The sequence below is a fragment of the Kribbella sp. NPDC004138 genome (assembly GCF_053603655.1).
Genome location: NZ_JBSGFZ010000011.1, coordinates 171,454 through 228,697, shown reverse-complemented (window position 1 = coordinate 228,697; position 57,244 = coordinate 171,454). Strand labels below are relative to the sequence as shown.

Below are 57,244 nucleotides of genomic sequence, written 5' to 3'. Positions count from 1 at the left end.
CCCCCGCCAACGGAAGCCCCACCACCCCGCCCCCTCCCTCACCCGCCGCTGCTCAATCGTTTGCGCAACTCTAAACCACCCCCACCCCCACAGCAACCGACCCGCTTCAACGCCACTTCGGACTGGAGGAAAAGCTAGCCACGGGGTGGGGCGACGGGCGTAGTGTCTGCACAGAGCGCATCGTGCGAGGGGGGCCAGACCGTGAGCGAACCAGCGACCCGTTCCGAGTATCCCGACAACATCGACGCCGCGGTCCTGAAGGTGGCCGGCGTGGTCGTGCTCGGCGCGATCATGTCGATCCTCGACATCACCGTGGTCAACGTCGCGCTGCCGACGTTCCAGGACGAGTTCGGCACACCCGAGAGTCCGGTCGCCTACTCGACGGTCGCCTGGACCGTCACGGCGTACACGCTCGCGCTGGCGACGGTGATCCCGTTGACCGGCTGGGCCGCCGACCGGTTCGGCACCAAGCGGCTGTACATGATGGCGATCCTCCTGTTCACCCTCGGTTCCGCGCTGTGCGCCACCGCGACCAGCATCAACATGCTGATCGGCTTCCGGGTGCTGCAGGGTCTCGGCGGCGGCATGCTGATGCCGCTCGGCATGACGATCATGACGCGGGCCGCCGGACCGCACCGGATGGGCCGGCTGATGGCCATCCTCGGCGTTCCGATGCTGCTCGGCCCGATCCTCGGCCCGATCCTGGGCGGCTGGCTGATCCAGGTGGCGAGCTGGCACTGGATCTTCCTCATCAACGTCCCGCTCGGCGTGATCGCGATCGTCTACGCCTGGTTCGCGCTGCAGCGGGACACGCCGCACCGCTCGGAGACCCTGGACGTCGTCGGGGTCCTGCTGATGTCGCCCGGGCTGGCGTTGTTCCTGTTCGGCGTGTCGTCGCTGCCCGCCGAGAACGGTGACTTCGGTGCGCCGCGGGTGTGGGTCTCGATCCTGGCCGGGCTGCTGCTGATGGCGGCGTTCGTCTGGCACTCGTTCCGGCCGAAACATCCGCTGCTCGACCTGAGGCTGTTCAAGGACCGCAACCTCACGGTGTCGATCGTGACGATGTTCCTGTTCGCGGCCGCCTTCTTCGGCGGGCTGCTCCTGGTGCCGACGTACTTCCAGCAGATCCGCGGCGAGTCGACGCTGCAGGCCGGTCTGCTGGTCGCGCCGCAGGGGCTCGGCGCGATGGTGACGATGCCGATCGCGGGACGGCTGGTCGACAAGGTGCCGGTGGGCCGGATCGTGCCGTTCGGGCTCGGGCTGATCGTGATCGGCATGTTCGGCCTGACGCAGCTCACCGCGACGACGCCGTACGGCATCATCATCGTGATGCTGGTCGTGATGGGCTTCGGGATGGGCGGCACGATGATGCCGCTGTTCACGTCGGCGCTGCGGACGCTGGCCGGTCCCCAGGTGGCACGCGGTTCGACGTTGCTCAACATCACCCAGCAGATCGCGTCGTCGTGCGGGGTCGCGACGATGTCGGTCATCCTCACCAACCACCTCAACGACTCGCCGATCATCCCCGGGACGGACCAGATCCCCGGGCTGGGCGACGGGCTCCGCGAGACCGAGGCCGCCATCCTGGCCAACACCCGCCCGGTCATCATCGCCGCGCTGCACCTGGATCCCGTCGCGCTCGCCCGCGGCCTCGCCGACGCCGCCGCCGCGTTCGCGAGCACGTTCTGGGTGGCGTGGGTGCTGGTCGTGCTGACCCTGATCCCCGCATTGATGCTGCCCCGCAAACGCGAGGAGACCCACCTGACGGAGGGCAGCGCGGTCATCGAGTGACCGCCGGCGATTCCCACCGGCACCGGAGATCCCGCGGATTGTCGGACGTCCCGGGTAGGGTCCTGGCGTGGATATTGGGGAGCGGATTCAGGACCTCGCCGATCGCATCGTGGTGCTGCGTGACGCCTACTACCAGGGGACGCCGTCGGTCGCCGACGCGGAGTACGACGCGATCGAGGACGAGCTGCGGGCGCTCGTCCAGGCCAACCCGGAGCTGACCCCCGACCCGAACCCGCTGGACCAGGTCGGCGCGCCCGCGGTGCTGCATGCGCCGGTCCGGCACTCGCGACCGATGCTGTCGCTGGAGAAGGCGACCCGCCCCGAGCAGGTCGAGGCGTTCTTCGCCCGCTTCCCCGGCCAGCCGGTGGTCGTGATGCCGAAGCTGGACGGCCTGTCCCTGGCTTTGGTGTACGAGAACGGGCGCCTCGCCCGGGCGGTCACGCGAGGTGACGGCACCACCGGCGACGACGTGACCCCGCTCGTGCGCGCGCTCGCCGACGGCGTCCCGGACCGCCTCGACGTGCCGGACCGGACCGAGGTCCGCGGTGAAGCGGTCATGTTGCGCTCCACCTTCGCCGCCTACAACGCAGCACATCCGGACAAGCCGCTGATCAACCCGCGGAACGCGGCGGCCGGGACGTTGCGCGCGAAGGACCCGGCCACCGTCGCCGAGCGGCGGCTGCAGTTCCTGGCGTTCGACCTCCTCAGCGACCAGGCCGAGGCCGACCTCGAGCGTGCGCTGCAGACCATGGGGTTCACGGTGGCCGACATGCGCCACTGCGACGACGCCGCCGCGGCGCAGGCGGTGATCACCACGATCGAGCAGCAGCGCAACGAGCTCGACTACGACCTCGACGGCGCCGTGCTGCGGCTCGCCGACCGGGACGCCTTCGCCGCCGCCGGCACCCGGTCGAGCTCGCCCCGCGGCGCGCTGGCGTTCAAGTTCGCCGCCGAGGAGAAGACCACGCTGCTCGCCGACGTGGTCTGGGACGTCGGCAAGACCGGCAAGATCGCGCCGGTCGCCTGGCTCGAGCCGGTCTTCGTCGGCGGTACGACGGTCACCCGCGCCACCCTGGCGAACCAGGAGGTGATCCGCGCCCGCGACATCAAGATCGGCGACACGGTGCTGGTCCGCCGGGCCGGTGACGTGATCCCGTTCGTGGCCGGCGTGCTCGACGCGTCGAAGCGCACCGGGCAGGAGCGCGACATCGTGCCGCCCAGCACCTGCCCGTCGTGCGACCAGCCGCTGACCGAGCAGGGCAACAGCCGCGAACTGTTCTGCACCAACGTCTCCTGCCCGGCGCAGACCGTGCGTCGCCTGATCCACTGGGCGTCCCGCGCGGCCGCCGACATCGACGCGATCGGCGGCGTCTGGATCGAGCGGCTGGCCGAGGCCGGCATCCTGGAGAACCCGTCGGACTTCTACCGGCTGACCGCCGAAGGGCTGCTGGAGTTCGACCGGATCGGTGAGATCTCGGCGGCCCGGATGATCGAGTCGATCGACACCAGCCGGCGGGTCGGCCTCCGGCGCGCGCTGATCGGCCTCGCGATCCCGATGGCGTCCGAGGGCACCGCGGCGCGGTTGTGCCGGGCCGGTTTCGGCTCGCTCGAGGAGGTCGCCGACTCCGGTGTCGACGGCCTGGTCGCCGTGGACGACATCGGCCCGAAGGTCGCCGCCTCGCTGATCGAGCACCTCACCCGGCTGCGTCCCGAGCTCGAGCGGCTGCGCGCCGCCGGCGTGTCACTCGACGTCCGCGAGGAGGACCTGCCGCCGGTCGTCGCGGCCGGCGCCCCGCTGGCCGGCAAGACCGTCGTCGTCACCGGCGCGATCAGCGACCCGCGCTCCGGCGAGAAGGTGGCCCGGCCCGCCTTCCAGCGGCTCTGCGAGAAGGCGGGCGCGACGATCGCCTCCTCCGTCTCGGCGAGCACCGACTACCTGATCACCGGCGCCGACGTCGGCGCCGCCAAGCTCACGAAGGCGGAGAAACTCGGCGTCGAGGTCGTGGACCAGTCCGAGATCTGGCGCCAACTCCAGCAGGCAGACCTGCTCGGTTAGCGCGCGCTGTCCAGTTCCTGACAGCACCCTGGCGCCCGGCCGCTCCGGCGGGAAAGGGTGGTTGGACGTCGAGGAAACGGAAGAGCGCATGACCGACAGCACCGACAAGCACGGCGAGGCGACCGGCTTCCAGGAGCAGGCGCCGTACGACGAATCGATCGACCTCCGCACCGATTTCGTGATGGTCTACGGCCTGAACGACAGCACGCCGGAGCGGATCGCCCGGTGGCGCGAGGCCGGGTACCGGATCCACCTGATGACAGGGATCTCCTGGGGCACGTACCAGGACTACCTGGACGGCCGATGGGACGGCTCCGGCCACTGGGCGGACGCGCAGACCGCGGGCGACGGCTCGCCGATCCTGCACGGTGAGAGCACCGACATTCCGTACATGGTGCCGACCTTCGCCTTCACCGAGTACCTGGTGCAGAAGCTCCGCCCGATCATCGAGCTCGGTGTCGAGGGCATCCACCTCGAGGAGCCGGAGTTCTGGGCGCGGGCCGGCTACTCCGAGTCGTTCAAGCGTGAGTGGCAGGCGTTCTTCAAGGAGCCGTGGCAGGCGCCGCACAGCACACCCGAGGCGCACTTCCGCTCCGGGCAGCTCAAGCAGCACCTGCTCTCCCGCAGCCTGGACCGGGTGACGTCCGTGCTCCGCGACGAGGCGCTCGCCCAGGGCCGCGAGGTGCGCTTCTACGTCCCCACGCACAGCCTGCTGAACTACACGCAGTGGCAGATCATCAGCCCCGAATCGCGGCTGCGAACCTTGCCGTCGATCGACGGTGCGATCGCGCAGGTGTGGACCGGCACGTCCCGGACGCCGAACGTGTACGCCGGGAAGGTCGCCGAGCGCACCTTCGAGACGGCGTACCTGGAGTACGGCATCGCGCAGGACCTGACCCGCGGCACGGACCGGCGGATGTGGTTCCTGCACGACCCGATCGAAGACCACCCGGACCGCACCTGGGAGGACTACCTCGCCAACTACCAACGCACGCTGGTCGCGTCGCTGCTGCATCCCGGCGTCGCGCGGTACGAGGTGGCCCCGTGGCCGCACCGGATCTTCAACCGCCCGTACCTGCGGGAGGGATCCGCCGAGCGCGAGCTCATCCCGCCGGACACGGCGACCAGCTACCTGATCGCGATGAACAGCCTGCGCGATCTCGACCAGCCCGACGTGCGCTGGTCCCAGGAGGGTCCGCGGATCGGGATCGCGCTGTCCGACACCGCGATGTTCCAGCGCTGGGCGCCCGGTGGTGAGAGCGGCCGCTACGACGGTCTGCAGGACGCGTTGGCGCTGGAGGGCCGCGAGCAGCTGCACTTCTCCGACTTCTACGGACTGGCCCTGCCCGCGCTGTTCGACGGGCAGCGGGTCTGCCCGGTCCAGTTGGAGAACGTCATCGACACTCCGGACGCGCTGGACGATGTCGACGTACTCGTTCTGAGCTACGAGTTCCAGAAGCCGTTGGCGCCGGGCATCCACTACGCGCTGGCCGGGTGGGTCAGCCGCGGCGGCAGCCTGCTGTACGTCGGGGACGGCGCGGACCCATACCACGAGATCCGCTCGTGGTGGACCGGGCGATACGACACCTGCGCCGACCATCTGGCCGAGGCGCTCGGGGCGGACCGCTCGCGTGACGGCGTCCAGGCGAGCGGTCAGGGGCGGGTGCGGTTCATCGCGTCCCGGCCGGCCGAGTTCACCGAGTCGCCGGAGCGCGCGGCCGAGCTGGTGTCGGCGATCCGCGACCTGGCCGAAGCGGGCGGGCACACCTGGAAGTCGAGCAACTGGCTGTCGGTGCAGCGCGGTCCGTACCTGATCGGCGCCGTGCTGGACGAGGCGGGCGGCTCACAGCTTGTCGAGGGCACCTACCTCGATCTGCTCGACCCTCAGTTGCCGATCGTCCGGCGCCGCGAGCTCGGGCCGGGACAGCTGGCCTGGCTGCGCGACCTCACGTACGACGACGAGACGCTCCTCGCCTCCGCGGGCCGCGTCGTGGACTGGCAGCGGGACACGACCACGATCAGGTTCAGCTGCGAGGCGCCGCGCGGCGTACAGGTCACGACGGCGCTCCGCGTGCCGTCCGAGCCGACGGCGGTGCAGGGCGTCAGTGAGTCGAGGTACGAGGACGGCGTGCTGTGGCTTCGCCATCCAGGTGATCCCGCCGGGACCCGCGTCGAGCTCAGCTTCTGATGGTGTGACGCGCGCGGATCCGCGCCCCGGCCGGACAGCCTCTGGTGGAGGTCGTCCGGCCGAGCGGATGATCGCCTCGGGACCCGGTCAGAGCTGGTGAAGCTTGTGGAAGGGGGCCATGACCCGGAGGAGACGGCCCTTCCCAAGGTCCACCACCACCGCTTCGGCGCCCTCGACCGCGGTGATCCGGCCGATGCCTTCCTTGTCGTGGGAAACCCGGCCACCGACCTCGAACGTCTTGATCGGTGCGGGCACCGGCTGCTTGAAGGGACTTGTGGCTAGGCGGCGCTTCGCGCGTGTTGTCTCCATTTGGCCCCAGTATGCGCCAGCCGGAGCCGTTTCGCCGACCTACGGGGCGCGGCGCAGCACCACGGTCGCCTGGGTGGTGCCGCGGGGAAGGCGGACGGTGCCGGTGACCTGGTCGACGACGGCGCCCTCGGTCGAGACGTGGGCGATGTTGTCGCGCAGCACCGGGAGTTCGATACTGTAACCGGTCGGCTTCGCGGTGTCACCGCTGAGCCGGAGCGTCACCGCCCTGCCGGACGTGGTGAGTTGGTAGCCGATGCGGCCTCCGGTGACCGGGTAGCTGTTCAGCGCGATCTGCTGACGGTTGCGGATCCACTCGTTCGGCACACCGCGGCCGATGATCACGGTCCCGTCCGACTTCTCCGCGATCAGCGAGTCGAACAGCACCTTGGTCGCGGTGGACTGACCCCACATGTGCTGGTTCGAACCGCCGCCGCCCCGGGCGTGGTCGATGGTCCACGGCGAGTCGGCGCTCGGGTAGTCGACGCCTTCCCACCAGCCGAACGGCCCGCTCATCGTCTTGTCGATCATGTACTGGTACGACTTGATCCCGAGGTCGCGGTACTCCTCACCCCGCAGCGCCGCACTCCCGTACCCGGCGTTGTACGCGCTCGAGAAGTACCCGTGCGGGTACCCGCCGAAGTTGTAGATGGTGTCCGAGACGTCCTTGCGCCGCTCGAACCCGTGCGTGTACGTGTCGTCGATCTTGTCGAGCATCGTCCCGTGCTGGTCGGCGCCGAACAGGTACCCGTCCCACGCCCAGCGCCCGAACAGGAACATCGAGGCCCAGTTCGCGTCCCGCGGGTCCTTGCGCGGCCCGGTCTCGTTCGGCTCCACCATCGAGATCGGGAGGTAGTCCAGGTCGTACTGCTTCATCGTCTGCTCGATACGCGCGGTCGCCACCTTCAGCAGATCGTCGTACTCCGCCTTCGCCCACGCCGCCTCCGCGGTCTCGCCGAGTGCCGTGGCGAGATAGCGGTACGTCGTGAGCCCGGTCAGCGCCGACCAGTTGTCGATCGTCCAGTACCCGTGGGAGTCGATCGCGTCGGTCTGCTTGATGATGCCCGTGCCGCCGTCGATCCGGTCGGTCTCGATCGTGTGCGTGCTCTTCTTGATCGTCTCGAACCGGCTGCGGATGAAGTCCTTGTCGCCGGTGCGCTGCAGATAGAGCGCGTACGGCCAGCTGTACTTCCACTTCGCGTCGTCGTACTGCAGTTGCGCCGGCAGCGTGGACAGGTAGTCCCGGGCGTAGGTGAAGTCGCCGACCGTCAGCAGCGTCGACACGATGCCGATCGTGTCGTGGTCGAACATCTCGTCGTACCCGTTCTCGCCGACGTGCAGTTCCTTGGCGCCGTTGATGTCGTCGCGGATGATCAGCGTGTAGATGTACCCGGCCTTGTAGGCGTTGATCAGCCGCCGGTCGGGCAGGTCAGTGATGTCCGCGATCGCCGACAGCCGGTTGTTCCAGTACTGCCGCATGTGCCGGTAGTGCTCGTCGAAGCCGCCAAGGGTCCGCACCTGCTCAGCCGTCGGCCAGTCGTACGTGCTGCCGAACCGATCTGCTGCCACCGCATAGTCGCGGACGACGGTCTGGCCGGCGCCGACCGTTTCGCCGGCATCGTTCAGTGGCGTCAGCAGGCTCGACACCCGCGGCAGACGAGCCGGCGCGGACGTGGTGTTGGTGACGGTCATCCGCGAGTACGCGATCTCGAAGCGGTTGCCGTTGACAACGACGAGGTCGGCGAAGTTCTCGACCGTGATACCGAGACCGTCCTTGGCGTACTCGCTGATGAACGCGGGCAGGTATCCCTCGGCGTTGGACCACTTGATCTTGCCCGGGATGTTCGGCACTCCGAAGGTGATCATCGCGTCGCCCCGGCTGCGCAGCCGGTAGCTGCCGTCGATGAAGGCGATCGGCGCGTTCAGGTCACCCTCCCAGCCGAACGAGGAGGTGAGGCCCGGGTTGGTGACGTAGGTGTACTGCGCGTTCGCCGCGGACGAGACCGCTTCGTCGAACGCCGCCTTGAGGAAGTCGTACGCGAGCCGCAGGTCGTCCGCCTGCGCGCCGCCGTCCGCGAGGGTCGCGGTCGCCGCCGCGATCTCGTTGTCCAGCTGCCGTTGCGCGGACTCGCTCGCCGCGTACACGTCCGCCGCCGCGGCCTGGTCGAGCATGTTCTGCACCAGAGCTCGGTAGCTACCGGCCGACGCCAGCGTCACACCCGCGAGCGTGACGTTGCCGGAGGCATGCGTCTTGCGGGTCAGCTTTGCACTGACGCGGGCCGACTGTCCCGCCTCGAGGTTCAGCTCGAACACCCGGGTGACCGACGGGTCGGTGCTGACCAGTTCGGCGCTCACGTAGGTCGGCGTCGACGCACCGTCGAGGTAGACCGAGATCCTCGCCGCGGCGCGCCAGACACCGGAGACGAAGTGCAGGGTACGCCGTTCCGCTGCGGCCGGGACCGTGAGGTCGTAGCCGTACGGATCGGTGAGATCCACGCCTGTGTTCGCGCCGTCGGCGAAGAAGATGCCGCCGTGACGGGTGCCAGGCTCGGAGGCGGTCGGCGTACCGTCGGTCCATGAATAGCTGACCGGGTTGTCGTTCTGCGAGCCGATCGCTCCCCCGGACTGCCGATTCGCGACCGCGAGCACCGGCGCACCGGCCCGGCGGTTGATCGTCGATCCGTCGAGGTGCATCCAGTCGCTGACCCCCTCGGCCGTCAGGTTCAGCGACACCGGCACAGCGGTCGCCGAGAACCCGGTACCAAGCGTCGAGAGCGCCGCGGCCGACAACGACAGATTGCCGGCGGCATTAAGTTTGCTCGCGAAGCGGCCGGTCACGACAACGCCCTGGCCTGGCCGGATCGTCACGGTGTAGCGCTTCGCCGCGGCGGTGCCGCCTGCGTTGATCTGCGTGGTGTACGAACTGCTGCCGTCGGTCGCGGTCACGGTCACCGATCCACGGGCCTGCCAGATCCCACCCACGAACACCAGGCGTCGTGGCGAGTCTGCGGCCGGGACCGTGATCCGGTACCCGGCGTCGTGGGCCGTCGTGTCCCCCACCGTCGTCGTGTCGTAGTTGAAGACGCCGCCGGTGGTGACGCCGGTCGCCGGCGAGGCGCCGTCCGACCACCCGAACGAGATTGGGCTGTCGTCGAGCGTCGTCCGGCCACCCGCCGGGTTCAGGTCGTCGACGGTGAGCGCCTGCGGTACACCGGCCTTCCGGTCGATCCCTGAACCTGTCACATGGACCCAGTCGAGGTCGCCGTACGACGTCAGGTCCATGGCGCCGCCGACGCCGCGGCCGTTGGGGAGGTTCTCGACGCCGACCACGAACGGGCCGGCGGGCGGGGTGGCCGCCGGAGCGGCCGGGGCGGAGATCACTGCGGTCACCACGAGTGCCGCGGCGCCGACCGCCGCGAGCATTCTGGTTCCGTGCCTCATCTTGTGTCCCTTCAGGAGGTTGGCACAGCGGACGTGCGGGGCCCGGGGAGGCTGGATCCGCGGACCACCAGCTCCGGCTCGAGCAGCACGTGCTGCGGCTCACGGGGATCGCCGGCCATCAGGTTGTCGATGGCCTGGATCAGTTGCCGTCCGACCTCGTCGATCGGCTGGCGCAGGGTGGTCAGTCCCGGACTCACCAGGGCGGCCGTCGGCGAGTCGTCGTACCCGGTGATCGCGACGTCGGCGCCCGGCCGCAACCCGCGCTCGTGCAGCGCGCGCATCACGCCGAGCGCGAGCGTGTCGGACGCACAGACCAGGGCGGTCGCGGGGCGGGAGGCGTCCAGCATCCGGTGCGCGGCCTGCCGGCCGGCTTCGAGGGAGTCGACGACCGCGGCCTGCAGGTCGGTCTCCAGCTCCCGGTCGCGGCAGGCGTCGAGCCACCCTTCGCGGCGGTCCTGGCCGAGCTCGGACTCCGCGAGCCAGCCGATGTGGCCGATCCGGCGGTGCCCCTGGGCCGCCACGTGGTCGGTCGCCGCCCGGGTTCCGGCGCGGCCGTCGACGTCGACCCAGGCCAGGCTGTCGTCGCCGTCCCAGGAGCGGCCAAATGACGCGAACGGCACACCCCACGAACGCAACGCCGCGACCCGGTCGTCGTTGTGATGCGTCTCGGCCAGCACGAACGCGTCGATGGAGGTCTTCTTCAGCAGGTCCCGGTACGCCTTGATCTCGCCGGCCGGTCCGTCCTCGGCGTGGCACAGGATCAGGTGGTAGCCGGCCTCGACCGCGGCGGCGTTGAGCACGTACAGGAAGTCGTCCATCAGCAGCGACGCCTTGTCCGGCCGGGACGGCCGCATCTTGAAGGCGATCAGCGACGAGCTCCGGTTGCGCAGCGCCCGGGCGGACAGGTTCGGCTCGTACCCGAGCTCCTCCACCGCGGCCAGGATCCGCTTGCGGGTTTCCGGCGCCACCCGGTCGGGGTTGTTCAGTGCGTTCGACACCGACTGCGCCGACACCCCCGCCCGCTGCGCGACCTGCACCAGCGTGACATGACCGTGCGGAGCCGGCCCACGGTTGGCGTGCTGCATCGGCGCTCCCGGGATATTAACGTTAAAAAGATTGCCTGCAAGCTACTGAGTCGCAGGCGGCATCGTCAAGGGCTGAAGCGGAGTCAGTGGTTTTAACGCTAACAGCCGCCTATCCCCAGGCAGTTATCCACAGGCCGCGAGGTTCCTCCGTCCGCGGCCGGCGGAAAACCGTACGTTCTTGGGGCAAGGAGGTGCTCGAATGAACAAGCACAGGAATCACCGCCGGCGTGGCCGGCAGACGCTCGGAGCCGACCAGCACCCGCATCCGCAGCTCAGGCCGCTGACCGTCGGGCAGGCCGCGCGATTGGTGCGCCTCGCAGAGGCAGCAGCGGCGAAGCGCGGCTTCGCGATGCGGTACGACGGCGTCGCGGCCCTGGTGCCGGTCGGAACCGGGGATGTGTCTGCAGACGCGGCCGGCGGAATGACCGCAGGTCTGGGCAACCTCGCCCTCAAGGTCGCGAACCTGCCACGACAGCAGTGGCACGCCGAGGTCAGTGATCACTTCGATCAGATGCCCAGACCCGACGAAGTCATCACGGTGCCGGACGACCTGGAGAACAAGCTCTATCTCAGGCTCGCGTGTGCAGCGTTCCACGATCCTGACATGGTCCGCGACACACCTGAATTCGTGCCGGGTGTCGTCGTGGTGCCGGCTGTCTACGTGGGTCGCGCGGCCGCGATGTATTTCGACGTCGACAGGCTCGGTCTGACACGAGATCAGGCCACCCGGATCGGCCTCGCGAACCTTCGGCGGATCCAGGACGAGGTCGAGACCGTGCAGCTGGCCGGTGCCGAGCTGACCGTTGTCGGCGGAGGCATGTTCACCGCGTCGAGAGCACTCGTGTTCGACACGGTGCTGCGCGAATCGCTCCGGGTCGAGGACCCTGCCCACGGTTGTCTTGTCGCCATGCCCGCGCGCGACCAGCTCGTGATTCATGTGCTGCGAGATCAGACGGCGCTGAACGCACTGGCTGCCATGGTGAGCCGCACCGCCGAACTCTTCACCACGAGCCCGGGCGCAGTCAGCCCGCACGTGTACTACGTGATCGACAACGAGTGGCACCAGGTCACCGACTACACCACCGGCACCTTCCATCTCCACGAGGTCCCCCCCACTCACCGAGGCCCTGGAGCAGCTGGACGCCATCCCGAAGGCCGCCTCCGTGTAGAGGTCCGGCGCGAGGTCACCCTCCCCGGCGTACCGGATCAGCTCGGCCGCCGCCGTACTCCGTGAGGCGTGGCTGGCGTTTACCTGCATCCGCCAGCCCTGGTCGTCGGATCTTGTGCGTCCGTCTGCCCATTCGTCGTGTTGTTCGGCCAGAACGGCTCCGGCGAGGCGGATGACCGCGGCGCGGTCGGGGAAGATGCCGATGACGTCTGTAACACCAGGTCCTCGGTCGTCTCCCCGGTCGCGCCCCGCAGACCGAACCTTCGGCGAGGGCGTGTTCGACGTGGTCGAGAGACAAGCTGATCCTCCTGCCCAGGGCGGCTTCACCTTCAGCGGTGGCGACCATGACCGCGATCTTGATCGCCTGGCCGCCGCCCTCGTGGACCTTCATGGTCAGCGCGTCCGCAGCCAGGAATGTGGACGGACCTTCGTCCAACAGCAGCTCACGGAAGTCGCGCGCCAGCTCGTCGAGGTTCCTGGCCATCACACTGCCGTGGGACGTGACAGGCCAGTGATGCCCAGCGTCTCCATCAACGACTCCACCAGCCGCGTGGACACCCCGGACAGGTAGCACGCCGGCACCACTGACGTCAGAGCCGCCTCCGCCTGGCTGCCTCACGTTCCGCCCGGAGACGGGATTCGATGGGTGCCGTCGGGGTCTACATGGAAGGTGAAGCCGTGCGGTGTGGTCCATTCGAGCGTCTTGTGGTCGATGCGGTGCACGGACCATCCGCGGGCGTGCGTCTTCACCCGGTGACCGAACCGTCCGAGCGGCGCGAGGTTGGTGGTGCTGGTCTGGCCTGTTGGCCCGTGAAGGTCGTAGGGCTCGATGTGATCGAGGTCGATGGAGTCGCTGGTCTCGCGGGTGCCGTACGGGAAGAGTTCGACCGGGTGGATCAGTCGCACCCGCTCACGAATCCGGGTGGGGATTTCGTAGGCGTTGACGCTGACCGCGTCGTTCAGGTCGATGACTGGCTTCACCGTGTAGGGACCGTGCCCGACCAGTTCGGCCAGCTGGCTGGCCAGCAGCGGCCCGATGCCCTCAGCCCGCACGACGCCGGCACCACTCGCCAGCGTCTTGTCGGTGAGATGCACGATCACCTCGGTCTGCCCTGGACGCACGTGTCCCCTGACTCGGCCGGCCCTGGTCGGGTCTGCCGAGTAGGCGTCCTGTTTGATTTGCGCGAGTCGTGCGTCGAGCGCCCGGAGCGTGGCAGCGTCCATCGGTTGCGCCTCAGCGGTCCGGGTCCTCGGGTCGGGCGAGCGGCCGTCGTACGGATCAACCGGCAGATCGAGGTCGCGTGGCCCCGACGCCTCCAACCACGGATCCTCCATCGGCCCGACCGGCTCCCGTGGATCAGACGGCTCCAGCAGATCGTCCTCTCCGTCCGCACACGCGACGTCGACCCACGCGACGCCGGCACCGTCGGCCGTCACAAGCGTCCCGCTCCCCCAACGCACGCGCTCGTCGGCAGCCTTGATCGCTGCCTCGCTCGTGGCCGCTACGTCGGCTCCGGCCCGGACATCCAGTATCGCGTCGGCTTCGCCCTGGGCGTCCGCTGCGGGGTCGGCTCCGGCCCGAACGTCCATTGTCGGGTCGGCTTCGGTCTGTGGGGCGGCTTGAGGTGGGGCGTTGTCGTGCCCTGCCGCGGCGCCTTGAGCTCGGGCTTGGGTCAGGAGTTCTTGGGTAAAGGCTGGGTCGCAGATGATGCCGACAGCCTCGGCTCGGCGGTGCTGGACGGGGCGGGTGTCACCGAAGGTCTTCAACGCCTCGGCGATCGCGGCGATGGCCGCGTTGTACCGATTCACCCCGCCGGCCGCGGCCTTGATGTAGATCGTCTTGTTGCCGTGCCCGTCCCCGCGCCCGACGAACACGCCACGCTCGGCGGCTGCTTCCGCGGCGTCGGTTTCAGCGAGCCCCGGATCGGCCTGCTTCTTGGCTGCGGCCACGATCTTGTCCAGCCGGTACGGCGAGATCGTGTCCACGACCGGCGCCACCCGCCGGTCCACATACGCCGCCCCCTGCAGGTCCAGCTTCCCGCAGCACCGCACGATCTGACAGGCCTTCCACGCAGTCGCCTCACCAGCCTGAACCTGCGCCCAGATCCGTGGGAACCGATGCCGCAACGCCAGGCCATCGGCGATGATCTGACGCCCCACACCAGGAGAGACACCGACCACGACACCGAACTCCGCCACCGCGAACTCCGCAATCTCCGGGCAACCCTCACCACCCAGCACCACCGCACGCTCCCGCCCACCACCCACCCGCCGACCCGGCCGCACCCCACACACCGCGGGATGAAACCGGTCAGCGTAGACCTGGGCACACTCCAGCACCCGCGCGTCGGCCCGGCTCGCCACCGCACGGCACTCAGCCGCGGCCTCCAGCAGGTCGCGGGTCGGCAACCCACCCAGATCATTTTCGAACATGCGTTCGATTCTATCGAATGTATGACGATTCGCCAAATCCACCGAACCCACGAAATCCCATGCCTGCAAGGCGAAACGGCGAACTACCTATCGTTCCGAGCGGCCGATTCCCAGGCGGGAATTGCCCAGGCGGACGGCGCTCGCGACGATCGGCGGTATGGACTTGGATGCGAAGGTCGGCGTGTTGCTGCCGACGGTGAAAGCGCAGTGGACGGCGGGCGACGAGCCGCGGCAGGTGGTGCGGCTGGCGGTCGCGGCCGAGGAGCTGGGGTACGACTCGGTGTGGGCCAACGACTCGGTGCTGACACCGCGGATCGAGGCGCTGACGGTGCTGACCGCAGCGGCTGCGACCACCGAACGCGTGACGATCGGTACGGCAACGTTGATGCCGGTCACCCGACGTCCCGTGAACGCGGCGCACAGCCTGGCGTCGCTCGACCTGCTGTCAGGCGGCCGGCTGGTGGTCGGCGTCGGTGCGGGATTCCCCGGGCGCTTCGGCGTACCGCTGCACCGGTTGTCGGAGGTGCCGTGGGAGCGCAGGTTCGCGCGGCTCGACGAGACGGTCGCGCTCTGGCGGCGGCTGTGGAGTGCGGACGAGCCGGTGACGTTCCACGGCGACGTACTGCGGCTGGACGACGTACCGCCGACGATCAGGCCGCACACCGCGGGCGGACCGCCGATCTGGCTCGGCGGATCGACCCCGGCCGCGCTGGAACGGACCGGCCGGCTGTACGACGGCTGGCTGCCCTATCCCCCACGCGCCGACGACTACGCCACCGGCCTGAAGGTCGTGCAACAGTCCGGCCGCGCCGTCACGCCCGCGCTGTTCGTCTCGGTCGCGATCACCAACTCACTGGCCGAAGGCGAGGACCGCCTCCGCGGCTACGCCCGCACCAATTACGGCATGGACCTCGAAGACCTCCGCAAGATCCAGGCGGTCGTCGCCGGCCCCCCGTCCCACGTCACCGAACACCTCCGGGCGTACGTCGAAGCCGGCACCACGCACCTCGTCTGCAGGCTCGCCGCCGCGGGCCTCGACGATTACCGCCGCCAACTCGAACTCCTCGCGGCTACTGTCAACACATGAGCGAACTTGTCGTGGATGCGCCGATCGTCGCGGTGACCGTGTATCCGGATCGGGCGCGGGTCACCCGGCGTGGGCGGGTGGTGGTGCCGGCCGGGGACCAGACTGTGTACGTCGAGCCGCTGCCGCTGTTGCTGCAGGACGACTCGGTCCGCGTGTCCGGGCGCGGGCCGGCGACCGTACTCGGGGTGGACGTGGCGACTCAGCACCATCCGCAAGCTCCGGACGAGACAGTCGCCGAGCTCGAGCGGCAGCGGCGTGCGGCGCAGGACGAGATCGCTGCGCTGACCGACGCGGACGACGTACAGGTCCAGTTGGAGACGTTCCTCGCGCAGCTGGCCAAGCGGGCCGGCGGAAGTTTCGCGCGGGCGCTGGCGGCGGGCGACTCGACCGCCGAGCTCGGCGGGTTCACCGAGTCGCTCGCAAGCCGACTGGCCGGCGTACGGGCGACCCGCCGGGAGCTGACCGCGCAGCGCCGGGACGTCGACGACCGTCTCGCCGCGATCGGCCGGCAGCTCGCCGCGCTCTCGGAGAAACGCACACCCGACCGGCGGTCCGCGGCCGTCACGCTCGAGGCCGAGTCCGAGGCGGAGGTCGAGATCGAGCTCTCGTACGTCGTGCCCGCGGCCGGCTGGTCCAGCTCGTACGACGTCCGTCTGCGGGGCGATCGGCTGACGCTCAACTGGTACGGCGTGATCACGCAGGCCACCGGCGAGGACTGGCCGGAGTGCGAGCTCACCCTGTCGACGGCCCGACCGACCGTGACGGCGAAGGTCCCCGAGCTCGATCCCTGGTACCTCGACCGCTTCCACCCGCCGGTGCCTGTCGCCGCCGCCCCGATGATGCGCGGCGCGGCCCGGACGGACGCGTTCGCCGAGACTCTCCAGTCGGCCGCGCCCGCCTTCGTGGAGCAACAAGCGATCGTCGAGCAGGGCGTGACGGCGGCCAGCTACACCCCGCCGCGCCCCGTCGCCGTGCCCGCGGACGGCGCGACCCACCGCGCGACCATCGCCGCGATCGACCTCGACGCCGAGCTGGACTACATCACGGCCCCGGTGCGATCCACCGATGTCCATCTGCGGGCCACCGTGGTGAACTCGTCCGTCCACACGCTCCCGGCCGGGAAGGCCGCGGTCTTCCACGACGCGGACTTCGTCGGCTCGGCCGCGCTGCCGCTGTGGGCGCCCGGTGAGGACGTCGAACTCGCACTCGGCCTCGACGACCGCATCCGGGTGGAGCGGAAGATGGTCCGGCGCGGCGCGACGAAGGCGACGCTCGGATCGACGCGCCGACGGCAGGTCGACTACGAGACGAAGATCGAGAACCACACCCCACATGCCGCCCGAATCACGGTGCTCGACCAGTTCCCGGTCGCCCGCGACCACGAGATCACCGTCAAACAGCTGACCGCCGACCCCGAACCGTCGGAGACCACGGACCTCGGCGTCGTCACCTGGAAACTCGACCTCGGGCCCGGCGCGGAAACCGTCGTCAAGTTCGCGTTCCGGGTCGACACCGGCAAGTCGGTGGACCTGGCCGGGTGGCGCGAGTGATCAGCTGATCTCCAGGTTCGCCATCATCCCCATGTCCTCGTGCTCGGCGTTGTGACAGTGGAAGAGGTAGCGGCCGCGGTACCCGTCGAAGCGGGTGATGATCTCAGCGGACTCCCCCGGACGCAGCGACACGGTGTCCTTGAGACCTGCGTCGGACGGGAGGGGTTCGCGGCCGCCGCGGGACAGGATCCGGAAGCCGGCCAGGTGCAGGTGGACGGGATGGTGGACGTCGGCAACCAACCGCCAGAGCTCCACGTCGCCGAGCCGGGTCGTGACGTCGGTCCGGTCCGGCGCGAACGGCCTGCCGCCGATCAGCCAGCCGTGGCCGTCGCCCATCTGCCCGGCGCGGAACGCGAAGTCCCGCGTCCGGACGGCCTCCGATCGCTGCCAACGCGGCAGGTCGTCGGACAGCACGTCCGGGATCCGGCTGGGGTCGGCCGCCTTCCGTACGACGTGGAACGCCAGCACGTCACGGGTCTGGCCGGTGCCCGCGCGGTTCACAATCCGGACCCGGCTGCCGACGGCGACCCGGCCGAAGTCGGCAATCACGTCGTACCGCTCGGCCGGGGCGATGGGCAGGTGGCGAAGCGTCACCGGGGTGCTGAGCAGGCCTTGGTCGGCGCCGATCTGGACCAGGTCGAGCCGCCGCCCGTCGTCGAGGACCGCTTCGAGGTCGTAGTGCCGCGCGTTCGACGCGTTCAGGATCCGCAGCCGGTACCGCGCCGCATCGATCTCGTGCACCGGCCAGGGCGCGCCGTTCACCAGGACGACATCGCCCAGAACACCTGCCAGATAACGCTCCTCGACACCGGGTCGCATCGTCAACGACGGGTCGATCGATGGATACGCCAACGAACCGTCGGCGGCGAACGCCCGGTCCGCGATCAGCAACGGCAGCTCGCGCGCCCCTGACGGCAGACCGAGAGACTCCTCGGCGTCGTCGCGGACGAGGTGCATCCCGACGAGGCCGCGCCAGACGGCCGGCGCGGTGAAGTCCATCCGGTGATCGTGGTACCAGAGCAGCGTCGGCCGCTGATCCAGCGGGAACGTGTACTCCCGCGTGACGTTGCTCGTCACCGCCCGCGGATCGTGCATGCCGTGGGCGTGGTGCTCCCAACCGGACGGCAGCACGAGGTCGGTCGGATACCCGTCGGACTCCGCCGGCGTCCGCCCGCCGTGCAGGTGGACCACCGTCGGCACCGGCAACTCGTTGCGGTGGGCAACCGTGATCGCGTGCCCTCGCCTCGACTCGATCGTCGGCCCGGGAAACGTGCCGCCGTACGTCCACAACCGGGTCGGCACGCCGGGCAGGATCTCCGCGGTGACCTCCCGCTGCACGATCTCGTACCGATCGGCACCGGACAGCACCGGCGGCAACGGCAACGGCACCTGGAACGCGGGCGGCAACGGTATGGCGCTGCGCAGCTCGGCCCCCGTCGACGCCGGGCGCCGCGACAGTGCGGCCGCGCTCGACAACCCGCCCGCGGCGACCAGCCCGAGCGCGCCACCGATGCCCAGCACCTGACGCCTGCTCATCCGCTCACGCATGCGTGGCCTCCCGCCAGACGGCGATGAACAACACGACCACCGCGGCGACGGTCAGCACGCCCAACGGAAGGTGCAGCCACAGCGCACCGTCCTGTCCGGCGAAGTACTGCACTGTCTCGGCCGCCACCACTCCGAGCGACGCGAAGAACGGCCAGACCCGCCGGAGCCGCGCCCAGACCACCGCTGCGGCGATCACCTGCAGACAGCCGATCGACGTGACGATGTCCGCGCCGACCGCGTGCAGGCGCAACCCGTCGAAGTCGCCGCTCAGATAGACGCCGGCGAACACCGGCTGACCGACGATCGCTACCAGATGCGCGCTCACGAGCCCGCGCAGAGCCCAACCACTGACCATGCCGCGACACTATGATTCACGCGTTATGAGCGTCCAAGACCAATATCGCTATCTCGTGATGACGGAAGGGTCATGATGGACCTGACCATGCTCCGCCAGTTCGCGGTCGTCGCCCGGCTCGAGCACCTCAGCCGCGCGGCCGACGAGCTCCACGTCGCCCAGCCGTCACTGAGCCGCACGATCGCCCGGCTGGAGAACGAACTCGGTACGCCGTTGTTCGACCGCACCGCCCGGCTCCGGCTCAATCCGGCCGGCGCACTGTTCCGCGGGTACGTCGAGCGCGCGCTCGGTGAACTCGACGCCGGCCGCCGCGCGGTCGCGGAGGCGACCGCGCAGGGTTCGGGCAGCGTGCGGCTCGCGGCGGAGACCTTCCTCGCGCTCACCGAGCCCATAGCAACCTTCAAGCGCGAACACCCGTCCGTCGAGATCGAACTTCAGCAGATGTCCGCGGTGGACATGCCGCGCGCGTTGCGTGCCCAGGACGTCGACTTCTGCGTCGCGTCCCAGCCGGTGCCGAACGCCGGCCTGCAGTCGGCGGTGCTGCTCGACGAGGCCGTGCTCGTGGTGACGCCACTCGACCATCCGCTGGCGAGCCGTCCGTCGGTGACGGTCGCGGACCTCGTCGACGTGCCGTTCGTCATCGCCCGCAAGGGGCACTGGCAACGCCGCCTGCTCGACCGGATGTTCGCCGAGACCGGAGCGACTCCGCGGATCGTGTGCGAGAGCGACGAGGCGGCCGCGATCCAGGAGCTGATCCGCTCGGGTCTCGGCATCGGCTTCAACCCGGTGTTCGCCCGTCGCGCGATCCCCAGCTACCCGGTCGCGGCCGTACCGGTCGACCACCCGGAGTGCCGCCGTACGCTCACCCTGCTCTGGAATGCCGACGCGCACCTGTCCGCCGCGGCCGGACTCCTGCGCGCCGCGATCACCGGCTGGGACTGGGACTCAGAGTGAGCCCGACAGCCACGACCAGGCGACCTCGAACTTCTTCTCCAGCCGGGACCGGACCGCGTCCGCGACCAGTTGCTCGAGGCGCGCACCGACGACCGGGACCGACGCCGTCACCCGCAGGTCGAACGCCTGCGTCGTCCCGCGGCCTTCCGGCACGATCCGCGTCGTGCCGGTCAGTTTCACCGGCACCCCGGTCACCGCTCCGTCGACGTCGGCCTGTCGTGCCCCGTCGATGTCGGGCCGGTGCCAGATCTTCGACTGCTCCAACTGCAAGCTGGTCCCGATGAACCTCCGGGCCACCACCGGTACGTCCGACAGTTGCGTCTGCCAGTGGAACTGCACCGCCAGGTCGTCGCCGTCGTCGCCCACCACCACGTCGTACGACTGTGCCCGGAGCCGCTGGAACACCTGCTCCTGGAACGTGATGTCGGTGATCATCGCGAAGACCTCCTCCGGAGAGGCGTCGTACGACGTGGCGAGAGACAGATCCATGCGCCCATCTTGCACCGCCGGCGACCGACCGGTCAGCGCCCCTGCAGCTACCGGCCGCCCGCGCCGTCGGCAACTGTGCGGACAGGTGGTGACACGGTGAGCGACATTCGGTAACCTTTTCGTGATGTTCACGGCGTAGCTGACTGAGAACGGGGCTTAGGAAGCGCATGGCCATCAACCACTTCGCACCGGGCGGTGCGTAACCGGCACATGTCCACACACACCGCCGCAGTATCCAACGATGCCGACGACGAGGACGAACTGATCAGGCTCGCGCAAGCGGGCGACGGAGCAGCCTTCGGGCGGCTCTACGATCGGTACCTGCCGTCGATCTACCGCTACACCTACTCCAAGACCTCGTCGCGCAGTGCGGCCGAGGATCTGACCAGCGAGACGTTCCTGCGGGCGTTCCGCGCGATCGCCCGCCGGCCGCGGGCGCACCTGAACTTCGCGGCCTGGCTGGTGACCATCGCCCGGAACGTGGTGATCGACCATCACCGCTCCGGCTGGAGCCGGCTGGCGATCGTCACCGACGAGGTCGACCCGCAGATCGACGACGCCATCGGGCCCGAGCAGGCCGCGCTGGCGTCGGTGAGCGAGGCGTCGCTGCGCGGCGCGCTCACCCACCTGCCCGACGACCAGCGCGAGTGCCTGCTGCTGCGGTTCTTCGCCGGCCTGTCGATCAGCGAGACCGCGGCCGCGATGGACCGCACCGACGGCGCGGTCAAACAACTGCAGTTCCGCGCCACGAACCGGCTGCGGCGCCTGCTGCAGGAAGGGTGATCACGGCATTTCAGGCGTGGTGGCGAGCTCGATCAGGCGTTCGGCGACCTCGGCGCAGCGTTCCTCGGCGCGGCCGCGGGCCGAGCCGGTGAAGCGCAGCCGCGCGGTGGCGGTCAGCGGATCGGCGCGGACCTCGATCAGCGCCCCGCCGGGCCGCGGCTGGACGTTCACCGAGATGCGGACCCAGCCGCCCAGACCGCTGCGCAGCCGGACGACCAGCTCGTGATCGGGCCGCCAGGTCTCGACGATCGCGACGACCAGCTGCCGGTTGTGGGCGTGGCGTGCGCGCGGCGCGCGGCCGTCGTCCCGCTGGATGACGCTGCCGGCCTGCGGCCAGTTCGCCGCGGCGCGGAGCTCCGGCGGTACGGCGATCATCCAGTCCGCGAACGTTGCCGGGTCACGGATCACGGTCATGACGGCGTCGACGTCGACGGCGCCGAACCGCCAGGCCATCACCATCGAATCCGCTTCCCCAGTCCACTTCGCGTGCGTACTCCCGTGTCTACCAGTACGCAGCGTCACCGGGACCCGCGCAGCGCTGTAGCGGACGTCACATCGACGGCGAACTTTTCTCCCGCGGCCGGACTCCAAGACGGTACGACGGAGGCTGGGGTGCCTCCGCGTGAAGGGGAGGGACGATCCAGATGTTTCGAATGACCGTAGGTCTGGCCTCGGCCGGCGTGCTCGCGCTGGGCCTGGGAGCGGCCATGATGCCGCAGGCGCAGGCCCGTCCGGCCGGACAGTCCGCAGCCGCCGGCACGACGGCGACCACCGCGGCGTGTTCGCTGCGGCTCGGCTCGGTGACGTCGACCGGCGCGTTCACCAGCAGGATGATCAACGCCACCGCGCCGATCACGATCGGCGGCGTCCGCGGCACCGCCGGCGTGTTCGGGGCGAACCAGGTCCAGAAGATCAGCACGTTCACCGGCACGCCGGTCGGCACCAACGGCGAGGCGCGGACCGGCCTCACCGTGATGGGCGGCGCGCTGTACTCCAGCTCGTTCGTCGTCGACGGCCAGAGCCAGCTCGACCCGCACTACCCGCACAACAACCTCCGGATCGGCGGCGGCTGGTCCAACTACCGCTGGATCGAGCAGTCGATCCTGCAGCCGTCGGACGCCGGACAGCCGGCCCGCAAGCTGCTGTACGGCCAGCGCACCGACGGCACCACGCACCGCTGGATCTCGGACGGCTCCGCCTGGCGCGTCAATGCCGGCGCCGGCGGACTCAGCACCGTCAAGGGCATCGCGCTGATCGGCCGCACCGCGACCTCGGAGACGTTCCTGGCCAACACCCGCACCGGCACGCTGGTCACGGTCACCTGGCCGACGAAGTACATGTCCGGCCCGACCAGCCGGGTCGTCCGCGGCTCCACCTGGCAGGGCTTCGAGCAGCTGATCGCGACCAAGTGCGGCGCGACCGGCACGCTGCTGCTCGGCATCGACCGGGACACCAGATCCGGCTACCTGTACGCCGTTGGTCACGCCAACGGAACGAGCACCGTCATCAAGAGTCTGGGCAAGGTCCCGCTGACCTTCTCCGACCCGCAGTACTTCCGGATCGCCCCGAAGTACGACGTCCTCAACGGCGGCTGACCTCGCACCCGAACGCCGCCCTCCGGCTCCGGCCGGTGGGCGGCGTTCCCGTGGACCGCTGAGCCGGCCGGTGGCGGCGGCAGCTATGCTGGTGCGAGTTCGACCGGCGGTGGGGCTCGCCGGATCCAACTGTCGCCGTCCGGCGGCCAACAGTCCCTACCCGAGGAACCTCGTGGCGCCGCGCCGCGAGGTCGATTCCGGTAGGAGGACTGTCTGTGCAGCAGCACCCCGTCAACCCCTTGCCCAAGGGGCCGGTCGACCCTGACGTCGACCTGCGGATCGACGGCCGCGCCGGGCGCGCGCACGACCCGCTGGTCCTCGGCGCGATCGCGGCCGGCGGAGCGATCGGCGCGTCGGCCCGGTACCTGATCGGGCTCGGCTGGCCGACGCCGACGGGCGGGTTCCCGATCAGCACGCTGATCATCAACGTGGTCGGCTGCGGCCTGATCGGGATCCTGATGGTGCTGGTGTCCGACGTCTTCACCCGGCAACGCCTGCTGCGCCCGTTCCTCGGCACGGGCGTCCTCGGCGGTTTCACCACGTTCTCGACGTACGCCGTCGACATCCAGCGACTCGTCACGGTCGGCCACGCCGCGAACGCGCTGCTCTACCTCACGGTGACGGTCGCCGGCGCGCTGCTTGCGGTGTGGGCGACCGTGTCCGCGACCCGGGCGCTGATCACCTGGAGGACCCGATGACGCGGCTGCTGCTCGTGATCGCCGGCGGCCTGGTCGGCGCACCGCTGCGGTACGTCGCCGACCGTGCTGTCCAGGCCCGGCACGACTCGCTGTTCCCGTGGGGCACGTTCAGCGTGAACGTCCTCGGATCCCTCGTCCTGGGTTTCCTGACCGGCGCGGCGGCGGCCCTCCCCCACGACCTCCAACTGCTCGTCGGCACCGGCTTCTGCGGCGCGCTGACGACGTACTCGACGTTCTCCTACGAGACCATCCGCCTCTACGAGGACCGGGCGCGGTTCCTCGCGATCGCCAACGTGACCGCGAGCATCGTCGCCGGCCTCGGCAGCGTGTTCCTGGGCGTGGCCGTCAGCGAAGCGATCTGGGGTTAGCGGTCCCGGGTCGCGATCCCCGGGTAGTCCACCACCAACCCGGACGCGTCGAACACCAACTCGCACTCGAAGTCGAACGTCGCGGACTCGTAGTGGAAGACGTGCCGATCCGGGGCCGAGCTGGTGAGTGTGTAGCGCTGCTCGAGCCGCACGACGCTCAGGTCGTCGGCCCGGACGAACGCGGCCGGTACGTCGAACGTCGCGCCGGGGACGAACGCGAGCCGGTGGACGGGCAGCGTGTTCGTGACCGCCGAGGACTCGAAGTCCACGTCCCGGCAGCCGTCGAGATCCAGCCGGGCGACACCGTCGACGCTCCAGCGGTCCTCCGCCGAGCGGGTCAGCACGACTTGGTGATCACCGGTCACGGTCGAGTTCGCCGCGTGCACGGACTCGGTCGCCCAATCCGCGCCGACGGTGATCTCGTACCCGACGGACCAGGTCGAGTCGTCCTCGCGAGCCGACGTCCGGCCGCGCAACCGGCCTGGCTCCGCGAACAGCACCTCGAAACCGACCCGGGCGTCACGGTGCGTCCACGAGGCGGCGGCGGGCAGGGCGCGCAGGTCCATGTCCAGACTTTATCGGGACATGATGAACTAATCCGGTGACTGTCCTCACCGGCACGGTGCGCCTCGCTGTCCGAGGCCTGGAGTGATGCTCGACCGGTCCGAGTCCGCGCTGGGAATCGTCCTCCGATCACGGTTCTACCGTTCGGCGTTCCTGTCCCTGCTGATCGCCGGTGTCGGTCTCTCGGCCGCGACTCCGCAACTGACGCTCTTCCTGGTGCGGGAACTGCACACACCGCTGCCTGTCGCCGGTCTGTACTACGTGACGAACCTCGCCGCTCCGGTCGCCGGGTTCCTGGTCGGGCGATGGTCGGACCGCACTCGGGACCGGCTGCTGTGGTTCCGGATCTGCTCGGTGGTCGGCGCGCTCGGCTGGGCCGCGATGGCGTCGGCGACGGCGGTCTGGATGCCGTTCGTGATCAGTGCGCTCGCGTTGAGCGTGGCCGGCGGCTCGATGGCACAGCTGTTCGCGGCCTGCCGTGACGAGTTGAGCCGGCACCCGACCAGGGCCGAGAACCGGGTCGTCGCGACGGTCCGGATGGCGTTCACCACCGGCTGGATCCTGGGGCCGGTGTTCGGCAGCTGGTTCGGCGGCGTCTTCGGCCTGCGTACGTTGCTGATGGCAACAGCTGTCTGCGTGTTCGCGCAGCTGATCCCGCTCGGCCGGCAACGCGTCGAGCGGTACGACGGCCCCGGCGCGGACGCACCGTCCGAGCGCCGGCGGATCGACCACATGATGCCGCTGCTGGCCTTCACCGCGGTCTGTGTGCTGGCGATGACCGGCGACACCATCAAGTTCGGGTACCTGCCGATCTACATGGCCGAGCAGTTGCACGTGTCGGACTCGGTGCGGGGCGCGGTCATCGGCATCCAGCCACTGCTCGAGCTCCTGCTGCTGCCCGTCGTGGCGCGGCTCGCCGACCGGTACGGCGCGATTCGGGCCATGACGGCGGGCGCCGTCCTCGGACTGGCCGGGAACCTCGCCTACGCCCTCAGTACGTCGGTCGTCGGCTTGTTCGTCGGCCAGGCGCTGACCGCCGGGTTGTGGGCGTGTGTCGGCGCCCTCGGCGTCTCGATCGCCCAACGGCTGTACCCCGAGGGCGTGGGGACCGCGTCCGGAATCTTCCTGAGCGCGATCCCCCTCGGCTCCGCGATCGGCGGGACCATCGGCGGCGTCGGCGTGGCCGCGATCGGCCTGCCGCACGTGTTCTTCATCCCGGCCTGCCTGACCGCCCTGGCGATCGTCGCCTTCATCGCCCTCGGCAACCGTGAGGAGAGCTGACCGTCAATCCTTGAAGGCGTCCTTGACCTTCTCGCCGGCCTGCTTCAGATTCGCCTTCGACTTCTCGGCCTGCCCTTTGGCCTGCAGGTCGCGGTTGTCGGTGGCGTCGCCGGTCGCTTCCTTGGCCTTGCCCTTGGCGGCCTCGGCCGCGTTCTCGAGCTTGTCCTTGTTGCTCATCGTCGTCTCCCCTTCCTTGCGTACCAGCAGCCGGTACCCGCGCCGTACCCCCGCGAATCACACGAGATACCGATCCCCCGGGCGCACGATCCGCAGCCAGCGGCAGCCGTACGGCGCGAGGTCGAGCGACAACACGCCGTCGTCACCGAGGCTCTGCGTACCGGTGGCGAGCAGGTCGACCGCCCGCAGGCCCAGGCCGTTGCCCGCGACGGCCAGGTCGACCCGGGCGGCGTCCGGCGCGAAGTTGTGCACGGCAACGATCGTGCCGTCCTCGTGGTCCGAGCGGTGGGCGAACACCGACCGCACGCCGCTGTCGAGGATCGTGCACGTGCCCCAGGACAACTCGGGAGACTCGCGGTACCGCTGGATCAGGAGCTTCATCCAGCTGAACAGCGAGTCGGGATCGCGCCGCTGGGCCGCGACGTTCACCTTGTCCGGGCCGAGCTCGCCTTCGACCATCGGCGCCGGCAACTGCGACGGGTCGGCGGTCGAGAACCCGCCGTTGGCGTCGGCCGTCCACTGCATCGGCGTCCGGACCGCGTGCCGATCCTCGGCGGCGAGGTTCTCCCCCATGCCGATCTCCTCGCCGTAGAACAGCACCGGCGTACCAGGTAGCGAGAACAACAGGCTGTAGACCATCCGGAGGCGGTCCTGGTCGTTGTCCAGCATCGGCGGCAGCCGGCGCCGCAGCCCGCGGCCGTAGAGCTGCATGTTCTCGTCCGGGCCGAACGTGTCGAACACTTCCTGCCGCTCGGCGCCGGACAGCTTGTCGAGGGTCAGCTCGTCGTGGTTGCGGACGAACGTTCCCCACTGCGCTTCCTCCGGCGGATCGGGCCGCTCCCGCAGCGCCTTCACCAGCTCGGCCGGGTCGTTGCGGGCCAGCGACAGGTAGAGCCGCTGCATGCCGATGAAGTCGAAACACATCGTCAGCTCGTCGCCGTCCTCGTCGCCGAAGAACCGCCGTACGTCGGGATACGGCAGGTTGACCTCGCCGAGCAGCATCGACTGCCCGTGCCGGCGATGCAGGAACGCACACAGGTCCCGGAGCAAGTCGTGCGGATCCGGCAACCCGGCCGCGTCCTCGGCACCGGCTGTGTCGAGCAGGAACGGCACCGCGTCCACCCGGAACCCGGACAGCCCCAGCTCCGACCAGAAGCCGACCACCCGCTCGATCTCCTCGCGCACCTCGCGATTCGCGATGTCGAGATCCGGCTGGAACTTCCGGAACCGGTGCAGGTAGTACTGTCCCGCCTCCTCGTCGTACTGCCAGAGGCTGGTCTCCTGGCCGGGGAACACGATGCCCTTGTCCGCGTCCGGCGGCGGCTCGTCGCGCCAGACGTACCAGCCGCGGTACGGCGACTCGCGCGACGCCCGCGCGCTGCGGAACCACGGGTGCTGGTCCGAGGTGTGGTTGACGACCAGATCGGCGATCACCCGGATGCCGCGGTCCTGCGCCAGCGTGATCAGCTCGACCAGGTCGCCGTGGGTCCCGAGCCGCGGGTCGACGCCGTAGAAGTCGCTGATGTCGTAGCCGTCGTCGCGATCCGGCGTCGGGTAGAACGGCATCAGCCACAGGCAGGTGACCCCGAGTTCGGCCAGGTGGTCGATCCGTTGGCACACCCCGCGCAGGTCACCCCGCCCGTCGCCGTCGGTGTCGAAGAAGGTCTCGACGTCGAGGCAGTAGATCACCGCGTTCTTCCACCAGACGTCGGCGGTTTCCGTCAGGCGCATGCCCCGCCGGTACCCGGCGCCCGGCGGCGTACACGCCCACCGCGGCAGGTGTCCGTTCCCGCTCTGTCCATCTCAGGTCTAGGCGGAAGTGGCCGGTTCCTGCCATCCTCGTCTCGTTCCTTTCCGCCCTGAATTAAGTTTCGAAGGAGCGATCGATGCAGGATTCCGCCCCACCCCGCCGCGGCGTGCGCAGGACGCTCGGCGTCGTCCTCGGCACCCTCGCGCTGACGGTCACCTCGGCCGCGCTGGCCTACGCCGCCCCGCCGCCGCACCTGCCGCAGAACGCCGGCGGCTACGAGCAGTCGTTCTCACCGGCGTACGACTACGACACCGACGGCTGCTACGCGGTCCCCGCGATCGGCGCCGACGGCACCCTCAACCCCGGCCTCAACCCGACCGGCGCGGTGAACGGCAACTGCCGTGACCAGTCCGACCTCGACAACTCGCAGACCTACGCCCGCTCGAAGTGCAACAACGGCTGGTGCGCGATCGTGTACGCCAGCTACTTCGAGAAGGACCAGGCGGTCCCCGGCAGCAGCCTCGGCGGGCACCGGCACGACTGGGAGCACGTGATCTCCTGGGTGAACCAGTCCACCAACCAGGTCGAGTACGTGACCACGACGCAGCACTCGAGCCAGGTCACCTACAGCCGCTCGCAGGTCCGGTTCGACGGCTCGCACCCGAAGGTCGTTTACCACAAGGACGGCGCGAGCACGCACTTCTTCCGGCTCGCCAACAGCAACGACGAACCGCCGGAGAACCACTACCACGACTGGCGGTACCCGCCGCTCGTCGACTGGAACGGCTACCCCAGCACGGCGCTGCGGGACACGCTGATGACCGCCGACTTCGGCTCGGCGACGATCAAGATCACCGACAAGGACGACCGGTTCCGCAATCTGCTGAACGCTTCCAAGCCGTCCGGGATCCCGTTCGACCCCTGGGCCTGACCGTCCGGCCGGCGTGCGCGCTCAGTCCCGGGCGCGCACGCCCCCGGTCAGCGACTCCGCGATCAGGTCGATCATCGCGGCATGCCGTTTGACGGCCGTGTCGGCCTGCCCGAGCGCGACCGTGTCCAGGAAGACCCGGGAGACCACCAGCTCCGCGGCCGTCTGCACCCGATCCCGGTCCGCCACGACGTCGTCGGCACCGGCCAGGACATCGGCGACGGTCTCGGTCGCCTCGGCGAACAGCTCGGCCGCCCGGGACGCGATCTCCGGCCGCCCCTGCGCCTCACGGAACACGATGATCCGCGCGGCGCGGTCGTTCTCCAGCTCCTCGGCCATCGCGGCGACCATCGCACGCAAGCGCCGCCGTACGGTCCGGCCGCGGGCAGCGGACCGCAGCACCTCGCTCGGCGCCGGGCGCTCCTGGACCACCGCGAGCAGCAGGTCGAGCTTGGTCGCGAAGTGGTAGAACACCAGCCCCGACGGTATGCCGGCCTCGGCGGCGATCCGGGCCGTCGAGGTCGCATCGTACCCGTGCTCGGCGAACAGCCGCTCGGCGGTCTCGATGATCAGCTGCCGCTTCGACGGCCGCCCTGGGTGGCGGCCCGGGTGGCGTGTGGTGTGGCGCGCGTGCGCGTGCGTGGTCATGAGCCTGCTGGTTGGGCCGCGGGCCAGACCTCGCCTTTCCGCTCGGCAGCGAGCACGGCGGCCCGCTTCAGGGACTTGAAGACGTAGTCCGGCACCCGCAGCCCGTGGCGGTGTGCCCACATCAGCTCGTGTTCGGCGCGCCCGACCTGCCGCGCGTACTCCCGCAGCTCCCCTTCGCCGCCGTCAGTCATCCTCAGCGCGTCCATCACGTCTCCGAAATCGGCCACCTGTCGCTTGTTGTAGGCACCGACTACTTCGAACGTACGCTTCCGCAGCCCGCGCGTCAGCCATTTCTGCCAGCCCGACAACTGGTCCCACAGCTGCTGCGCGGCCATCTGGTAGTACGCGAAGTGTCCCGGCTCCTGGCGGCGGATCGGCGCGATCACGGTGGCCGCGACGGCACGCTCGCCGAGCTCGACGAGCCCGGCGTGCAGCTTGTTGTAGGCAAGGACCGCGGACCGCTCGGTGGCCAGCCCCGTCAGGTAGTAGAGCATCCGGCTGATGTCCTGCACCCCCGGCACCCGGCCGAGCGCGCCGAGGAACTTCAGGCTGAACGAGACGTCGGTCAGGTTCGGGACATGCGGGTTCACGCCGAGCAGATCCTGCAGCTTGTCGAGGATCTGCCCGTGGCGGGTCTCCTGCGGCATCCAGACGTCGGCGTAGAAGTGCTGGTCGACCTCGGGCGGATCGGGCAGCAGAATGTTCAGCTCGAGCACGTTGCGCTCGACCTCGAGCTCGACCCGGGTCATGTAGGCCAGCACGGACCCGAACCGCTCGGCCAGCAGGCCGGGCTTCTTCATCGAGTAGTCCACGCTGCCGAGCGGAATCGGCGGGTGCTCCTCGCCCAGCCGGTCGACGTGATCGGCGAGCCGGGAGTCCTCCCGCCGGCGACCTCGCCGGCGCGCAACGGTCAGATCGCTCAACGACATAAGGCGGCACCTCGCTCATCCGTCGGGGATGCCAACGTGATCCCCCAAGGCAAGGCTAACAAAGTAACTGACTGATCAGTCAGTCAGAGCAGCATCCGGTTCTGTGAGCCCGGCAACACGACGGCGGGCGGCGGTCCAGGGGACCACCGCCCGCCGAAGGCGTTGTATTACTGGGCAATCTATTCCGAGCTACTTGGCGAGGCTGTAGCGGATCGTGTCGTTGCGGAGCACGTCGCCGTTCACCTTGACGATGCGGACGACGTGTTGCGCGTTCCGCAGACCGGTCGCGGTGAACACCGTCCGGTTCGTCACCCGGGTGTCGTTGTGCAGGTTCACCCGGCGGACCAGCTTGCCGTCGACGTACACGTCCGCGTCACCCTGGTCCGGGGCGAGCGCCGTACTCCACTCCACACCGGTGCCGGTGAAGGTCAGGCTGACCGCCGCACCGTCGGCCTTGGCGGCGTGGATGTCGTCGCGGTAGTCGCCGCGGAACCGGACGTCGAGCGCCGCACTGCCGACCGGCAGCGTCGCCAGGTACGCCTTGCCGATCGTCACCGCGTTCCCGTTGACGGTGTAGTCGGTCCCCTTCACCAGGTCCTTGCCCGCGTTGGCGATGCCGTCCAGTTCGCCCGGGTCGCGCCCGAGCTGGACGCTGACGTCGGCCGGCGCGAACTTGTCGAACGTCGCGGTGTCCGGGGTGAGCAGGCTCTCCTGCCGGATGTTCAGCTTGTCGAGCAGCATGAACTGGCCGGACTTCTTCACGCCGCGGATCGTGTGGCTGCCGTTCGGCAGGTCCGAGATGCTGTACACGACCTGCTGGGGTTTGTTGTGCCCTTGGGCCGGGTCCAGGTACGTGCTCACGGTCTGCTTGAACTCGCCGTCGATGTAGATGTCGACGTCGCCCTGCCCCGGATCGGTCTCGGTGACGTAGTCGACGCCGTTGCCGACGAAGCTGTACGAGAACGAGTCGCCGTTCCCCTCCGTCCACTGCACGTCGTCCTGGTAGTCCCCGAGTCCGCGACCGCCGCTGTAGTTCCAGTTGCCGGTGTAGACGATCTGCGAGTTGTTGTTGTTGATCTCGACCGTCCGGGTGCCGACATCCGCGGTGGTGGTCGCCTGCGACTCGGAGTCGGCCGTCGGTGCCAGCTTCTTCTCCAGCGCACCTTCCGGCGCAGCCGCGCGCGGGGCGGCGGCGGACGAGTCCGACACGTTGACGGTCAGGGCCTGCGAGACCGCGGGGACCTCATAGTTGCCGTTTCGCTGCCACGCGCCGTCGTACGTGACCCGCGCGTCGTCGTCGTTGACCGAGATCGCCGCGCCCTTCTGCGGCGTGACCTTCAGCAGCCGGACGCCGTGGATCGGGACGTCCTTCGCGGTGTAGCCGGAGGCGAAGGTGCCGAGGTCCGTGCGGGCCCACAGGTCACGCACCTTCGCGGCGCCGTTCAGGCCGAGGTCGGCGAAGTTCACGGTCATGTCTGCGTCGGTCTGACCGAGGTTGAACAGGGCAACGGTGTAGGAGCTGTCCGGGTTGAGCGCGAACCACGTCTGACGGTTCGTCTTCATGGACAGCGGGTGCGCCGGACGGCCGGCCTGGTTGACCGCGATCACCTCGCGGTTGGTCAGCAGTTCGAGACCGTACGAGTCCAGCCTGGTCATGTCGTTGCCGATGTACATCGGCGCCGCGGACACCGCCCACAGCGTGGCCGCCGTCCGGCGTTCGTCCTTGGTGAGGCCGTCCATCTGGCCGTTGCCGACGTCGAGCGAGTCGAGGTCGTTCCAGCCGCCCGGACCCGCGTGCCGCCACCATTCGGCGAGCTTCGGGAACAGCCGGTTGATGTTCGGCCAGGCGGTCAGCGCCGTCCCCGTGCAGTAGCACTCGACGTCCCACTCGATCCGCCAGCCGTTGGCGTACTGCTTCCAGGTGTCGGCGTAGTTGATGTCCAGCGCCCAGGACAGCTCGAGCCAGATGTTGTGCCGCTTCAGCGCCTGCGACCACGCCTTCACGTCGTCGCGGGCGTCCACCGACAGGTCACTGATGCCCGACCCCGGGGTCACGCTGTCGAACTTGAGGAAGTCCAGGCCCCAGGAGCCGAACAGGTCGGCGATCGAGTCGATGTACTTCTGCGCGCACGGCTTCGAGAAGTCGATGCGGTAGCCGATCCCCCAGTAGTCGCCCTTCTGCAGCGGCAGCACCGGAAGATCACCGGTCGTGCACCCCGCGGCGTTGTAGATCGGCAGCTTGGCGTCGATGACGGCCTTGCTGATGCCGGGGATCGTGTACAGGCCGACCTTCTGGCCGTTGGCGTGGATGTGGTCGATGACCGCCTGCAGGCCGTTCGGGTAGAGCTTGGTGCTCGGCTTCGGCCGGCCGTACTCGTCGATGCCGTCGTTCCAGCCGGCGTCGATGTTGATGTACTCGTACCCGTACGGCTGCAGCTTCGCGTGCATCGCGTCGGACTGGGCGATCAGCTGATCCGCCGTGATCCAGCTGCCGCCGTTCGGGTTGTAGACCTGCATGCTGTAACTGCTCCAGCCCATGTAGGGCCGGACAGCCTTGTCCCCCGCGGGTCCGGGAAGGACCGTCGCGGTGGTGGCGGCGGTGGTGGCCGGTGCTGCTGTCGACGTACTCGAACCTGCCGGCAGCAGCCCGGCGACCACGAGCGCCGCAACCGCGGCACGTAGCACCCTGCTCCGAACGGACATGGTCATGGCGGTGACCTCTCTGAGAGAACCGAATCGGATAGGATATTGGAACTATTACTTAACCTTGTCAAGATTCTGTGCGAAACTCGCACAGTGATGACGGGCCGCGAAGTCCGTCGAGACCTGTGCTGCCGGGAGCTCCAGCGACAGGACCTTGCCCTGCTGGGCGTACGACGGCCAGGGCGCGGACGGCGTCGACGGGTTGCCGGTCGCCGCGAACCTGACCCAGGCTGAGCGCATCGAGTCCGCCAGCGCGGTCTGCTCGGCGTTCAGCGCGACCGGGAAGGGCGCGTTCGGCAGGTCGAACAGGTACCACATCTCCGAACCGTGCGTGGCCACGTCGAGCAGGCCTGCCGGGGCGAAGAGGAACGGGGCGGTGTCGTCGTTGAACTCGTAGCCATACGTCGGGACGCGGCTCGCGGTGGCGGTGTTGACCTGATCGACGCCGCAGGCGAAGGTCGCGTCGCCGATCAAGGTGCCGAACGCCTTGTCAGGCGTCGGGTAGGCGGACAGCGGATAGTCCTTGGCGATCGCCGCGGCTTGGGCGGGTGAGACGCGCAGCGCGGAGGCGATGTTGGACTCGTAGTTGTCCGCCGTGACGGGGCTGGTGTACGCGACGTTGTAGCCGCGGCTGACCACGCGGCCGCCCAGCGTGAACAAGGCCTCTTCGTCGTGGTTGCTGCCGTTCAAGATCGTCACGTTGTTGAACCGGCCGGCCCTGAGCGCCGTACCAATGGACTCCTTCAGCACCGCGCCGTCGACCACACCCGGGATCGTGGCGCTCGCCGCGTCGACGTTGTCGACCAGCGCCTGCACCGGAACGTTTCGCAGGCACTCCGCCGACTGGTCCGCGCAGCCGACCTTCGTCGCGAACTCCTTGCCGGATGCCTCCGCCTTCGCCAGCGGCTCCTGCTCGAGCGCGAACGCGCCGCTCTCCACGATCGCGCGCTGGAACAGGCCCTTCGAGCTGGTGGACGTCACGTGCGCGAGAACCGACAGGCCGCCCGCCGACTCACCGGCGATCGTGACGTTGTGCGGGTCGCCGCCGAACCGGCCGACGTTGCGCTGCACCCAGCGCAGCGCGGCCTGCTGGTCCATGAGCCCGTAGTTGCCGGCCGCGCCTCGCGAGGCCAGCGCCGGGTGGGCGAGGAAGCCCAAGGCGCCGAGCCGGTAGTTGACGGTCACAACCACCGCGCCGGCCTTCGCGAGCTTCGTGCCGTCGTAGTTCGAGCCGCTGTCGCCGGTCAGGCCGCCGCCGTGGATCCAGACCAGCACCGGCTTCTTGACGACCGGGTGCAGCGCCGGTGTCGTGACGTTCAGGAACAGGCAGTCCTCGAGAAGCGCGGCACCGGGTGGGGCGACGACGCTCGGCGCCTGCGGACAGCTCGCGCCGTACGCCGTGGCGTCGCGGACGCCGAGCCACGCGGCCGCCGGCTGCGGCGGGCGCCACCGCAGGTTCCCGGTCGGCGCGGCGGCGTACGGCAGGCCGCGGAACGAGGACGTGCCGTCGACGGACCGGCCGCGGACAAGACCCTTGTCGGTGGCAACCAACGGGCTGCTGTCGGAGCTGGACGTCGTGCTGGCGATGGCGGTGGAGCCGGCTGTGGAGCTGGCGTCGGCTGCGCCCGCGGCGGTCAGTGCACCGGCGCCGACCGTCAGCGTCGCGGCCGCGGCGGCGAGCAGGACGCGCGGCCGGCGGGAAGGGATGATTCTCATGCTTCGGATACCCCGTCTGTGAGCGGAACGTGGCGGGCCTCGATGGCCCGGAGGGTGTTGGCGAACGCCTTGCCCAGGACCTGCCGGCCGACCAGCGCGAACAGGGCGCCGACCAGGCGGCCCTTCACGTTCTTGCCGTCCCGCACCACGACCGCGTCGACCGTGGTCGTGCCGTCCGCACGCTCGGTGAGCGTGTAGGTGTGGCCCGACGCCCCGCCCCAGTGACTGGAGTCGGTCGTCGTCAGGACGATGTGCCGCGGGTCGGACCAGTCGTAGCTCAGTCGCTCCCACACACCGCCGCCACCCTCGGTGACATCGGCGTACCCAGGTCCCTGGCTGTGGACCCGGAGGTAGTCGTCGTGGCTGTTGGCGAAGAGTTCCGCGCGGCCGGGCCCGAAGTCGGTCAGCCCCGCGACGAACTGCTCAGGCTTCAGCGTGGTGACCGCGCTGAAGTGGATGGTGGTCATGGATCCGTTCCTTGCTCGAGAGTGAATCGCTACTGCCTTCACTCTCGGGCCGGACGCCCACCCATCGCCCCAGGGTAAGTCCCTGGTCCGGTGCCTGCCGCCGGGCCCGCTAGGCGGCGGACTCCCGCTCCGCCTGCCAGTCGGCCGGTCCGTCGGAGCCGGCCGCATACTCCTCCAGGGGCACCTCGCCGGCACGCCAGGCGGCCAGCACGGGCTCCACGATCTCCCAGCACCGCTCGGCCACGTCACCGCGCACCGACAGCAGCGGGTCGGCGCGCAGGATGCCGTTCAGCACCTCGCCGTACGGGAGCACCGACGACGACGGCAGCGTCGCGTCCAGGAAGACCTGGCCCATCGTGTACGGGCCGTCGACGCCCAGCGCCGGGACGGACAGGGACAGCTCGCCGGGGTTCAGGCCGATCCGCAGCGTCTCGCCGTCGCGGCCGCCGTGCAGACCCGACGGGAGGTGCCGCAGGGGCTTGAACTTGACGACGATCTCCTTGCGGGCCGCGCCGAGCGCCTTGCCCGACCGCAGCGTGAACGGGACGCCGGCCCACCGGTTCGTGCCGACCTCGACGGTCACCTCGGCCAGCGTCTCGGTCTCCCGGGCCCGGTCGACGCCCGCTTCGTCGGCGTACGACGGAACCACGCGACCGTCCGCGACACCCGCGGTGTACCGCGCCCGGCGGCTCGCCTCCAGCGCGGAGCCGCCGTACAGATGCGTGCTGCGGAGGGCGCGGGCCATCTCGCTGCGCACCTCGACGGCGTCCATCGTGGCCGGGGCGTCCATCGCCAGCAGGGCGAGGACGAGCAGCAGATGGCTCTGGATCATGTCCACGAGCGCGCCCGCGTTGTCGTAGTACTGGGCGCGGCCCTCGAGTCCGAGGGTCTCGTCGTACACGATCTCGACGCTCTCGATGTGCTCGGCGTTCCACACCGGCTCGAACAGCCGGTTGGCGAAGCGCAGGCCGATCAGGTTCAGCACGGCGGTGCGGCCGAGGAAGTGGTCGACGCGGTGCACGTTCTCCTCGGGGACGAGGTCGCCGACGAGCTTGTTCAGCGCGGCGGCGGACGCGGCGTCGGTGCCGAACGGCTTCTCGAACGCCAGCTCGGTGCCCTCGGGGAGGTCGGCCTCCTGCAGCTTCGCGACGATCTCGGTCGTCACGGCCGGCGGCAGCGAGAAGTACAGCACCGGGGCCGGACCGGCGAGCTCCAGCAGGGTGCGCAGGTGGGCGGCGTCGGTCGGGTCACCGGCGACGTACTGCGTGGTCGCCAGGGTGCCGGCCGCGGCGGGACTCAGCTCGGTCCCGAAGGCGGAGCGGACGCGATCGGTCCACTCGTCGGCGGCGAGCGGCGAGCGGCCGGTGCCGATGATCCGCACGCTCGAGGCGCGCGGTCCGGCGAGCAGACTGCCCAAGCCCGGCAGCAGCAACCGGGAGCTCAGGTCGCCGCTGGCACCGAAGATGACGACGGTTCGTTGACTTGACACGGACACACTCAACCACGAGAGCGGGAACCGCATTCCCTACCCGGCAGTTGTCTCGCGGTTCGGGTACGGCGTGTCCGGGAGGCCGAGGTTGCGCCAGACGAACCGCGGCACCCAGCCGAGGAAGCCGCGCAGGTACGCCGAGCAGAACGCGATCGCGGGCTGGCTGTGCTCCCCCGGCGCGAACCAGACCCAGTCCTCCTCGATCCGGAACGGCGCGCCCGGCCTCCCCATCAGGTACCACGGTCCGGGTCTGCGAGTTGCCGTTGCTGTCGGTGTACGACTCGGTGTGCGACGTCTTCCAGTGGTGCTGGAACGCGACGAACGGCGGCCCGTCACCGTCGCGGCCGCGGATCACGTCCTCGGTGCGGTGACCGTAGCCGCCGCGGTTGATCGGCGTGTACTGCAACAGGCTGTCGTCGACCCCGATCCAGTACCAGTCCGGGTGCTGGTAGAACCGCAGCCGCGGCTCCGGCTCCGGCTGGATCCAGTGGTCGAGCGGCGTCGCGTCGATCGCCGACGCGATCGCGCCGAGCTGCTCCAGCCACTGGCCGAGCTGGTCGATCTCCTGGCGGGGCGGGTTCAGCACGACGACCTGGTCGCCGTCGATGCCGAGGTTCACTCCGGGCTGACCGGCGGCCATCGCGCCGAGCTGGACACACAGCTGCGAGGTCAGGACCTCCTGCGCGAACGCCGGGTCCATCGCGCCGATCTGGCACCCCGGGCCGAGCTGCGGCGGGGCGACCACGCCGTGCGCGAGGACGCCGTACCGCGGCGCGGTCTCACCGCCGGTGATCCACAGCTCGGGCAGCCGCCGCGACAGCGTCACCATGCCGACCCAGCCGGACCAGTACGTCGACTTGTACTCGATCACCTGGAAAGGCCGGCCGGCCGCGGTCAGCCCGGTGATCTGGTCGTCGGGCTTGCGGTCGAAGCCGAGACCGAACGGCGGGTTGCTCAACCGGGCGATTGCGTCGAACGTCGGGCTGTTCACGAAGCTCCAGCCGTGCTGACGGATCGACCCGATGTACCGCTGCCGGCGGACGAGCGCGACGATCCCCCAGACGATCGCGGCCACCACCAGCAGCAGCGCGATCACCATCAGGACGACCAGTCCGCGCACTTCCACTCCCCCGATCCGTCCCGGCTGCCTGCACGATAGCCCCGCGACGGGATCAGGCCAGGGCCTCCGGCAGCGGTTCGGCGTGGACGATCTGCAGGCGGCTGACGGCCCGGGTGAGGACGACGTACAGGCGGTGCAGGCCGCGGGACTCGGCGGCGACGATGTGCGCCGGCTCGGCGACGATGACCGCGTCGAACTCCAGGCCCTTGGCCAGCGTGGCCGGCACGCACACCAGTCGCACGGTGTCGATCTCGTCGTCGGTCTCACCGAGCATCGCGGTCTCGAGCCCGGCGGCGACGATTGCGTCCCGCAGTCCGCCAACCTGGTCGTCCGCCGCGATCAGCGCGACCGAGCCCTCACCGGCGAGCGCCGCACGGCACTCGGCGACGACCTGCCCCGCGAACGTCGACGCGTCGGCCGTCACGATGCTCAGCGCGTCCGCCACCGTCCGGACGCCGCTCGGGGTGCCGAGCGTCGGCGCGATCGCGGGCAGCAGCTTCGCCGCGAAGTTGATGATCTGAGCCGGCACCCGGAATCCGCGATCGAGCTCGGCCACCATGCCGTCGCTCTTGCCCAGATGACCGAGCACCCGGTCCCACGGCCCGGCCGCCCACGGCGTGGTCGCCTGCGCGAGATCGCCGAGCACCGTCGCCGATCCCGTCCGGCAGCGCCGGCCGAGCGCCCGCAATTGCATTGCCGACAGGTCCTGCGCCTCGTCGAGGACCAGATGCCCGAGCGACCCCGTCCGCCGCTCGATCAGGTCTTCCAGCTCGTCGAGCAGAACGGTGTCCGCGAACGACCACTTCGCCGACTTCCACGAGCGCGGCGGCTTCGCCCACGACAACGCCGAACGTTCCTCGTCCGTCAGGTCCGGGGCGGCGGCCGCCAGGAAGTCGGCGTCCGAGAGGAGACGGTGCAGGATCTGCTCCGGGACGACGCGGGGCCAGACCGCGTCGAGCACGTCCTTCACCGGCTTGGAGCGCGCGACCGCGTTCTGCACCCGGTCGTCGGGCGACTCGGCGCGCTCCTCCATCCGGACCAGGACGACATGCGCGATCCGCTGCGCGAGAGCGTTCCGGCCGGGCGCGTACCGGGTCGACTCGCGCAGGTCCGACACGATGTCGACGACCTCGTAGTCGTGCACCCGGTAGCGCCGGGATCCCTTGCTGTACAAGACTCCTTCGGTCGGCGTACCGACGTACGACCAGAGAGCGCGCCGCAGCACGGCGGACATCCGCGCGTCGCCCTTCAAGGCCTCGGCACCCGGTTCGTCTGTCGCGGCGGTGGGGCGGGTGAGCAGCTCGTCGATCGTGATCTGCCGGACATCGACCTCGCCCAGCGCGGGCAGGACCTTGCGGATGTACGACAGGAACGACCGGTTCGGGCCGACGATCACGACACCGCCGCGCCCGAGCCGGTCTCGCTCGGTGTAGAGCAGGTAGGCGACGCGGTGCAGGCCGACCGCGGTCTTCCCGGTGCCGGGCGCACCCTGCACGCACACGCTCGGGTGCAGCGGCGCCCGGACCAGGTCGTCCTGCTCGGGCTGGATGGTGGCCACGATGTCGCGCATCGGACCGGTGCGGGGGCGCTCGATCTCGGCGCGCAGGAAGGCGTCGGCCTGATCCAGCTCGACGACGCCCGTCAGCGGCTCGTCCTCGAAGCCGGTCAGCTCGGCGTGATCGGAGAATCCGTAGCGGCGCCGCATCAGCACCCGCCGCCGATCGCTCTGGGTCGCGCGGTAGAAGGGCACCGAGACCGGCGCGCGCCAGTCGATCACGAGCGGGACGCCGGTGCCGTCGTGGACGTGGCGGCGGCCGATGTAGATCTGGTCCAGATCCTCGATCGTGCCGTGCTCGTAGTCGAGCCGGCCGAAGAAGAGCGGGACGTCGGGCAGGTCGAGGAGCGCGTGGGTGCGCATCTGTTTGGCCCGCTGGTTGGCCTCGTTGGTGAAGCGTTCGTCGTTGTCCTCGCCGCCGATCACCTGGACCTCACGGTCCACGACTTCGGCGTACATACCGCGCAGGGCGGTGCGAGCTTGGGAGAGATAGGCGCGTTCGGCCGCTAATTCCGGTTCGACCATCGTCGATGAGCCTCGAATCGTGAGCTGGGTCCCGCCCCGGAGCAGATCCATCCGGTTCGATTCGATCCCGAAAAGACAGACCGGCGACGCTACCAGCCCCACCAGAGCGCCGCTACTGATTAATCCGAGGAGGCTTGTCGCATCCAGGGCGGGGTGTTCTCCGGGGCCCTGGGGAACTCGGCGAGGTCAGCTGGGTAGATGCCTTCGTCGACAGGGATCGACCAGGCCGGCTGGTTGTCGTAGTCGAAGTCCGTGGCGAAATGCCCGTCGGCGGTCACGCTCACCCGCGCGGTCAGCCACGCGCCCCTGCCCGGCTGGTACATCACGCGCCGCAGCTCCTCGAACTGGTCCTCGAGATCGTCCGGCAACGGATCCAGCTGCGCGCCGTCGACCTCGGCGTCGAGTTCGGCGTACGAGGTGGTCGCCCGGTAGACCGCGCCGACCTCGCGCCACCCGGCGGGCAGCTCCGCGACCAGCGCGCGGGCGATCGTGTCGATGATCTCGATCTCGCTCATCCCGCTCCCCGGGTCGTCGGCTTGGTCTCCCTGAAGATACGCCGGGGCGACCGTTCACCCTGATGACGGTCGACGACCGTCCGGCTGGACGGGCGGCGCGTCGTGGTGTTCGGGTGCTTGACGTCGATCGCGGCGTGCACCTGGACACCGGCGACCCGCATCGCCTGCCAGGTCTGTTCCATCCGGCGCCAGTTCTCGCTGCCCTTGACCGCGCGGTTCTGTTCCTGCGACTGCGCGGTCAGGTTGACCGACTCCCCCGGCCCGTCGAACACCGTCGCGAACAGGTGCCCGCCGTCGTCGGTCCGCTGCCGGTCGGGGACCCCGGCCTCCCGCTGCGCCTCGACGTTGCGGCGCTCGTCGTTCTCCGCCGTGGGCAGCCAGCCGAGCCAGCCCTCGGCGTGCGACACCCGGCCGTGGTCGTCGGTGACGTACAGGTAGCGCTGGTCGACGATGTACACGGTCGACGCCGCGGGCTCCATCAGCCTGCCGTTCCAGTCGCCGACGCGTCCGGACTCCTCCTTGTGCACGGGCAGCCGGGCGTACTTGTCCGGCACCATCGGTACGTCGTCCGGGCCGTAACCGACCGCGCGGACGTCGGCCGGATCGGCGGGTTGCTCGATCCGGACCGACGCCCGCGACGGTCGTTCAGTCATGCGCTCTTTCTACCGGCCGAGGGTGTCAGCCGTCGTTCTCGGCGGCCGGGATCACCGCGCCGGGAACGTTCTGCGGCGCGAAGATCTGGGCCTCACCCGGGTAGGGCAGGGACCAGCTGTGCGCCTCGTACCAGTTGTAGTGGTTCATCTGTGCGGGGTTCGCAAAGTCGGCCCGGGCGTTCGGGCCAGTGGTGCGCTGCTGGTCCTTCCACGCCGACCACTGCGCCGCCATCGACTCCATACCGGCCGGCACGGACACCGTCGGCGCCGCGGCGACGGTCGGGTTCTGCGCCGCCGGCACGTCGACACCGCACGGCGGCGGGGTCTTCAGGCCGTCGGTCAGCGGCACCCGGTTCGGCAGCGCGCTGAACGGCGTGAAGTCGGGCTTGCTGGTGAAGGCGCCGAACATCGGGGTGGCCGCGGTGTCCTTCTGGTTCATCGGCTTCATGCCGAGGATCTGCTCGATGGTGCGGATCATCGTGATCTGCGTGTAATAGTGGCTGTCCACCGCACTGTGCTGTGCGTACGGGCTGATGATCTGGATCGGCGCCCGGTGCCCGTCGATGTGGTCGAGACCGGCCTGCGAGTCGTCCTCGACGACGAAGATCGCCGAGTCCTTCCAGTACTTGCTGTGGGTGATCTCGTCGACGATCCGCCCGGTGGCCAGGTCGTTGTCCGCGACCTGCGCCGGACCGTTGGCCGGACCACCGGTGTGGTCGTTCGACAGCCAGAACATGTTCAGGTTCGCCGGGCCGTTCTTACGGAAGTCCTTGCGCCAGATCTCGGTCTTGTAGATGTCCGGGACGCTGGTGTCGAACTGCGGGAAGCCCTGCACCGACACGTCGTTCAGCGACGGGATCGCCGAACCGGTGGTGATCGGGTACTTGGTGTCCGCCCCGGTCGCGATCATGTTCTTCGTGTCGCAGTAGTAGTTCTGCCAGGTGCCGTCGGCCGGCTTCTGCTCGATCGACAGGAACTCGCCGAAGTTCTTCACCGACTTGCCGGCCGCCTGCACACCGGTCCAGAGGAACCCGCTCTTCTGGTGGCCGAGGGCATCGTTCTCGGTGTCGTAGCTGCGCAGGTACTCACCGGCCGAGGACTCGGTGTACTCCGGGTTGTCGGCCTGCATCAGCCAGTTGTGACCCTCGGCGGAGTTCGTGCCGATGTCGTAGGTGTTGTCGTACAGCCCGAACTGCTTGGCCAGCGCGTGCTGGTTCGGCGTGACGTTCTCGCCGTACTGCGCCAGCGCCGGGTTGCCGTTGCCCTCCGGGATGTCGCCGTACACCTGGTCGTACGTCCGGTTCTCCTTGACGATCAGGAACACGTGCTTGATCGTCGACGGGTCGCCGAGCTTCGCCGGGACCGGCACCGGGTTGCGGTGGCCCTGGTCGGTCGCGACCTGGGCGGAGCCGTTCGTCCAGCCGTTCTGCTCGAAGACCGTCTGCGTGGACTTCTTGATCGCGTGGTCGTCGGGCAGCTGGAACCTGGTCAGGCTCGAGGTGGTGTCGTGCGTGCTGTGGCCGGCGGCCGTGGTCTCCCGGCGGGCGTCCACGCCGCGGGTGTTCGACACGACGATGTCCTTGCCGACCTGCGCGAGCTCGGCCGGGAAGTAGTCGGTCGGCAGCAGGCCGACGTAGCTGACCGGCTCGAGCGGGTTGCGGTACATGTAGACCGCGACCGCGTTCGCACGGCCGAGCGACACCAGCAGGTGGCCGTCGTCGGTCAGCGTCACGCCATCCGGCTCGTAGCCGACCGACGCCTCGGCCCACGGCTGCGTGGCGATGGTCTGGGTGACCTTGCCGCGCTTGGTGTCGATCACCGACACCGAGTTGGTCGCGGTGTTCGTGACGAACACGGCGCCGTTCTTGGCGTAGATCGCCGTCGGGTGCAGTCCGACGTCGATGCTGGCCGGTGCGGCCGACGGGTTCGCCAGGTCGATCACGCTGACGGTACCGGTGGTGGTGATCGCGTTCCGGTTGGAGACGACCTGGGTGCCGTACGAGTTGATCGTCGTGTCACCCGGCTTGGCCGGGCGGCCGCCCTCGTTGCTCACATACAGCTTGTCGCCGACCAGCACCATGTCGCGGGGCGCGTTGCCGGTCGCCCACGTCTGCTTGATCGCACCGGTGGCGGTGTCGATCGCGACGACCTTGTTCTGGCCGTTCACCGCGGAGTAGACCGTCGAACTGTCCGCCGAGAACACCGCCTCGGAGGCCAGCGCGCGCTTGCTGCCGTCGGCCGGGATCGCGACGAACGTCGGGTTCGCCAGCGAGCCGTCCGGATTCACGGTGAACTTCCGGTAGCCGTCGGCCTGGCCGAGCCAGACCTGCGAGCCGTCCGGCGAGTACGTCGGGCCCTCCTGGCCGACGTCGTTGCCGGGGATCTTCAGGTCCGCGGCGGCGTTGTTGCCGATGTACTGCTGGACCTTCCAGTTCTTCAGGTCGACGATCGCCATCGCCATCCCGCCGTCGGTCACGGAGGCAGCCAGGTGGCTGCCGTCCGGACTGACGGTGGACGACATGATCTTGCCCTTCTGGAGGACGAGCCGGTCGCCGATCGGCTTGATGTACTGGTCGGCGGAGACGACCTGGCCCTTGTCGGTCACCTGCCCGACCTGGTCGTGACCGAAGCCGGTCGTCGAGGCGACAGCGGTGCCGGCGAGCGTGACCGCGACGGCCGTGGTGCCCGCCGTCAGCAGTGGTACTCTGCGCCGGAGGGGGCTCGACGAGCCTTTGTCGTCACGCCTGCGGCGGCGTGTTACCTGCATGGGTTATCCCTTCGGGTTGACAGGTAGCAGTTCGATATTGCCGTCGAACTGCCACAGGGGGTTCGGTTCGTCCCCGGACGGGGTGCGGACCAGGAAGAAGCCGTTCACTTCTTTCGGTCCGTCCCCGTCGGCCACGTACCGACCGAGTGGGTTGATGTCGAGCTGGTAGATCGCCGAGCCGGCCGCGGCCACTCCGGGGATGTGCCAGCTGACGACGCAGCGCCAGTCGTTGCCGGGTCCGCGCGCCGCGACCTGGTCGCCGCCCTTGGTGCATTCGGCGGCGGCCTGCAGCTGCTCCTCGGTGACGTCGGCGCGGTTCAGCTGCTTGGTCTGCAACCGGTACAGATGCGCGAACTCGACCGCGACCGCCCGCTGCACCTTGTCCTGGTCGATGCCCGATCCGAAGCCGGTCACCGGAGCGACCGCCGCCGTCGTCACACCGAGCAGGACGACGAGGGGCAGCAGGCCGGCCGTCAGCGCGAGCCGGCCCGATCCGTCGTGCGTCGGGTTGGTGAAATCACGGCGTACGAAGAGGAAGTACGCGAGACCGGTCGCGACGAGAGCCCACGCCAGGCTGACGATCACTCCGATCAGCAGCGGGCCGAGCTGCGCCGGGCTGGTGAACAGGCCGTTCCAGCTGATGAACGCGTAACCGGGCAGCGCGAGACGGAAGGCCACCGGCACCGGAAGCTGCTGGACGATCTGCATGGCGAGCGCGACGACGGCAGGGAGGAGCAGGCCCATCGGCGACCGGCCGAGCGCGACCGAGCCGAGCAGGCCGATCGCCGCCAGCGCCAGGGTCGGCGCGAGCGCGCACAACCAGGCGAGGAACACGGTGCCGGCCGCGCTGCCCGGCGAGAGCAGGTGGCCGTCGAGGCCGATCAGCTGTCGATTGCCGACGACCAGCAGACCGCTGGTGGTGCTCGACACGACCAGACCGATCACGAGTACGACGATCACAGTGAGGCTGGACAGCGCCTTCGCGACGAAGATCCGGCGCGGCGAGCGGACTGCGACCAGTAGATGCCGCCAGGTGCCGAGGCGGTCCTCGACGGCGAACACGTCACCGGCGATCAGCGACGTCAGCAACGGCAGCGCCCAGGAGCCGGAAAAGCCCAGCAGGACAAGGGGTCCGGCCCATCCGGTGCTGTGCATCCAGCGACCGAACAACGTGTCGACCGGCAGCGAGGCCTGCTGGCTGACCACGGCGACGAACAGGGCGGGCGCCAGCCAACACGCGATGATCAGCACACGAACGCGCCACTGCGTCAGCAGTTTGACCAGCTCGAACCGGTAGCCGCGAACGACGGGAACTCGACGGACCGCAGGGGTCTCGGGGGCAGCCACGGTGGCTGTCATCAGTTGGTCTCCTGCTGCTCGGTGAGGGCGAGGAACGCGGCCTCGAGGGGCGATACCACCGTGGCGAGCTCGCGGACCGCGATGTCGTCGCCGACCAGGCGCTTCACGAACTCGTCCAGCGCCGGCACGGACGCCGAGATCACCAACACCTCGACGCCGTCCTGTATGGCGTCCTGTGCGGCGTCCTGATCGCGGAGCCGGATGCCCCGCGCGTCGGCGGCATGGCGACGGGCAGCCGCCGGGTCGGAGGTGCGGACCCGGTAATCGAGTTCGCTGTCCTCCGAGGCCAGCTTGCTGATCGGGCCCGAGAACGCGACGCGTCCGGTCGAAAGGATCGTCACCTCGGAACAGAGCGCCTCGACGTCGTCCATGCGATGGCTCGACAGCATCACCGCCGTTCCGTCGGCAGCGAGCCGGGTGAGAACGCCGTACACATGCTTCTTGCCGGCCGGGTCGAGGCCGTTCGAGGGCTCGTCGAGGATGAGGAGCCGCGGCTTGGTGAGCAGCGCTGCGGCCAGGCCGAGGCGCTGGCGCATGCCGAGCGAGAAACCGCGGACCCGGTCGTCGGCCACGTCGGTCAGCCCGACCTGGTCGATCGCGTCGTCGATGTCCATCGTGGTGTCACCGCGGAGGGCGGCCAGGGCGGCGAGGTTCTGCCGGGCGGTCATCGAGGGGTACAGGCCCGGGCCGTCGACGAAGCCGGCGACGCCCTCGGGAACGGCGAGGGCGCGGCCGACCGGCGTACCCAGGATCTCCAGCGTGCCGCGGTCGGGGACGGCGAGGCCCAGCAGCAGCCCGAGCAGCGTGGTCTTTCCGGCTCCGTTGGGTCCGACCAGCCCGTGGATCTGGCCGGGGGCGACGTCGAGATCTACACCGTCGAGCGCGACGACCTCACCGAAGTACTTGGCGAGGTCGCGGGCACGGACAGTGGGCGGGGCGTCCATGGTTAATACATTAGAAAGCAATGTACGGTGAAGTGAAGACCGAAAGTTAACTATTGGCGAACTGGGAGGAACTCCTTTCAGCTCCGCTCTCAGCGGCCTCTCAGTCGCGCTGCTCCGGATCGATGTAGTGGAAGGTCGGACCAGCCGTGGTGCGGTCGTCCTCGCTCAGCTGCATCAGTTTCAGGGCTTCGGACTTCAGCCCGAACATCGCGCGGACCGCGTCGCGGATCAGGCCGGGTTCGCCCGTGAACGCCTGCTCCAGCAGGAACAACACCGTGCAGTAGGTCGCGTCGAACTGCTCCTGCGCGGCGCGGATCTGGGCGTTGCCCGAGCGGACCGGGTTCGCCTGCATCGGCGACACCCCGGTCAGGTCGACCGTCACCGGTTCCCCGGTCGGCCCGGACTGCGGTGTGTCTCCGCGCTGGTAGCGGCGGCCGAGCTTCAGTTCCTCGAACCGGTAGTAATGCGCGACCTCGTCGCGATCCGGATGGAAGATGTCGTGGTCGCCGTCCCACACCTCGCCACGCGACGTACCTTCACCCTGCTCGACGATCTCGTCCAGCGCGGCCAGCGCGGACGCGAGGCCGGTGATCGGCTGCAGGCTGCCGCCGGTGTGGTGGAACGGTCCGGCCGTCACCTGGCGGGCCGGGTCGCCGGAGAACAGCTTCTCCTCGCCGAGCGCGCCGGCCAGGTACCGCAGGCCGTCCTCGATCGCGTCGTAGAACTGACCGATGGTCTCGTAGTGGTCGCTCTCGGCCGGAGAGCCGGGCGCTTCGGGTTTCTCCAGGCGCAGGAACATCTCCAGCGCGTCCGGCCCGAACGGCAACAGCGACAGGTCGATCGAGCCGTGCGGGAGCCGGCGCGGGTAGCCGGGCAGCATGTCCGGGATATCGAGACGCGGCTCGCCGCCGACGGCGTTCAGCAGGTTGCACGCCAGTGACAGATGGATCATCTCCTCGACGAACACACTGCTCACCAACTCGACCGCGTCCGGGTTCCGCGCCGGGTCCAGCGAGTACAGGGCGCACAGGTACGGCGGAATCGTGGCGTGCTCGAGCTCGATCGCCCACTGCAGGTGCTCGTGAAGACTGTCAATTGTCTCGATGCGCTGGTTCATACCTGGTGAGACAGCCCAGCCAGCTCCCCTGTGACCGTCATACCGCGCCTTCCTGCCTGGTCTCTCACGACAGACCGATCAACTGGAAGGTGAACTCTGATGACCGACACGACCGAGCGCCGATCCACTGCCTGGCAGACCGCCCTGACGATGCTGCAGGAGGTCGAGCCACCGTACGTCCCCAAAGGCTTCCACGTGATGACCGTCGACATCGAGTACCCGGCGGGCGACCCCGGCGCGCCGCCGCACCGCCACTCGGGCCCGGCCTTCGGGTACGTCGTGGCCGGCGAGATGCTCTTCGAACTCGAAGGCGAACCACCCCGCGTGATCAAGGCCGGCGAGGCGTTCTGGGAACCGGGCGGCGACGTCATCCACTACCAGGACGGCAACAACCGCGCCGACATCCCGCTGAAGTTCATTGTCACCATGCTGTGCGCCCCGCACCAGGACATGTTCACCCTGGTCCCAGAAGCCGAACTAACACAACGAGCCAACCGCCGCGCCCAGCACTAGCTACGGGCTCGACGCCTCAGTCACCGAGCTGGTCGGCCGGGTGTGTCAGGTTCTCGACGACCGGCCGCAGGGCTCGGGGGGCGCGCGCCGCACCTTGGACTGGACCGGCAGGTCGCGCTGGTGCTGATGTACCTGTTGCTGCGCTCGGACACCGACAGCGTGTGCGGTGCCGGCTTCGGGACCCGCGACCCCGGCCAGACGAACTCCCGCAACGGCTATCACCACCGCGAGCTCGACACCCGGGTCGGCGCGCTGGATGTCACGGTCCCCAAACTGCGCAAAGGGACCTACTTCCCCAACTGCCTGCTGGAACAGCGCCGGCGCACTGAGGCGACGCTCACGAACGTGGTGGCGATGTATTACCTGCTCGGGGTATCGACACGGCGGGCTGGACCGGCTGGTGCACTTCTGCAGTACTCCATAGCCTCCGGCACTCCCACCAGCCTGGCTGAGCGCCCCGCCGCGCCGTACAGTGCGGCGCGGCGTCCGGCGGCCCCTTACGGCGTGAGCGTCCCGCGGTGCCGTACGGCGTGGGTGAGCGTCCGGCGGCGCCGAGCGTCGTGCTGCGGCGACGGCGCGGCCCACTCGGGCGGGTGACTGGACGACCCCGCTAGCGATGCGGGTATGCCAGTGGCCGTTGCGCAGCTCGGCGTGGTGGTGGCGGCAGGGCAGAGAGTCAGGTTGCTGATCTTGGTCTCGTGCCGTCAATCCGGACGTTGTTGTAGTGCCCGGCCTCAACCGGATGCCGCGAAGGCAGCCGCTTGCTGCAAAGCGGCATCGTCCGCCCGCCACCGCGACCGGGCCGCGTCGGTCTCTCCGGCGGCAGGTGGATGGACGTCCGGCAGTGCCCAACATGCGGGCTGCGCGTCCGGCGGTCCCGCACGATCTGGCTCAGCATCCGGTGGTGTCGTGCATCCAGGCAGGGCATCCGGGGGTGCCGTAGGTCGTGGCTGAGCTTCCGGCGGCGCCGTACGGCGTGGCTGGGCATCCGGCGGTCCCGATAGTCGTGCTGCGGCGGCGGCCGGCGGGGCCGTGGCCCAGGCCGGGCGGGTGACGTGGACGACGCCGTCGGTGATGCGGATCTGCCAGTGGCCGCGGTGGACGTCGGTGTGGTGACGACGGCAGAGCAGAGCCAGGTTCGAGACTTTGGTGTCGCCGCCGTCGATCCAGGAGATCAGATGATGGGCGTCGCACATGATCGGCGGTGCCCCACAGACCACGCAGCCACGGTCGCGGGCCTCCAGGGCGCGGCGCATCGCCTTGGTGACCAGGCGTTCGAGGCGCCCGACATCGAGCGGTTCGGAGTTCGAGCCGAGCACCAGCGGGATGATGTTCGCGTCGCACGCCAGGCGGCGGATCGTGGCCGCAGAGAGCCCGCCGCTGTAGACGGTGCGCCCGATCGCGTCCGCGGTCGCGGCCTTCAAGTCTTCGAAGTCGATCGTGACGGTGATGTTCGCCTTCGCGCCGTACCCGGCCACCCGACGATCCTTCCCCACGCTCCCCGCGCTGCCCGCATTGCCGGCACTGCTCGTGGCGGCTGTGGTCGCCGCTTCAGGTGCGGTAGGTCCGGTAGGTCCGGTAGGCGCGGCGGGTCCCATGGTGTCCCACGCGGCGGCGGCGATGCTCAAGGCATCCGACAGCGCGTCGGCCTGGCGCTTGTCACGCGGCCGCGGATCGTGTTCACCGTCGACGGTCTTGTGCGGGCGAGCACCGGCATGCACGACCGCGCGCAGGAGCTCGGCGTTCTCGTTGGCCAGGAACCCCGTGAACTTCACCCCGTTGTCCGCAGCCGACAACGTCAAGGACTCCCGTTCATACGCCTTCAGCTCTTCCGGTTCAGGGCCGTCGGAGTCCAGCAGGTCGGCGATCTCCTTGGCGGCCGTGCGCAGCTCACCCGGCGACAGATGACCGGCCAGCCCGACCAACTGCTCCGCGGCCGCGTCCAGATGCTCCACCGGCACCCGCGACCGGACCCGGTCGAGACCGAACACGATCGCGGCCGCCTGCGCCGGACGCAACAGCCAGCCACCACCAGTACCGTCCCCGGATCCGCTGTCGTCGGACCCGCTCTCGTCGGGTGCGTCGGTGGGTGCTGAGGAGGCGGTGCGTTCCAGGGCGGTCGCCACGGCTGGGTAGTGCGGGGTGGTCTGGGCGAGGCGGAGGGTGCGGCGGGCGGCCGGTGGGTCCAGGCGGTACCGGAAGCGCAGGAGTTCGGCGGTGTCGCGGGCGCCGAGCTCAGCGGCGTACCCGGTGGACTCGATCGCGGCGACCACGCTCAGCCGGTAGGCCTCCAGGCGGGCGAGCTCGGCTTCCAGCGTGTCGAGAGTGGACAGCAGTTCGCCGCCACTCATCGACCACGCCGGCCGCTCTCCTAGAAGTTCCATGGCACCGACTCTAGACGGCGCCACCGACAGTTTCCGCGCCGGAATGCCCTTATTTTGTGGGCAATTCGTGGGCCCACACCAGCAAACACCCCCGCACCCTGGGAGCTGGGCGTCATCCGCCGTGGGCGTCAGCACCCGCTCCGTACGCTGCACAGTTCACACCATCGACACAGCTCCACACCTGCACCTGGTCCTGGCTGATCGCCGCTGGCCACCGGCCCGCAGGGTTGAGTGCCAAGACGATCCGGCAGCTAACGACATCCCTCAGGGCCGCCCGGTCTGGAGCCGCCTCACCCGGGAGCGGTCCAAACGGCAGTGGACGCGCGGTTTCGGCTGGCATGCGAGGGCCTGAAGGCATCCGGCCGATCAACTCGGCGATCTTCGCGCGATCCAGCACAACAGGAATCGAGACTGGGTCGACCCTCTCGAGCGAGGTGCTGGTCTGCAGATAGCCGGCACCGGTCAGGCCGCGCCTGACCGGTTGAGCCGGCACACCGCGGTGGGATGGGTACCCAAAGAGCCGACGCGTCAGAAGTCGCGTCGGCCCACGTTTCGCGACAGCGAGCACCAAACTGGTGCTTCAAGCCGAGTTCATGCTCCTGGCATCTTCTTCCACCCACCCTTGTGAGGGCGAGCACCAGGCAGGTGCTTCAAGACGAGCTCACGCTCCCGCATGCTGCTTCGAACCAAGCCAGGCGAGTGTCGGCCCGTACGCAGAAAGCAGATGCGTCGCCGCCCTCGGGCCGATCCTCCGGGTGGTGCAACATGCCGACACCTGAGTCGGCGAGCGCCAGCGGGTTGTGCTGGTCCGGCAGGGTAGGCCCGAAGCAGATGGTTCCTCGAAGGTCGCCAGCCTGCTTCCGTAGTTCTGGAGCACCGGCGACTGCAGCCGACCCCGCGCAGGCACCCAACGTCCGCTCTGTCGCCCATAATTTTGGGGCCTGTCGAAGAGTCATCAGACCGCCAGCCAACTTCCTAGTGCTGGAGCGCCGCCGACTGCAGGCGGGCGCCCAACTACGTCAGCGGTAGGCGCGGGCCTGGAGTTCGAAGAGTTCGGCGTAGCGGGCGTTGGCGGTCAGGAGGTCCTCGTGGGTGCCGAACTCTTCGATGCGGCCGTTGTGCATGACAACGATCAGGTCGGCCATGCGGACGGTGGAGAAGCGGTGGGAGACGAGGACGGTGATTCCGCCGGTTTCGGCGGCGGCTATCTTGGCGGCTGCGGCGTACTGTTCGTACAAACGGTGCTCGGCTTCAGGGTCCAGGGCCGCGGTGGGCTCGTCCAGCAGGAGCAGCAGCGGGCGTTCGCGCATGAACGCCCGCGCCAGCGCCAGCCGCTGCCATTGGCCGCCGGAGAGTTCGACGCCGTCGGTGAACTTCTTGCCCAGCTGGGAATCCAGCCCGCGCGGCAGCCCGGCGACCACCGACGCCGCGTCGCCGCGGAGCACGGCGGCCCGTACGGCGTCGTCGTCGCCGGCCCGCTGGACGTCGCCGATGCCGACGACCTCGCGCGCGGTCAGCTCGAACTTCACGAAGTCCTGGAACCCGGCCGACAGCTGCGACCGCCACGCGTCCGGCTGGATCGTCGCGAGGTCCGCGCCGTCGACCAGGATCCGCCCGGTCGTCGGGTCGTACATCCGCGCGAGCAGCTTGACCAGTGTCGTCTTGCCGGCGCCGTTCTCCCCCACCAGCGCAACTGCCGACCCGGCCGGCACACTCAGGTTGATCCCGCTCAGCACGGCGGATTCCGAACCGGGATAGGAGAATCCGACGTCCCGCAGCTCGATCCCGCTGGTCAGCCGCTCGGGCGCGGGCGTCGTGCTCGACCGCCACGAGTTCTGCTTCGCGTACTCCCGCAGCCAGTCGTAGCGGCTGAAGCTCCGCACGACCTCGCCGACCCAATACACGTTCTGCGCGATACCGCCGGTCATCTGGTCGACCTGCGGCGCGAGCAGCAGCACAAGGGTGACGTCACCCGCGTCGGACTGCCCGTTCCGCGCGCGGACGACCACCCAGACGATCGCCGCGGCGTACGCGAGCCCGAACACCAACCGCACCGAACCGTCGACCTTCCCGCCCCACCGGGCGGCGGCGACGCGGCGCTCGAAACGCTCGGTCTGCAGCGCGAAGATCCTGTCCAGCAGCACCTTCCCGAGGCCGAACACCCGCAGCTCCAGCCCGGTCCGCGGATCCTTCGCGACCTCGATCAGCTTGTCCACGAGGCGCTCCTGCGGCAGCGAATCCTCCCACGCCTTCTGCTGTCGCGTGCTGCTCAGGTACGCCGACCAGATCCGCGCGCCGCCCAGCAACGGGAGCACGAGCAACAGCGGATGCACCGACCCGAGCAGCGTGAGCACGGTCGCGGTGTTCGTGACGGTGGCGAACGCCCACAGCAGCACCTCGGCCCCGACGCCCATCCGCCACGCCCGCTCCCGCACCAGCTCGAGGCGGTCGGCGACGTCCGGCCGCTCGTGATGCGACAGGCCCGGGATGCCCGCGGTCACGTCCAGCAGGTCGGCGTGCACGCGACCGGCCATCCGCTCCTGCGCGGTGTCCTGCAGCGGCCAGCCGAGTCCGTCTGCCAGGAACGACACCGCGAGACCGCCGATGATGATGCCGACGCCGAGCGCGATCGTGCTCGACTGGTCCGACGCGATCCCGTCGACGAGCCGGCTCACGCCGTACGTCTGGGCCGGTGCGGTGATCGCGCGCGCCGCCACCAGGACGGTCGAGATCGCCATCAGCGCCGGCGCCGCCCGGAACGACGTGCTCAGCCACAGCCACAGGATCCGTGCCGTGCGTCCCCGCTCAGACATCGATCGCCTCCGGTCCGGTCACGTAGCGCTCCGCCTGCAGCCGGAACATCCCGGCGTACTCACCGTCGCGGTCGAGCAACTCCTCATGCGTCCCGTCCTCGACGATCCGCCCGTGGGACAGCACGCAGATCCGGTCGGCGTTGCGCACCACCGAGAACCGGTGCGAGATGATCAGCGACGCCACACCCGAGGTGAGCTCGAGATACCGCTCGACCAGCTCCGCCTCGGCCCGGACGTCGAGCGCCGCCGCCGGCTCGTCCAGCACCAGCACGCCCGCTCCCGCGTGCACCGCGAACAGCGCCCGGGCCAGCGCGACCCGCTGCCACTCGCCGCCGGACAGGTCGACGCCGCCGTCGAACGTCTTGTCCAGCACGGTGTCCCAGCCCTTCGGCAGACCGCGGACGACCTCGTCGATACCGGACTCGCGCGCGACCCTGACCAGCGTCAGCTCGTCGCCCGCGCGCTCCACCGCGCCGAACACCACGTTGTCGGTCACCGGCAGCGGGAACCGCAGGAAGTCCTGCACGATCGCGGCCACCCGCCGCTGCCACGCCGCGAGGTCGAGGTCGGCGAGATCGACGCCGTCGACCAGGATCCGGCCACTCGTCGGCTGGTACGCACCGCCGAGGAGTTTGACCAGCGTGGACTTGCCGGCCCCGTTGACGCCGACCAGCGCCAGCGCCTCGTGCGCGTGGATCGTCAGGTCGAGCTCGCGCAGCACATCGGTCTCGGAACCCGGGTAGCGGAAGCTGACCTTCTCGAAGCGGATCTCGCGCGCCGGCATCGTCTCGATCCGGTGCTTCGTCGTGACGGCCGGCTCCGGGTGCCGCTCGGCGATCGTGTCCGGCAGGTCGCGCATCGCCCGGTACGCCGACAGTCCGCGGCGGACCTGCACCACACCGAATCCGTTGTTCGCCTGCCCGATGACGAGGATCGCGGGCAACGTCGTCGCGACCTGGGTGAGCGGCAGCGAACCGTTCATGGCGGCGCGGCCGACCGCGAGGATCGCGACGCCGTTCGCCAGCAGGTGCACGCCGCCGATCAGCATCGACCACTTCGCGTTCTGGCGACGACGGGCCCACACCGGGCGGTAGCCCGCGGTCCAGTCGCGCACATAGCGCTCGACGAGCCAGTGGTGCAGGCCGAAGACCCGCAGCTCCTTCGGGGCGTCGCGCATGCCGAGGTTGAACAGGTACTGCGCCCGGCGCTGTTCCTCGGTGTTGCCCCACCAGACGTCGATCTCACGCTCGACCAGGCGACCGCCGTACCACTCCAGGAGCAGGGTGACCGCGACCAGCATCGCGGCCACCCACCAGCGGAACATGGCCCCGACGATGACCGCGGACCCGATCAGCGTGACCCGGCTGGCCAGCAGCCATGGCAGCTGGCTCATCCCCTGGGCGAGATGGAACCCGCCCTTGCCCTTCGCCCGCTCCTGCACGTCCAGCACCTCGGCGTCCTCGAGGTGCGCGATCCGGCGCGGCCGGAGCAGCGGCTCGGTGATCCGGTTACCGATCGCGCGGACCAGGCCTGCGTCCATCGTCAACGAGGCGACGTGCTGGAGCGCCGGCAACAGGCTGTCGATGACGAAGACCGCCAGCAGGGCGCCGAGCAGCAAGCTGAACTCGCCGAGCGGCATCGCGCCGGGGCGTCCCTCGACGACACCCGGCACCGCCCCCACGACCTGGCCGGTCAGCAGCGTGACCGCCATCCCCAGCAACGAGCCGAGAACGGCCAGACCCATCGTCAGAAGGGTGCTTCCAGGTGCAACACGAATCCCGTACCGCAGCAACGTCAGCACTCGACCGACCGTAACCGGCCGCACCGACAAAACGCATCCGAGTTTCCGGCCGGGCCCGGAAAACGTCAGAGGATGCCGCGAGCCGCGAAGGCCTTCTGTACGGCGGAAGCCTGGCTCGGACCGTACAGCGACCGCGCGGTCTCGACCGTCTTCGCGGCAGCGGCGGCGAAACTCGTGTCCGGGTCGAAGCCGAACTGCGCGTCGATGATGATCCGGTCCGCCACCGTCGGGCCCAGGGCCAGACGGATGTCGTAGAGCGCCTGCGACCAGATCTCGCCGTCCGCGTGCACCTCGCCGACGACGTTCTCCGGGTAGTGCTTGCCGGCATCGAGACGGCGCAGGCAATGCGGGACGGTCGCCGTGTAGGACGTGGAGTCCCAGTCCATCACGCAGGCCAGATCCGCCTGGATCGGTACGCCGTACTTCTTCGCGACCCAGTAGCCGACGCTGACCGCGAAGTAGTCGCCGAACGCCTCGCCGATCGACCCGGCCTCGAGCGACGTGCCGAAGCCCGGCACCTGCGCATCGTGCACGGCGTGACCGGTCTCGTGCACGATCACCTCACCGTCCTCGGCGTCGTCCACGCCGCCCTTGCCGAGCGTGATGGTGTCGTGCTTGTCCCACGAGAACGAGTTGTCCACGCCGTACTGGTCGACCTTGTAGTCCTGGCTTTCCGCATTCACCGCGGGCAGGGTGCTGCCGAAGCCGAGCGACTGCAGGTACTTCTGCGCCTCGGTCCCCCAGAAGTACGACATCACCTGCTCGAACTGGTCGTCGTGCCGGTCGTAGAAGTAGGTGCCGTTCGTGGTGTACGCCGGGGTGCCGGTCGTACTGCGCACGTTCGCCCAGGCGCCGCTCAGGTACCCCGAGCCGTCCAGGTCGGTCAGCGTCACCTCGTAGTAGGCGCCCCGCGGCACGGCCGTCGCCGAGTCCTTCTGGTCGGTGAGCGACTCGTCGCCGCTCGACTGCACCGGGTTCGGGATGAAGACGAGCGCCTTGGCCGTCGTGGCGCCCGTCGGCGGTTTCGCGTCCGCGGCGGGGGCCGCCAGCGCCGCCAGGGTCAGCACGGCGGCAGACGTCAGGGCTACGGATGTTCTCCAGGTCTTCGACCGCATGGCTCGCTCCGGATCGTTCGCAGGGAAATGCCCCCACAAGGTAGATGCCCGAGCCCGGCGGCGGAAGATCTCGTCAGCCGACGATCGGCTCCGCGTGGGCCTCGGGGTAGCCGGCCGCGGCGAGGCGGTCGAGGGTGCGTTGCAGGACGGCCGTGTCCTCGAGGGTGCGGACCTCGGTGATCTTTCCCCACCTGATCCGCAGGAACTGGTGCACGACGTTCTCGTACGTCGACCCGTCCACGACGTTGACGTGGACGGTGACCGCGGTCGCGACCTGCGTGTTCCACGGCCACCCGCTGACGATCACGTCCTGTACGTCGAACCGCGTCCCCGGCAGCAGCCGGAAGCACCGCTCCCACCAGCGTCGCAGCGCCTCGTGGGTCCGCCGCTCGCCGCCGAGCGCATGGTCTCCGTAGAACCGGTACGTGAACGACGGCGCCATCCCGGCCACCATCGCCTCCCAGTTGCCCTCGCTGATCTGTGCGAACGCGTGCCGCACCTGTCGCGCCACTATCCGGTGATAGATCCCCATGCACCCACCGTAGGGCTAGTGAGTTCAATAACGCAACTGACTACACTCAGGGCATGCGGAACACCAGCTTCGCCTCGATGCACTGCTCGCTCGCCCAGTCCCTGGAGCTGATTGGCGACTGGTGGACGCCGCTCGTCCTGCGCGATCTGTACCTCGGCCTGAACCGCTTCGACCAGTTCGTCGCCGACCTCGGCATCTCCCGCAACCTGCTCACCGACCGCCTCGCCACACTCGTCGACGGCGGCCTGGTCCGACGTACGCCGTACCAGCAGAACCCGGTGCGCTACAGCTACGAGCTGACCGAGGCGGGCCGGGAGCTCGTGCCGATCCTGATGGCCCTCACCGCCTGGGGCGACCGCTGGGCGACTCCCCCGGCGGGTCAACCGATCCGGTTCACGCACTCGACCTGCGGCAAGCTGACGACCCCGACGGTCTGCTGCTCGGAGTGCGGCGAGGCGCTGGACATGGGCGACGTCGAGCCGTCGCCAGGACCCGGCGGCAGGACGGCGCCCGGCACGGCGTTGATCGCGAGCGTGCTAGGACTCGAGCCGGAGGCGTAGCAGCTCGGCGAGCGGCATCGACTCGCCGTCGCGGGCGCCCTGACCGACGACGAGCGGCGGGTCGGACGGCCGGACCCGCACCCCGGCGACGCGGGACTTCAGGCTGGCGGGTACGCCGAGGATGTAGAAGTTGCCGTCGACGTCCACGGCGAGCGAGCGGTTGCGGCGCAGGTACCACCCAGTCAGATCCGTGCGGTAGCTGGCGTTCGACCCGACGACCTGGGCTCGCAGCGGCTCGGGCGGCACGCCACGCTCGTTCATCGTCGCAACGAAGCCGGCCAGCAGCTCACGCGCCTGCGCGGCCTCGGCGGCGCGCTTGCGTTCCAGCGCGGCGCCGTGCTCGGCGGCCGCCTGCCGTCGTTCCTCCCGCCAGCTCGTCACCGTCTCAATCTATCCTCAATCAACACAGAGGCAGAACGGATGA

The 57,244-nt window shown here is 69.5% G+C and carries 47 protein-coding genes and 3 pseudogenes (2 of these 50 running past the window's edge); 16 read left to right on the top strand and 34 right to left on the bottom strand.

Translation table 11 applies throughout. The features are described 5' to 3' along the window. A protein-coding gene (locus ACWEOO_RS18120; protein WP_452143942.1) for a CaiB/BaiF CoA transferase family protein crosses the window boundary here: on the bottom strand, positions 1-22 show its start. The gene continues 1,118 nt to the left of window position 1, outside the view; only the first 22 of its 1,140 coding nucleotides appear in the window; its start codon is at positions 20-22; the stop codon falls past the left edge of the window. 179 nt (positions 23-201) lie between these two features. Here ACWEOO_RS18120 and ACWEOO_RS18115 point away from each other — a divergent pair, with 179 nt between their 5' ends. The 3 genes from ACWEOO_RS18115 (at position 202) to ACWEOO_RS18105 (ending at position 6,035) form a co-directional block, all read left to right on the top strand. Then, positions 202-1,791, top strand: coding sequence for a DHA2 family efflux MFS transporter permease subunit (locus tag ACWEOO_RS18115; RefSeq protein WP_452143941.1), 1,590 nt, complete (start codon positions 202-204; stop codon positions 1,789-1,791). A 67-nt stretch (positions 1,792-1,858) separates the two neighbouring features. Further along, positions 1,859-3,847: an NAD-dependent DNA ligase LigA gene (gene ligA, locus ACWEOO_RS18110; protein ID WP_452143940.1), complete on the top strand. Its 1,989-nt coding sequence runs from the start codon at positions 1,859-1,861 to the stop codon at positions 3,845-3,847. 88 nt (positions 3,848-3,935) lie between these two features. Next, positions 3,936-6,035: a hypothetical protein gene (locus ACWEOO_RS18105; RefSeq protein WP_452143939.1), complete on the top strand. Its 2,100-nt coding sequence runs from the start codon at positions 3,936-3,938 to the stop codon at positions 6,033-6,035. 87 nt (positions 6,036-6,122) lie between these two features. Here the strand turns inward: ACWEOO_RS18105 and ACWEOO_RS18100 are convergent, their stop codons facing one another. Genes ACWEOO_RS18100 through ACWEOO_RS18090 form a run of 3 tightly spaced genes read right to left on the bottom strand, consistent with a single transcriptional unit; the run spans position 6,123 to position 10,867 of the window. Continuing rightward, positions 6,123-6,344 carry a hypothetical protein gene (locus ACWEOO_RS18100; RefSeq protein WP_452143938.1) on the bottom strand — a complete coding sequence of 74 codons (222 nt, stop codon included), beginning with the start codon at positions 6,342-6,344 and terminating at the stop codon, positions 6,123-6,125. Between the two features lie 39 nt (positions 6,345-6,383). Beyond that, entirely contained in the window at positions 6,384-9,782 is a 3,399-nt protein-coding gene (locus ACWEOO_RS18095) for a sugar-binding protein (protein ID WP_452143937.1), read from the bottom strand. A gap of 11 nt (positions 9,783-9,793) precedes the next feature. Further along, positions 9,794-10,867: a LacI family DNA-binding transcriptional regulator gene (locus ACWEOO_RS18090; protein WP_452143936.1), complete on the bottom strand. Its 1,074-nt coding sequence runs from the start codon at positions 10,865-10,867 to the stop codon at positions 9,794-9,796. A 199-nt stretch (positions 10,868-11,066) separates the two neighbouring features. Here ACWEOO_RS18090 and ACWEOO_RS18085 point away from each other — a divergent pair, with 199 nt between their 5' ends. Next, positions 11,067-12,101 carry a hypothetical protein gene (locus tag ACWEOO_RS18085; RefSeq protein ID WP_452143958.1) on the top strand — a complete coding sequence of 345 codons (1,035 nt, stop codon included), beginning with the start codon at positions 11,067-11,069 and terminating at the stop codon, positions 12,099-12,101. A gap of 51 nt (positions 12,102-12,152) precedes the next feature. Here ACWEOO_RS18085 and ACWEOO_RS18080 read toward each other — a convergent pair. The 3 genes and pseudogenes from ACWEOO_RS18080 to ACWEOO_RS18070 all read right to left on the bottom strand — a co-directional run. Continuing rightward, positions 12,153-12,317 (bottom strand): annotated as a pseudogene (locus ACWEOO_RS18080) (transposase); the annotation flags it as partial. Between the two features lie 52 nt (positions 12,318-12,369). Then, positions 12,370-12,644 (bottom strand): annotated as a pseudogene (locus ACWEOO_RS18075) (transposase); the annotation flags it as partial. Positions 12,645-12,650: 6 nt separating this feature from the next. Continuing rightward, positions 12,651-14,510 (bottom strand): hypothetical protein, encoded by a 1,860-nt coding sequence (locus tag ACWEOO_RS18070; protein WP_452143935.1) that lies wholly within the window; start codon positions 14,508-14,510, stop codon positions 12,651-12,653. Positions 14,511-14,625: 115 nt separating this feature from the next. Here ACWEOO_RS18070 and ACWEOO_RS18065 point away from each other — a divergent pair, with 115 nt between their 5' ends. Further along, positions 14,626-15,555, top strand: coding sequence for an LLM class flavin-dependent oxidoreductase (locus tag ACWEOO_RS18065; RefSeq protein WP_452143934.1), 930 nt, complete (start codon positions 14,626-14,628; stop codon positions 15,553-15,555). Continuing rightward, a complete protein-coding gene (locus ACWEOO_RS18060; RefSeq protein WP_452143933.1) occupies positions 15,552-17,105 on the top strand; it encodes a mucoidy inhibitor MuiA family protein in 1,554 nt (517 codons plus the stop codon). The genes ACWEOO_RS18065 and ACWEOO_RS18060 overlap by 4 nt, the downstream gene beginning before the upstream one ends. On the opposite strand, the gene ACWEOO_RS18055 is transcribed toward ACWEOO_RS18060, so the two are convergent. Further along, positions 17,106-18,653, bottom strand: a complete 1,548-nt coding sequence (locus ACWEOO_RS18055) for a multicopper oxidase family protein (RefSeq protein ID WP_452143932.1) — start codon at positions 18,651-18,653, stop codon at positions 17,106-17,108. Continuing rightward, a complete protein-coding gene (locus tag ACWEOO_RS18050; protein ID WP_452143931.1) occupies positions 18,646-19,008 on the bottom strand; it encodes a hypothetical protein in 363 nt (120 codons plus the stop codon). The genes ACWEOO_RS18055 and ACWEOO_RS18050 overlap by 8 nt, the downstream gene beginning before the upstream one ends. A 72-nt stretch (positions 19,009-19,080) precedes the next feature. On the opposite strand from ACWEOO_RS18050, the gene ACWEOO_RS18045 reads away from it, so the two are divergent. Beyond that, a complete protein-coding gene (locus ACWEOO_RS18045) occupies positions 19,081-19,962 on the top strand; it encodes a LysR family transcriptional regulator (RefSeq protein WP_452143930.1) in 882 nt (293 codons plus the stop codon). Here ACWEOO_RS18045 and ACWEOO_RS18040 read toward each other — a convergent pair. Further along, the gene (locus ACWEOO_RS18040; RefSeq protein ID WP_452143929.1) at positions 19,954-20,451 is read right to left on the bottom strand and encodes a DUF2505 domain-containing protein; all 498 of its coding nucleotides are present in this window, start codon (positions 20,449-20,451) and stop codon (positions 19,954-19,956) included. The two genes, ACWEOO_RS18045 and ACWEOO_RS18040, sit on opposite strands and share 9 nt — an antisense overlap. A gap of 210 nt (positions 20,452-20,661) precedes the next feature. On the opposite strand from ACWEOO_RS18040, the gene ACWEOO_RS18035 reads away from it, so the two are divergent. Then, complete coding sequence (locus ACWEOO_RS18035; protein WP_359924243.1) at positions 20,662-21,234, top strand: sigma-70 family RNA polymerase sigma factor; 573 nt, start codon at positions 20,662-20,664, stop codon at positions 21,232-21,234. Here the strand turns inward: ACWEOO_RS18035 and ACWEOO_RS18030 are convergent, their stop codons facing one another. Next, on the bottom strand, positions 21,235-21,693 hold the full coding sequence (locus tag ACWEOO_RS18030; protein WP_452143928.1) for a hypothetical protein: 459 nt from the start codon (positions 21,691-21,693) through the stop codon (positions 21,235-21,237). 194 nt (positions 21,694-21,887) lie between these two features. On the opposite strand from ACWEOO_RS18030, the gene ACWEOO_RS18025 reads away from it, so the two are divergent. The 3 genes from ACWEOO_RS18025 (at position 21,888) to crcB (ACWEOO_RS18015) (ending at position 23,895) form a co-directional block, all read left to right on the top strand. Continuing rightward, a complete protein-coding gene (locus ACWEOO_RS18025; protein ID WP_452143927.1) occupies positions 21,888-22,829 on the top strand; it encodes a hypothetical protein in 942 nt (313 codons plus the stop codon). Positions 22,830-23,044: 215 nt separating this feature from the next. Continuing rightward, entirely contained in the window at positions 23,045-23,527 is a 483-nt protein-coding gene (gene crcB, locus ACWEOO_RS18020) for a fluoride efflux transporter CrcB (RefSeq protein ID WP_452143926.1), read from the top strand. Beyond that, entirely contained in the window at positions 23,524-23,895 is a 372-nt protein-coding gene (gene crcB / locus ACWEOO_RS18015) for a fluoride efflux transporter CrcB (RefSeq protein ID WP_363708499.1), read from the top strand. Before crcB (ACWEOO_RS18020) ends, crcB (ACWEOO_RS18015) begins: the two co-directional genes overlap by 4 nt. On the opposite strand, the gene ACWEOO_RS18010 is transcribed toward crcB (ACWEOO_RS18015), so the two are convergent. Then, a complete protein-coding gene (locus ACWEOO_RS18010) occupies positions 23,892-24,461 on the bottom strand; it encodes a putative glycolipid-binding domain-containing protein (protein ID WP_452143925.1) in 570 nt (189 codons plus the stop codon). The genes crcB (ACWEOO_RS18015) and ACWEOO_RS18010 overlap by 4 nt on opposite strands. A gap of 85 nt (positions 24,462-24,546) precedes the next feature. Here ACWEOO_RS18010 and ACWEOO_RS18005 point away from each other — a divergent pair, with 85 nt between their 5' ends. Next, positions 24,547-25,740: an MFS transporter gene (locus tag ACWEOO_RS18005; RefSeq protein ID WP_452143924.1), complete on the top strand. Its 1,194-nt coding sequence runs from the start codon at positions 24,547-24,549 to the stop codon at positions 25,738-25,740. 3 nt (positions 25,741-25,743) lie between these two features. On the opposite strand, the gene ACWEOO_RS18000 is transcribed toward ACWEOO_RS18005, so the two are convergent. Together ACWEOO_RS18000 and ACWEOO_RS17995 are read right to left on the bottom strand one after the other, a co-directional pair. Continuing rightward, a complete protein-coding gene (locus ACWEOO_RS18000; RefSeq protein WP_452143923.1) occupies positions 25,744-25,917 on the bottom strand; it encodes a CsbD family protein in 174 nt (57 codons plus the stop codon). Positions 25,918-25,974: 57 nt separating this feature from the next. Next, entirely contained in the window at positions 25,975-27,648 is a 1,674-nt protein-coding gene (locus ACWEOO_RS17995) for an alpha-amylase family protein (protein ID WP_452143922.1), read from the bottom strand. 155 nt (positions 27,649-27,803) lie between these two features. On the opposite strand from ACWEOO_RS17995, the gene ACWEOO_RS17990 reads away from it, so the two are divergent. After that, positions 27,804-28,598 carry an NPP1 family protein gene (locus tag ACWEOO_RS17990; RefSeq protein ID WP_452143921.1) on the top strand — a complete coding sequence of 265 codons (795 nt, stop codon included), beginning with the start codon at positions 27,804-27,806 and terminating at the stop codon, positions 28,596-28,598. Between the two features lie 21 nt (positions 28,599-28,619). On the opposite strand, the gene ACWEOO_RS17985 is transcribed toward ACWEOO_RS17990, so the two are convergent. The 13 genes from ACWEOO_RS17985 to ACWEOO_RS17925 form a co-directional block, all read right to left on the bottom strand. Continuing rightward, a complete protein-coding gene (locus tag ACWEOO_RS17985; RefSeq protein ID WP_452143920.1) occupies positions 28,620-29,243 on the bottom strand; it encodes a TetR/AcrR family transcriptional regulator in 624 nt (207 codons plus the stop codon). Then, complete coding sequence (locus tag ACWEOO_RS17980) at positions 29,240-30,172, bottom strand: GTP-binding protein LepA (RefSeq protein WP_452143919.1); 933 nt, start codon at positions 30,170-30,172, stop codon at positions 29,240-29,242. Before ACWEOO_RS17980 ends, ACWEOO_RS17985 begins: the two co-directional genes overlap by 4 nt. Positions 30,173-30,361: 189 nt before the next feature. Further along, positions 30,362-32,881, bottom strand: coding sequence for a X2-like carbohydrate binding domain-containing protein (locus tag ACWEOO_RS17975; protein WP_452143918.1), 2,520 nt, complete (start codon positions 32,879-32,881; stop codon positions 30,362-30,364). A gap of 48 nt (positions 32,882-32,929) precedes the next feature. Further along, positions 32,930-34,591: a carboxylesterase/lipase family protein gene (locus ACWEOO_RS17970; protein WP_452143917.1), complete on the bottom strand. Its 1,662-nt coding sequence runs from the start codon at positions 34,589-34,591 to the stop codon at positions 32,930-32,932. Next, entirely contained in the window at positions 34,588-35,058 is a 471-nt protein-coding gene (locus ACWEOO_RS17965; protein WP_452143916.1) for a hypothetical protein, read from the bottom strand. The genes ACWEOO_RS17970 and ACWEOO_RS17965 overlap by 4 nt, the downstream gene beginning before the upstream one ends. Before the next feature lie 109 nt (positions 35,059-35,167). Beyond that, entirely contained in the window at positions 35,168-36,547 is a 1,380-nt protein-coding gene (locus tag ACWEOO_RS17960; RefSeq protein ID WP_452143915.1) for a glucose-6-phosphate dehydrogenase, read from the bottom strand. A gap of 1,172 nt (positions 36,548-37,719) precedes the next feature. Then, the gene (locus tag ACWEOO_RS17955; RefSeq protein WP_452143914.1) at positions 37,720-39,747 is read right to left on the bottom strand and encodes a HelD family protein; all 2,028 of its coding nucleotides are present in this window, start codon (positions 39,745-39,747) and stop codon (positions 37,720-37,722) included. Positions 39,748-39,866: 119 nt separating this feature from the next. Beyond that, positions 39,867-40,262, bottom strand: coding sequence for a hypothetical protein (locus ACWEOO_RS17950; RefSeq protein WP_452143913.1), 396 nt, complete (start codon positions 40,260-40,262; stop codon positions 39,867-39,869). Continuing rightward, entirely contained in the window at positions 40,259-40,915 is a 657-nt protein-coding gene (locus ACWEOO_RS17945; protein ID WP_452143912.1) for a DNA/RNA non-specific endonuclease, read from the bottom strand. The genes ACWEOO_RS17950 and ACWEOO_RS17945 overlap by 4 nt, the downstream gene beginning before the upstream one ends. Positions 40,916-40,940: 25 nt before the next feature. Next, positions 40,941-43,682: a phosphoesterase gene (locus tag ACWEOO_RS17940; protein ID WP_452143911.1), complete on the bottom strand. Its 2,742-nt coding sequence runs from the start codon at positions 43,680-43,682 to the stop codon at positions 40,941-40,943. Between the two features lie 3 nt (positions 43,683-43,685). Continuing rightward, complete coding sequence (locus tag ACWEOO_RS17935) at positions 43,686-45,041, bottom strand: ABC transporter permease (RefSeq protein ID WP_452143910.1); 1,356 nt, start codon at positions 45,039-45,041, stop codon at positions 43,686-43,688. Beyond that, the gene (locus ACWEOO_RS17930) at positions 45,041-45,985 is read right to left on the bottom strand and encodes an ABC transporter ATP-binding protein (RefSeq protein WP_452143909.1); all 945 of its coding nucleotides are present in this window, start codon (positions 45,983-45,985) and stop codon (positions 45,041-45,043) included. The genes ACWEOO_RS17935 and ACWEOO_RS17930 overlap by 1 nt, the downstream gene beginning before the upstream one ends. A gap of 100 nt (positions 45,986-46,085) precedes the next feature. After that, positions 46,086-47,102 (bottom strand): ferritin-like domain-containing protein, encoded by a 1,017-nt coding sequence (locus ACWEOO_RS17925; RefSeq protein ID WP_452143908.1) that lies wholly within the window; start codon positions 47,100-47,102, stop codon positions 46,086-46,088. A 99-nt stretch (positions 47,103-47,201) separates the two neighbouring features. Between ACWEOO_RS17925 and ACWEOO_RS17920 the strand changes: the two genes are divergently transcribed. Together ACWEOO_RS17920 and ACWEOO_RS17915 are read left to right on the top strand one after the other, a co-directional pair. Next, complete coding sequence (locus ACWEOO_RS17920) at positions 47,202-47,615, top strand: cupin domain-containing protein (RefSeq protein ID WP_452143907.1); 414 nt, start codon at positions 47,202-47,204, stop codon at positions 47,613-47,615. Positions 47,616-47,768: 153 nt separating this feature from the next. Further along, positions 47,769-48,002 (top strand): annotated as a pseudogene (locus tag ACWEOO_RS17915) (transposase); the annotation flags it as partial. Between the two features lie 347 nt (positions 48,003-48,349). Here the strand turns inward: ACWEOO_RS17915 and ACWEOO_RS17910 are convergent. The 5 genes from ACWEOO_RS17910 to ACWEOO_RS17890 all read right to left on the bottom strand — a co-directional run bounded on the left by ACWEOO_RS17910 (position 48,350) and on the right by ACWEOO_RS17890 (position 56,260). After that, positions 48,350-49,999: a DUF222 domain-containing protein gene (locus tag ACWEOO_RS17910; protein WP_452143906.1), complete on the bottom strand. Its 1,650-nt coding sequence runs from the start codon at positions 49,997-49,999 to the stop codon at positions 48,350-48,352. A 1,019-nt stretch (positions 50,000-51,018) separates the two neighbouring features. After that, positions 51,019-52,812, bottom strand: a complete 1,794-nt coding sequence (locus ACWEOO_RS17905) for an ABC transporter ATP-binding protein (RefSeq protein ID WP_452143905.1) — start codon at positions 52,810-52,812, stop codon at positions 51,019-51,021. After that, the gene (locus ACWEOO_RS17900) at positions 52,805-54,556 is read right to left on the bottom strand and encodes an ABC transporter ATP-binding protein (protein WP_452143904.1); all 1,752 of its coding nucleotides are present in this window, start codon (positions 54,554-54,556) and stop codon (positions 52,805-52,807) included. The genes ACWEOO_RS17905 and ACWEOO_RS17900 overlap by 8 nt, the downstream gene beginning before the upstream one ends. A 122-nt stretch (positions 54,557-54,678) precedes the next feature. Continuing rightward, on the bottom strand, positions 54,679-55,728 hold the full coding sequence (locus ACWEOO_RS17895) for a M4 family metallopeptidase (protein WP_452143903.1): 1,050 nt from the start codon (positions 55,726-55,728) through the stop codon (positions 54,679-54,681). A gap of 73 nt (positions 55,729-55,801) precedes the next feature. Next, on the bottom strand, positions 55,802-56,260 hold the full coding sequence (locus ACWEOO_RS17890; RefSeq protein WP_452143902.1) for a nuclear transport factor 2 family protein: 459 nt from the start codon (positions 56,258-56,260) through the stop codon (positions 55,802-55,804). 53 nt (positions 56,261-56,313) lie between these two features. Here ACWEOO_RS17890 and ACWEOO_RS17885 point away from each other — a divergent pair, with 53 nt between their 5' ends. Then, positions 56,314-56,820 (top strand): winged helix-turn-helix transcriptional regulator, encoded by a 507-nt coding sequence (locus tag ACWEOO_RS17885; RefSeq protein WP_355692115.1) that lies wholly within the window; start codon positions 56,314-56,316, stop codon positions 56,818-56,820. Here the strand turns inward: ACWEOO_RS17885 and ACWEOO_RS17880 are convergent. Both ACWEOO_RS17880 and ACWEOO_RS17875 read right to left on the bottom strand, forming a co-directional pair. After that, a complete protein-coding gene (locus ACWEOO_RS17880; RefSeq protein ID WP_452143901.1) occupies positions 56,797-57,201 on the bottom strand; it encodes a hypothetical protein in 405 nt (134 codons plus the stop codon). The genes ACWEOO_RS17885 and ACWEOO_RS17880 overlap by 24 nt on opposite strands. A gap of 15 nt (positions 57,202-57,216) precedes the next feature. Beyond that, positions 57,217-57,244: the end of a VOC family protein gene (locus tag ACWEOO_RS17875; RefSeq protein WP_363708555.1), read on the bottom strand. It continues 332 nt past the right edge of the window; 28 of the gene's 360 nt are visible here — the last part of the coding sequence; the start codon falls outside the window, past its right edge — the gene reads right to left on this strand; its stop codon occupies positions 57,217-57,219.

Coding starts and splice junctions, on each gene's coding strand:
- ACWEOO_RS18105 (WP_452143939.1), top strand. CDS start 3,936: ATGACCGACAGCACCGACAAGCACGGCGAGGCGACCGGCTTCCAGGAG.
- ACWEOO_RS18100 (WP_452143938.1), bottom strand. CDS start 6,344: ATGGAGACAACACGCGCGAAGCGCCGCCTAGCCACAAGTCCCTTCAAG.
- ACWEOO_RS18095 (WP_452143937.1), bottom strand. CDS start 9,782: ATGAGGCACGGAACCAGAATGCTCGCGGCGGTCGGCGCCGCGGCACTC.
- ACWEOO_RS18090 (WP_452143936.1), bottom strand. CDS start 10,867: ATGCAGCACGCCAACCGTGGGCCGGCTCCGCACGGTCATGTCACGCTG.
- ACWEOO_RS18085 (WP_452143958.1), top strand. CDS start 11,067: ATGAACAAGCACAGGAATCACCGCCGGCGTGGCCGGCAGACGCTCGGA.
- ACWEOO_RS18065 (WP_452143934.1), top strand. CDS start 14,626: ATGGACTTGGATGCGAAGGTCGGCGTGTTGCTGCCGACGGTGAAAGCG.
- ACWEOO_RS18060 (WP_452143933.1), top strand. CDS start 15,552: ATGAGCGAACTTGTCGTGGATGCGCCGATCGTCGCGGTGACCGTGTAT.
- ACWEOO_RS18055 (WP_452143932.1), bottom strand. CDS start 18,653: ATGCGTGAGCGGATGAGCAGGCGTCAGGTGCTGGGCATCGGTGGCGCG.
- ACWEOO_RS18050 (WP_452143931.1), bottom strand. CDS start 19,008: ATGGTCAGTGGTTGGGCTCTGCGCGGGCTCGTGAGCGCGCATCTGGTA.
- ACWEOO_RS18045 (WP_452143930.1), top strand. CDS start 19,081: ATGATGGACCTGACCATGCTCCGCCAGTTCGCGGTCGTCGCCCGGCTC.
- ACWEOO_RS18040 (WP_452143929.1), bottom strand. CDS start 20,451: ATGGATCTGTCTCTCGCCACGTCGTACGACGCCTCTCCGGAGGAGGTC.
- ACWEOO_RS18035 (WP_359924243.1), top strand. CDS start 20,662: ATGTCCACACACACCGCCGCAGTATCCAACGATGCCGACGACGAGGAC.
- ACWEOO_RS18030 (WP_452143928.1), bottom strand. CDS start 21,693: ATGGTGATGGCCTGGCGGTTCGGCGCCGTCGACGTCGACGCCGTCATG.
- ACWEOO_RS18025 (WP_452143927.1), top strand. CDS start 21,888: ATGACCGTAGGTCTGGCCTCGGCCGGCGTGCTCGCGCTGGGCCTGGGA.
- crcB (WP_363708499.1), top strand. CDS start 23,524: ATGACGCGGCTGCTGCTCGTGATCGCCGGCGGCCTGGTCGGCGCACCG.
- ACWEOO_RS18010 (WP_452143925.1), bottom strand. CDS start 24,461: ATGGACCTGCGCGCCCTGCCCGCCGCCGCCTCGTGGACGCACCGTGAC.
- ACWEOO_RS18005 (WP_452143924.1), top strand. CDS start 24,547: ATGCTCGACCGGTCCGAGTCCGCGCTGGGAATCGTCCTCCGATCACGG.
- ACWEOO_RS18000 (WP_452143923.1), bottom strand. CDS start 25,917: ATGAGCAACAAGGACAAGCTCGAGAACGCGGCCGAGGCCGCCAAGGGC.
- ACWEOO_RS17995 (WP_452143922.1), bottom strand. CDS start 27,648: ATGCGCCTGACGGAAACCGCCGACGTCTGGTGGAAGAACGCGGTGATC.
- ACWEOO_RS17990 (WP_452143921.1), top strand. CDS start 27,804: ATGCAGGATTCCGCCCCACCCCGCCGCGGCGTGCGCAGGACGCTCGGC.
- ACWEOO_RS17985 (WP_452143920.1), bottom strand. CDS start 29,243: ATGACCACGCACGCGCACGCGCGCCACACCACACGCCACCCGGGCCGC.
- ACWEOO_RS17980 (WP_452143919.1), bottom strand. CDS start 30,172: ATGTCGTTGAGCGATCTGACCGTTGCGCGCCGGCGAGGTCGCCGGCGG.
- ACWEOO_RS17975 (WP_452143918.1), bottom strand. CDS start 32,881: ATGACCATGTCCGTTCGGAGCAGGGTGCTACGTGCCGCGGTTGCGGCG.
- ACWEOO_RS17970 (WP_452143917.1), bottom strand. CDS start 34,591: ATGAGAATCATCCCTTCCCGCCGGCCGCGCGTCCTGCTCGCCGCCGCG.
- ACWEOO_RS17965 (WP_452143916.1), bottom strand. CDS start 35,058: ATGACCACCATCCACTTCAGCGCGGTCACCACGCTGAAGCCTGAGCAG.
- ACWEOO_RS17955 (WP_452143914.1), bottom strand. CDS start 39,747: ATGGTCGAACCGGAATTAGCGGCCGAACGCGCCTATCTCTCCCAAGCT.
- ACWEOO_RS17950 (WP_452143913.1), bottom strand. CDS start 40,262: ATGAGCGAGATCGAGATCATCGACACGATCGCCCGCGCGCTGGTCGCG.
- ACWEOO_RS17945 (WP_452143912.1), bottom strand. CDS start 40,915: ATGACTGAACGACCGTCGCGGGCGTCGGTCCGGATCGAGCAACCCGCC.
- ACWEOO_RS17940 (WP_452143911.1), bottom strand. CDS start 43,682: ATGCAGGTAACACGCCGCCGCAGGCGTGACGACAAAGGCTCGTCGAGC.
- ACWEOO_RS17935 (WP_452143910.1), bottom strand. CDS start 45,041: ATGACAGCCACCGTGGCTGCCCCCGAGACCCCTGCGGTCCGTCGAGTT.
- ACWEOO_RS17930 (WP_452143909.1), bottom strand. CDS start 45,985: ATGGACGCCCCGCCCACTGTCCGTGCCCGCGACCTCGCCAAGTACTTC.
- ACWEOO_RS17925 (WP_452143908.1), bottom strand. CDS start 47,102: ATGAACCAGCGCATCGAGACAATTGACAGTCTTCACGAGCACCTGCAG.
- ACWEOO_RS17920 (WP_452143907.1), top strand. CDS start 47,202: ATGACCGACACGACCGAGCGCCGATCCACTGCCTGGCAGACCGCCCTG.
- ACWEOO_RS17910 (WP_452143906.1), bottom strand. CDS start 49,999: ATGGAACTTCTAGGAGAGCGGCCGGCGTGGTCGATGAGTGGCGGCGAA.
- ACWEOO_RS17905 (WP_452143905.1), bottom strand. CDS start 52,812: ATGTCTGAGCGGGGACGCACGGCACGGATCCTGTGGCTGTGGCTGAGC.
- ACWEOO_RS17900 (WP_452143904.1), bottom strand. CDS start 54,556: ATGGGTCTGGCCGTTCTCGGCTCGTTGCTGGGGATGGCGGTCACGCTG.
- ACWEOO_RS17895 (WP_452143903.1), bottom strand. CDS start 55,728: ATGCGGTCGAAGACCTGGAGAACATCCGTAGCCCTGACGTCTGCCGCC.
- ACWEOO_RS17890 (WP_452143902.1), bottom strand. CDS start 56,260: ATGGGGATCTATCACCGGATAGTGGCGCGACAGGTGCGGCACGCGTTC.
- ACWEOO_RS17885 (WP_355692115.1), top strand. CDS start 56,314: ATGCGGAACACCAGCTTCGCCTCGATGCACTGCTCGCTCGCCCAGTCC.